53 protein-coding genes, 3 tRNA genes and 1 pseudogene (1 of these 57 only partly in view) are annotated in these 56409 nt (G+C 74.5%); 30 read left to right on the forward strand and 27 right to left on the reverse strand.

Translation table 11 applies throughout. The features are described 5' to 3' along the window. Positions 1-135 precede the first annotated feature (135 nt). A tRNA-Met gene (locus ACI79Q_RS17460) sits at positions 136-212 on the forward strand. Positions 213-291: 79 nt separating this feature from the next. Here the strand turns inward: ACI79Q_RS17460 and ACI79Q_RS17465 are convergent. Further along, positions 292-849, reverse strand: a complete 558-nt coding sequence (locus ACI79Q_RS17465; protein WP_456589329.1) for a hypothetical protein — start codon at positions 847-849, stop codon at positions 292-294. Between the two features lie 113 nt (positions 850-962). Continuing rightward, positions 963-2309 (reverse strand): threonine/serine ThrE exporter family protein, encoded by a 1347-nt coding sequence (locus ACI79Q_RS17470; RefSeq protein WP_456589328.1) that lies wholly within the window; start codon positions 2307-2309, stop codon positions 963-965. Positions 2310-2491: 182 nt separating this feature from the next. Between ACI79Q_RS17470 and ACI79Q_RS17475 the strand changes: the two genes are divergently transcribed. Next, positions 2492-4081 (forward strand): BCCT family transporter, encoded by a 1590-nt coding sequence (locus ACI79Q_RS17475; RefSeq protein ID WP_456589327.1) that lies wholly within the window; start codon positions 2492-2494, stop codon positions 4079-4081. Between the two features lie 83 nt (positions 4082-4164). Further along, positions 4165-4241: transfer RNA gene (locus ACI79Q_RS17480), tRNA-Met, on the forward strand. Between the two features lie 185 nt (positions 4242-4426). On the opposite strand, the gene ACI79Q_RS17485 is transcribed toward ACI79Q_RS17480, so the two are convergent. Next, positions 4427-4714: a hypothetical protein gene (locus tag ACI79Q_RS17485; RefSeq protein ID WP_456589326.1), complete on the reverse strand. Its 288-nt coding sequence runs from the start codon at positions 4712-4714 to the stop codon at positions 4427-4429. Positions 4715-5055: 341 nt separating this feature from the next. On the opposite strand from ACI79Q_RS17485, the gene ACI79Q_RS17490 reads away from it, so the two are divergent. The 3 genes from ACI79Q_RS17490 to ACI79Q_RS17500 are packed head-to-tail and all read left to right on the forward strand — an operon-like array spanning position 5056 to position 11095. Then, the gene (locus ACI79Q_RS17490; RefSeq protein ID WP_456589325.1) at positions 5056-6843 is read left to right on the forward strand and encodes a thiamine pyrophosphate-requiring protein; all 1788 of its coding nucleotides are present in this window, start codon (positions 5056-5058) and stop codon (positions 6841-6843) included. Between the two features lie 3 nt (positions 6844-6846). Beyond that, complete coding sequence (locus tag ACI79Q_RS17495) at positions 6847-9957, forward strand: FAD-binding and (Fe-S)-binding domain-containing protein (RefSeq protein ID WP_456615099.1); 3111 nt, start codon at positions 6847-6849, stop codon at positions 9955-9957. 28 nt (positions 9958-9985) lie between these two features. After that, the gene (locus tag ACI79Q_RS17500) at positions 9986-11095 is read left to right on the forward strand and encodes an enolase C-terminal domain-like protein (RefSeq protein ID WP_456589323.1); all 1110 of its coding nucleotides are present in this window, start codon (positions 9986-9988) and stop codon (positions 11093-11095) included. A gap of 15 nt (positions 11096-11110) precedes the next feature. On the opposite strand, the gene ACI79Q_RS17505 is transcribed toward ACI79Q_RS17500, so the two are convergent. The 8 genes from ACI79Q_RS17505 to coxB are packed head-to-tail and all read right to left on the reverse strand — an operon-like array spanning position 11111 to position 18336. Then, a complete protein-coding gene (locus tag ACI79Q_RS17505) occupies positions 11111-12385 on the reverse strand; it encodes a cytochrome b N-terminal domain-containing protein (protein ID WP_456589322.1) in 1275 nt (424 codons plus the stop codon). Beyond that, the gene (locus ACI79Q_RS17510; RefSeq protein ID WP_456613511.1) at positions 12382-13197 is read right to left on the reverse strand and encodes a QcrA and Rieske domain-containing protein; all 816 of its coding nucleotides are present in this window, start codon (positions 13195-13197) and stop codon (positions 12382-12384) included. Before ACI79Q_RS17510 ends, ACI79Q_RS17505 begins: the two co-directional genes overlap by 4 nt. Next, the gene (locus ACI79Q_RS17515; RefSeq protein ID WP_456613510.1) at positions 13194-14027 is read right to left on the reverse strand and encodes a c-type cytochrome; all 834 of its coding nucleotides are present in this window, start codon (positions 14025-14027) and stop codon (positions 13194-13196) included. Before ACI79Q_RS17515 ends, ACI79Q_RS17510 begins: the two co-directional genes overlap by 4 nt. Further along, positions 14024-14410 carry a c-type cytochrome gene (locus tag ACI79Q_RS17520; protein ID WP_456589319.1) on the reverse strand — a complete coding sequence of 129 codons (387 nt, stop codon included), beginning with the start codon at positions 14408-14410 and terminating at the stop codon, positions 14024-14026. Before ACI79Q_RS17520 ends, ACI79Q_RS17515 begins: the two co-directional genes overlap by 4 nt. Continuing rightward, entirely contained in the window at positions 14407-14877 is a 471-nt protein-coding gene (locus ACI79Q_RS17525) for a hypothetical protein (RefSeq protein ID WP_456615100.1), read from the reverse strand. The genes ACI79Q_RS17520 and ACI79Q_RS17525 overlap by 4 nt, the downstream gene beginning before the upstream one ends. Beyond that, positions 14874-15482, reverse strand: a complete 609-nt coding sequence (locus tag ACI79Q_RS17530) for a cytochrome c oxidase subunit 3 (RefSeq protein WP_456589317.1) — start codon at positions 15480-15482, stop codon at positions 14874-14876. Before ACI79Q_RS17530 ends, ACI79Q_RS17525 begins: the two co-directional genes overlap by 4 nt. Beyond that, positions 15479-17383, reverse strand: coding sequence for a cytochrome c oxidase subunit I (ctaD, locus tag ACI79Q_RS17535; protein WP_456589316.1), 1905 nt, complete (start codon positions 17381-17383; stop codon positions 15479-15481). Before ctaD ends, ACI79Q_RS17530 begins: the two co-directional genes overlap by 4 nt. Continuing rightward, positions 17380-18336, reverse strand: a complete 957-nt coding sequence (gene coxB, locus ACI79Q_RS17540; RefSeq protein ID WP_456589315.1) for a cytochrome c oxidase subunit II — start codon at positions 18334-18336, stop codon at positions 17380-17382. Before coxB ends, ctaD begins: the two co-directional genes overlap by 4 nt. A gap of 146 nt (positions 18337-18482) precedes the next feature. Between coxB and ACI79Q_RS17545 the strand changes: the two genes are divergently transcribed. The 9 genes from ACI79Q_RS17545 to ACI79Q_RS17585 all read left to right on the forward strand — a co-directional run bounded on the left by ACI79Q_RS17545 (position 18483) and on the right by ACI79Q_RS17585 (position 26174). Then, positions 18483-19133: an ABC transporter ATP-binding protein gene (locus ACI79Q_RS17545; RefSeq protein WP_456589314.1), complete on the forward strand. Its 651-nt coding sequence runs from the start codon at positions 18483-18485 to the stop codon at positions 19131-19133. Beyond that, positions 19130-19807, forward strand: coding sequence for a heme exporter protein CcmB (locus ACI79Q_RS17550; protein WP_456589313.1), 678 nt, complete (start codon positions 19130-19132; stop codon positions 19805-19807). The genes ACI79Q_RS17545 and ACI79Q_RS17550 overlap by 4 nt, the downstream gene beginning before the upstream one ends. Before the next feature lie 77 nt (positions 19808-19884). Further along, a complete protein-coding gene (gene ccsA, locus ACI79Q_RS17555; RefSeq protein WP_456589312.1) occupies positions 19885-20622 on the forward strand; it encodes a cytochrome c biogenesis protein CcsA in 738 nt (245 codons plus the stop codon). Between the two features lie 91 nt (positions 20623-20713). Continuing rightward, a complete protein-coding gene (locus ACI79Q_RS17560) occupies positions 20714-21127 on the forward strand; it encodes a cytochrome c maturation protein CcmE (protein ID WP_456589311.1) in 414 nt (137 codons plus the stop codon). Beyond that, positions 21124-23121, forward strand: coding sequence for a heme lyase CcmF/NrfE family subunit (locus tag ACI79Q_RS17565; protein ID WP_456615101.1), 1998 nt, complete (start codon positions 21124-21126; stop codon positions 23119-23121). Before ACI79Q_RS17560 ends, ACI79Q_RS17565 begins: the two co-directional genes overlap by 4 nt. Continuing rightward, positions 23118-23657: a TlpA family protein disulfide reductase gene (locus tag ACI79Q_RS17570; RefSeq protein ID WP_456615102.1), complete on the forward strand. Its 540-nt coding sequence runs from the start codon at positions 23118-23120 to the stop codon at positions 23655-23657. The genes ACI79Q_RS17565 and ACI79Q_RS17570 overlap by 4 nt, the downstream gene beginning before the upstream one ends. After that, a complete protein-coding gene (locus ACI79Q_RS17575; protein WP_456615103.1) occupies positions 23654-24856 on the forward strand; it encodes a cytochrome c-type biogenesis protein CcmH in 1203 nt (400 codons plus the stop codon). Before ACI79Q_RS17570 ends, ACI79Q_RS17575 begins: the two co-directional genes overlap by 4 nt. Continuing rightward, on the forward strand, positions 24853-25263 hold the full coding sequence (locus ACI79Q_RS17580) for a hypothetical protein (RefSeq protein ID WP_456589307.1): 411 nt from the start codon (positions 24853-24855) through the stop codon (positions 25261-25263). Before ACI79Q_RS17575 ends, ACI79Q_RS17580 begins: the two co-directional genes overlap by 4 nt. Beyond that, positions 25260-26174, forward strand: coding sequence for a cytochrome c oxidase assembly protein (locus ACI79Q_RS17585; protein WP_456589306.1), 915 nt, complete (start codon positions 25260-25262; stop codon positions 26172-26174). The genes ACI79Q_RS17580 and ACI79Q_RS17585 overlap by 4 nt, the downstream gene beginning before the upstream one ends. 13 nt (positions 26175-26187) lie before the next feature. Here the strand turns inward: ACI79Q_RS17585 and ACI79Q_RS17590 are convergent, their stop codons facing one another. Both ACI79Q_RS17590 and ACI79Q_RS17595 read right to left on the reverse strand, forming a co-directional pair. Continuing rightward, positions 26188-26592 carry a phage holin family protein gene (locus tag ACI79Q_RS17590; RefSeq protein WP_456589305.1) on the reverse strand — a complete coding sequence of 135 codons (405 nt, stop codon included), beginning with the start codon at positions 26590-26592 and terminating at the stop codon, positions 26188-26190. Positions 26593-26640: 48 nt separating this feature from the next. Next, positions 26641-28158 (reverse strand): phytoene desaturase family protein, encoded by a 1518-nt coding sequence (locus ACI79Q_RS17595; protein ID WP_456599525.1) that lies wholly within the window; start codon positions 28156-28158, stop codon positions 26641-26643. 198 nt (positions 28159-28356) lie between these two features. On the opposite strand from ACI79Q_RS17595, the pseudogene fdh reads away from it, so the two are divergent. The 3 genes and pseudogenes from fdh to nrfD all read left to right on the forward strand — a co-directional run bounded on the left by fdh (position 28357) and on the right by nrfD (position 33730). Next, positions 28357-31650: pseudogene (fdh, locus tag ACI79Q_RS17600) on the forward strand (formate dehydrogenase). Next, on the forward strand, positions 31647-32684 hold the full coding sequence (locus ACI79Q_RS17605; protein ID WP_456589303.1) for a 4Fe-4S dicluster domain-containing protein: 1038 nt from the start codon (positions 31647-31649) through the stop codon (positions 32682-32684). Before fdh ends, ACI79Q_RS17605 begins: the two are co-directional and overlap by 4 nt. A 113-nt stretch (positions 32685-32797) precedes the next feature. Further along, positions 32798-33730, forward strand: a complete 933-nt coding sequence (nrfD, locus tag ACI79Q_RS17610; RefSeq protein WP_456615104.1) for an NrfD/PsrC family molybdoenzyme membrane anchor subunit — start codon at positions 32798-32800, stop codon at positions 33728-33730. A gap of 276 nt (positions 33731-34006) precedes the next feature. Here nrfD and ACI79Q_RS17615 read toward each other — a convergent pair whose 3' ends face one another. The 4 genes from ACI79Q_RS17615 to ACI79Q_RS17630 all read right to left on the reverse strand — a co-directional run bounded on the left by ACI79Q_RS17615 (position 34007) and on the right by ACI79Q_RS17630 (position 37327). Then, positions 34007-34456: an AAA family ATPase gene (locus tag ACI79Q_RS17615; protein ID WP_456615105.1), complete on the reverse strand. Its 450-nt coding sequence runs from the start codon at positions 34454-34456 to the stop codon at positions 34007-34009. Between the two features lie 180 nt (positions 34457-34636). Next, a complete protein-coding gene (locus ACI79Q_RS17620) occupies positions 34637-35539 on the reverse strand; it encodes a glycoside hydrolase family 15 protein (protein ID WP_456615106.1) in 903 nt (300 codons plus the stop codon). Between the two features lie 59 nt (positions 35540-35598). Next, a complete protein-coding gene (locus ACI79Q_RS17625) occupies positions 35599-36672 on the reverse strand; it encodes an SDR family oxidoreductase (protein ID WP_456599565.1) in 1074 nt (357 codons plus the stop codon). 118 nt (positions 36673-36790) lie between these two features. Then, complete coding sequence (locus tag ACI79Q_RS17630) at positions 36791-37327, reverse strand: hypothetical protein (RefSeq protein WP_456589298.1); 537 nt, start codon at positions 37325-37327, stop codon at positions 36791-36793. A gap of 140 nt (positions 37328-37467) precedes the next feature. Between ACI79Q_RS17630 and ACI79Q_RS17635 the strand changes: the two genes are divergently transcribed. From ACI79Q_RS17635 to ACI79Q_RS17655, 5 genes are all read left to right on the forward strand, one after another. Next, positions 37468-37544: transfer RNA gene (locus tag ACI79Q_RS17635), tRNA-Met, on the forward strand. 133 nt (positions 37545-37677) lie between these two features. After that, complete coding sequence (locus ACI79Q_RS17640) at positions 37678-38991, forward strand: cytochrome P450 (protein WP_456615107.1); 1314 nt, start codon at positions 37678-37680, stop codon at positions 38989-38991. Beyond that, a complete protein-coding gene (locus tag ACI79Q_RS17645) occupies positions 38991-39209 on the forward strand; it encodes a ferredoxin (RefSeq protein WP_456589296.1) in 219 nt (72 codons plus the stop codon). Before ACI79Q_RS17640 ends, ACI79Q_RS17645 begins: the two co-directional genes overlap by 1 nt. Before the next feature lie 8 nt (positions 39210-39217). Further along, positions 39218-39508, forward strand: a complete 291-nt coding sequence (locus ACI79Q_RS17650) for a GNAT family N-acetyltransferase (RefSeq protein WP_456589295.1) — start codon at positions 39218-39220, stop codon at positions 39506-39508. A gap of 72 nt (positions 39509-39580) precedes the next feature. Continuing rightward, the gene (locus ACI79Q_RS17655; RefSeq protein WP_456589294.1) at positions 39581-40474 is read left to right on the forward strand and encodes a polysaccharide pyruvyl transferase family protein; all 894 of its coding nucleotides are present in this window, start codon (positions 39581-39583) and stop codon (positions 40472-40474) included. On the opposite strand, the gene ACI79Q_RS17660 is transcribed toward ACI79Q_RS17655, so the two are convergent. After that, entirely contained in the window at positions 40431-41312 is an 882-nt protein-coding gene (locus tag ACI79Q_RS17660) for a glycosyltransferase family 2 protein (protein WP_456597154.1), read from the reverse strand. The two genes, ACI79Q_RS17655 and ACI79Q_RS17660, sit on opposite strands and share 44 nt — an antisense overlap. Positions 41313-41334: 22 nt before the next feature. Between ACI79Q_RS17660 and ACI79Q_RS17665 the strand changes: the two genes are divergently transcribed. Continuing rightward, positions 41335-41652 (forward strand): antibiotic biosynthesis monooxygenase family protein, encoded by a 318-nt coding sequence (locus ACI79Q_RS17665; protein ID WP_456589292.1) that lies wholly within the window; start codon positions 41335-41337, stop codon positions 41650-41652. Next, entirely contained in the window at positions 41649-42419 is a 771-nt protein-coding gene (gene map, locus ACI79Q_RS17670; protein WP_456589291.1) for a type I methionyl aminopeptidase, read from the forward strand. The genes ACI79Q_RS17665 and map overlap by 4 nt, the downstream gene beginning before the upstream one ends. Before the next feature lie 102 nt (positions 42420-42521). On the opposite strand, the gene ACI79Q_RS17675 is transcribed toward map, so the two are convergent. From ACI79Q_RS17675 to ACI79Q_RS17690, 4 genes are read right to left on the reverse strand one after another with little or no spacing between them, the layout of a single operon-like run. Further along, a complete protein-coding gene (locus tag ACI79Q_RS17675; RefSeq protein ID WP_456615108.1) occupies positions 42522-43670 on the reverse strand; it encodes a cystathionine gamma-synthase in 1149 nt (382 codons plus the stop codon). Then, positions 43667-45118 carry a cystathionine beta-synthase gene (locus ACI79Q_RS17680; RefSeq protein ID WP_456615109.1) on the reverse strand — a complete coding sequence of 484 codons (1452 nt, stop codon included), beginning with the start codon at positions 45116-45118 and terminating at the stop codon, positions 43667-43669. Before ACI79Q_RS17680 ends, ACI79Q_RS17675 begins: the two co-directional genes overlap by 4 nt. Positions 45119-45134: 16 nt before the next feature. Further along, complete coding sequence (locus ACI79Q_RS17685) at positions 45135-46307, reverse strand: zinc-dependent alcohol dehydrogenase (RefSeq protein ID WP_456615110.1); 1173 nt, start codon at positions 46305-46307, stop codon at positions 45135-45137. Between the two features lie 29 nt (positions 46308-46336). Continuing rightward, positions 46337-47284: an SRPBCC family protein gene (locus ACI79Q_RS17690; RefSeq protein ID WP_456589287.1), complete on the reverse strand. Its 948-nt coding sequence runs from the start codon at positions 47282-47284 to the stop codon at positions 46337-46339. A gap of 300 nt (positions 47285-47584) precedes the next feature. On the opposite strand from ACI79Q_RS17690, the gene ACI79Q_RS17695 reads away from it, so the two are divergent. Genes ACI79Q_RS17695 through ACI79Q_RS17705 form a run of 3 tightly spaced genes read left to right on the forward strand, consistent with a single transcriptional unit; the run spans position 47585 to position 50856 of the window. Further along, positions 47585-48394: a phosphatase PAP2 family protein gene (locus tag ACI79Q_RS17695; protein ID WP_456589286.1), complete on the forward strand. Its 810-nt coding sequence runs from the start codon at positions 47585-47587 to the stop codon at positions 48392-48394. A gap of 40 nt (positions 48395-48434) precedes the next feature. Then, positions 48435-49457 (forward strand): aldo/keto reductase, encoded by a 1023-nt coding sequence (locus ACI79Q_RS17700; protein WP_456615111.1) that lies wholly within the window; start codon positions 48435-48437, stop codon positions 49455-49457. Positions 49458-49509: 52 nt separating this feature from the next. After that, positions 49510-50856, forward strand: coding sequence for an FGGY family carbohydrate kinase (locus ACI79Q_RS17705; RefSeq protein ID WP_456599532.1), 1347 nt, complete (start codon positions 49510-49512; stop codon positions 50854-50856). A gap of 13 nt (positions 50857-50869) precedes the next feature. Here ACI79Q_RS17705 and hisN read toward each other — a convergent pair whose 3' ends face one another. After that, the gene (gene hisN, locus ACI79Q_RS17710; RefSeq protein ID WP_456589283.1) at positions 50870-51709 is read right to left on the reverse strand and encodes a histidinol-phosphatase; all 840 of its coding nucleotides are present in this window, start codon (positions 51707-51709) and stop codon (positions 50870-50872) included. A 22-nt stretch (positions 51710-51731) separates the two neighbouring features. Further along, the gene (locus tag ACI79Q_RS17715; RefSeq protein WP_456589282.1) at positions 51732-51914 is read right to left on the reverse strand and encodes a DUF2795 domain-containing protein; all 183 of its coding nucleotides are present in this window, start codon (positions 51912-51914) and stop codon (positions 51732-51734) included. A 53-nt stretch (positions 51915-51967) separates the two neighbouring features. Here ACI79Q_RS17715 and ACI79Q_RS17720 point away from each other — a divergent pair, with 53 nt between their 5' ends. Continuing rightward, positions 51968-52504, forward strand: a complete 537-nt coding sequence (locus ACI79Q_RS17720; RefSeq protein ID WP_456589281.1) for a DUF2087 domain-containing protein — start codon at positions 51968-51970, stop codon at positions 52502-52504. Between the two features lie 74 nt (positions 52505-52578). Beyond that, positions 52579-53298: a hypothetical protein gene (locus ACI79Q_RS17725; RefSeq protein ID WP_456615112.1), complete on the forward strand. Its 720-nt coding sequence runs from the start codon at positions 52579-52581 to the stop codon at positions 53296-53298. Here ACI79Q_RS17725 and rsgA read toward each other — a convergent pair. The 3 genes from rsgA to ACI79Q_RS17740 form a co-directional block, all read right to left on the reverse strand. Further along, on the reverse strand, positions 53292-54308 hold the full coding sequence (gene rsgA, locus ACI79Q_RS17730; protein ID WP_456589279.1) for a ribosome small subunit-dependent GTPase A: 1017 nt from the start codon (positions 54306-54308) through the stop codon (positions 53292-53294). The genes ACI79Q_RS17725 and rsgA overlap by 7 nt on opposite strands. Then, a complete protein-coding gene (gene aroA, locus ACI79Q_RS17735) occupies positions 54305-55588 on the reverse strand; it encodes a 3-phosphoshikimate 1-carboxyvinyltransferase (protein ID WP_456589278.1) in 1284 nt (427 codons plus the stop codon). The genes rsgA and aroA overlap by 4 nt, the downstream gene beginning before the upstream one ends. A gap of 94 nt (positions 55589-55682) precedes the next feature. Continuing rightward, positions 55683-56409, reverse strand: partial view of an NAD-dependent succinate-semialdehyde dehydrogenase gene (locus ACI79Q_RS17740; protein ID WP_456589277.1) — the final stretch only. It continues 737 nt past the right edge of the window; the window shows 727 of its 1464 coding nt (coding positions 738-1464); the start codon falls outside the window, past its right edge; the stop codon is at positions 55683-55685.

The raw sequence follows: 56409 nt of genomic DNA on the forward strand, positions 1-56409 counted from the left end.
GGCCCGCGCCGCGGGGCCGCGGCGCCCCCCCCCGGCCCCCGCCCCCCCCCCCCCCCCCCCCCCCCCCCCCCCCCCCCCCCCCCCCCCCCCCCCCCCCCCCCCCCCCCGGCAGGGCTGGTACGGTGGTGTCACCGACGCGGGGTGGAGCAGCTCGGTAGCTCGCTGGGCTCATAACCCAGAGGTCGCAGGTTCGAATCCTGTCCCCGCTACCACCACGAAGGCCCGGCCCCACCAGGGGTCGGGCCTTCGTCGTTCTCGTCCTTCCGGGTGCTCGGGCCGCCGGTCCCGTGGTCAGACGGCGCTGAGCTCCTCGTGCGTGCGGGCGTCGGGCCAGTCGCGCGACCAGCCGTCGGCCTGGCGTGGTGCACGGCGGTAGGGCGTCGGCCGCGGTCGTGCCGGCGGCAGCGCCGGTTCCGCCGTCGGGGTGCGCCCTCCGGCCGGCACCTGCTGGACGGGAGACGACGTCCCCGGGGCGGCGGGGAACCGTGGGGCCGGCGGCGTGCCGACGTGCGCGGGTGGGCGCGGTCGCGTGGTCAGCGCGGCGAGCAGCGTGTGCGGGCGCGTGCGGTCCGGGTCGGCCACCGGCGCGGCGGCCAGCGGGCGTGCCGGCGGTGCGGGGAACGGTTCTCGCCGCGGTGGGTGGGCCGGATCCGGCAGGCGGAGCTCGGCGAGGTCCTTCCACGTCGAGTGCCGCAGCCCGTCGACGGTGCACCGCACGCGGGCGGAGACCCGGCCGTCGGGGGTGTGCCGCCAGCCGAGCAGCTCGCCGGAGTACCAGATCCCGCGGTGGTGGATCTCCACCGGCTGCGGGTCTCCGACGAAACTGCTCGCCGCCACGTCCCCCGCCACGACCCGGACTGTAGGCGGGCCGGGAACGGGGGTGCCGGAGGCGCACGGGTCCGGCGCCTCGCGCGTGACGGCCCGTCCCACCGTTCACACGGGTCCGTGCCGACGCCTCCGCGTCAGGCGCGCGCCACCCCGCGACCGCCGCCGGTGACGCTCCGCGCGCGTGCTCCTCGGGCCTGGACCAGGCCGGTCAGGCGCCGCTCCCCGGGCAGCCTGGTCCGTCGCAGGGACTGCGCCACGTACTCGCCGAGCAGGGACCCCGCCGCCAGCGCCAGGCCGATGGCGATGGCGGTCCCGAGCAGCGTGAGGCCGCCCAGCGTGTCGCCCTCGGTGAGCCGGCGCAGACCCCGGTAGATGGCGAGCCCGGGCAGCAGCGGGATGATCCCGGCGGCCACGTAGACCAGCGCGGGGACCCGCTGGCGGGCAGCCATGACGAAGCTGCCGAGGCCGATGACGACGGCGGCGGCGGCCGTCGCGAGGGTGACCGACAGCCGCAGCTGGTCCAGCCCGACGAACACCGCCCAGCCGAGCGCACCGGCGGCCGCCGCCGGAGCCAGGGTGCGCCGGGGGGCGTAGTTGGCGACGGCGAAGGAGGCCGAGACGGCGGCTGCGGCCGCGAGCTGCAGCGGCACCTCCGCCAAACCGCTGGGCGAGGGGTCCCACATCGTCATCGGCACGCCGAGCCGCACGCCGATCGACAGCCCGACCGCCACCCCGCTGATGATCCCGGCCGTCAGCAGCAACGTCTCGAAGGCCCGGGCGCTCGCCGTCACGTAGAAGCCGGTGATCGCGTCGTGCACCGAGCCGACGAGCGTGACACCCGGCAGCAGCAGCACGATGCCGCCGGCGACGACGAGCGACGGGCGGACGCCGATGTCGGCGGCCACGAGGGCGAGGGCGACCGAGGTGGCGATCAGCCCGCCGGCGGCGTTGAGGAAGAAGGGCGGCAGTCCGCGGCGGCCGAGGCGGTCGATGGCGAGGTCGACCAGCACCGTGGCACCGAAGGCGGCCGCCGTCACCACGGGCCCGGCGCCGAGCAGCACGGCGACCCCGGCGGCCAGGAACGCACGCGCCCCGGTGACCACCCACCGGCGGTAGGGGTGCCGTGCGGTGGCGATCGCCCGCAGCCGGTGGTCGGCCTCCGGCGGGGTCACCCGTCCCGCGGCCAGGTCGCCGACCACGTTGTGGACGGCGGTGGCGCGGGAGTAGTCCAGCTCCCGCCGCTGGACCAGGCGCAGCCCGCTGATCGGGGCGGCGTCCGCGGCGGGGTGGCCGGAGACCGTGATCGAGGTGAAGGTGATGTCGCACTCCACCCGCCCGAGCCCGCAGGACCGGGCCACGACCGTGCACGTGGCGGTCACCTCGGCGGCGCTGGCGCCGGCCGACAGCAGCAGTTCCCCCGCCCGGAGGGCGAGGTCGACGGCGTGGTGGGGGTCCTGCTGCGTGGGCGGCTGAGGTGGCACCCGCCCACGATCCCCGACGGTTCCGGTCCCGCGGGGGTGGGGCTTGTCACGCCCGGAAAGATGCGGCGCTCCGCAAGTGGTGCAAGTCTGGATCGTCGTCCGGCCGTCGACCCCGCCCCCGTACGGTCTGCCGCCGGTGGGCGCCCGGCTCTCTTGTTCCCGACCGAAGGATCCTTCCGCTCGTGCGAAGAACATCCGCCGTCTTCTGGGCCTCGCTGGCCATCGTGCTCCCCTTCGTCCTCTGGGGCGTGCTGTCACCGGAGTCCCTCGACTCCGCCGCCACCTCGGCGCGCACCTTCGTGGTCGACCGGTTCGGCTGGTTCTACCTGCTCACCGCCACGATCGTGCTGGTCGCGGTGATCGTGGTCGCGGCCTCGCGGTGGGGACGGGTGCGGCTGGGTGCGGACACCGACCGGCCGGAGTACAGCACCCGGGCCTGGTTCTCGATGCTCTTCAGCGCGGGTATGGGCATCGGCCTGGTGTTCTGGGGCGTGGCGGAGCCGGTGTCGCACTTCCTCACCCCGCCGACGGCCGACCCGGGGACCACGGAGGCCGCCCGGGATGCGTTGCGCTACTCGTTCTTCCACTGGGGCCTGCACCCCTGGGGCATCTACGCCGTCCTGGCCCTGGCCCTGGCCTACGCCCGGTTCCGCCGCGGCTGGAAGGCCACGATCAGCGGGGCGCTGCGACCGCTGCTCGGTGACCGCGTCGACGGCCCGCTCGGCGTGGCGGTGGACACGGTCGCCGTGGTCGCCACCGTCTTCGGTGTCGCCACGTCGCTCGGCCTGGGCGCCGCGCAGATCAACGGGGGCCTCGCCTCGCTCGACGACGGCATCGCGACCGGTTCCGGCGTGCAGCTGGCCATCATCGCGGTGGTCACCGTCCTCTTCCTGATCTCGGCGCTCTCCGGGATCAACCGCGGGATCAAGTGGCTGTCGACCGCCAACGTCGTCCTCGCGGTGGGGCTCTTCGCCTTCGTGCTGTTCACCGCGGCGTCCGGCCGGCTGGTCGGTGCGTTCACCACGACCCTCGGCAGCTACCTCGCCGAGCTCCCCACGATGAGCCTGCAGACCGGCCCCTTCGACGCCGAGCGGTCGGATTGGATCAACGGCTGGACGATCTTCTACTGGGCGTGGTGGATCTCCTGGTCGCCCTTCGTCGCGACCTTCATCGCGCGCATCTCGCGCGGGCGCACCATCCGGGAGTTCGTCATCGGCGTGCTGGCGGTGCCGACGCTGGTCAGCGGGCTGTGGTTCTCCGTCTTCGGCGGAGCCGGGATCCTCGCCGAGCAGGAGGGGGCGGAGCTCGCCGGGCAGTCGACCGAGTCGCAGCTGTTCGGGCTGCTCGACACGCTGCCCGGTGGGGTGGTGGCCGGGATCGGGGCGATGATCCTGATCGTCACGTTCTTCGTGACCAGCGCCGACTCCGCCACCTTCGTGCTCGGCTCGCTCAGCAGCCGCGGTGGGCAGGACCCGGCGCGCGTCGTCAGCGTGATCTGGGGGCTGGTCATCTCCGCCTCCGCAGCCGTCCTGCTGGTCAGCGGCGGCCTGGGCGGGGTGCAGACCGCCTCGATCGTCGCCGCCTTCCCCTTCGCGGTCGTGCTCCTCATGGTGCTCGCGTCGCTGGTCAAGGGGCTGGGGGAGGAGCCCCGTCTCCCGCGCCGCGCTCCGGAGGACCCGCTGCTTCCCGGCACGACGGCGTCGCCGAACGGTCACCCCACCGGCGGGGCGACGGCTGCGCCGCCGGCAGCGGGCACGTCCAGCACCTCCTGAGCCGGCTGTCGGCCCCGTGGTCGCGCCGACCACGGGGCCGACAGCGGGTCGGTCCCGCCGAGAGGGTAGGGTGGCGGACGCAACGCGGGGTGGAGCAGCTCGGTAGCTCGCTGGGCTCATAACCCAGAGGTCGCAGGTTCGAATCCTGTCCCCGCTACCAACGCAGTGCAGTGGCCCCGCCGGGCCCCGGAGACGGGCTCGGCGGGGCCACTGTCGTCAGCGGCCGACCGTGGGTACGCAGTCCGACCGGGTCGTCCTCACCGACGGCCGGGGCGGGGTGGCTGCGTCGGTGCGGGTGCGCGCTCGAGCACGTGCCCGAGATCGTGTGCCTCGAGTCCGGCTCGCTCAGGCGGTCCGGTCGGCCCGCTGACCGGACCGATCGAGGCCCGGGCAAACCCCGTCAGCGGCCGGTTCCGCCTCAGCGCTGTGGTCCGCGCCCCCGGCCCCGGCTGGGCTCTGCGCGTCGGCGGCGGACCTGCCGAGCAGCCACACGCCCAGCATGACGGCGAAGATGATGACGATGATCGCGACGGCGAGCGCGGCGATCCGCCGCCGGGCCGGCTTTCCGCGCCCGACGCGGAACTCGGGATCATGCGGTCCACCGTGCCCGCGGTGGTCTCCTCCTGCGCTCATCGGTCCTCCCGGGTTGGCCGGTGCCGCGTCCGTGGCTACCGGGGGTTGGGTCGGGGCCTGAACGGGGCGGCCGGAAGGTCCGGGCTGCGCGCCCACTCGCGAGGCCGGAGAAGACGTCGTCCCCGCCCCGAGCACGAGCACCCGCTGACGAGGCGGGCTCGGCGGTGAGCGTGGCTGCCTCCGTGTCGTCCCCGGGGGCCGACGTGCTCGACCGACCGGTCGTCCCCCTCACCTCGACTGGGGGACATGGTCATCCGATCGTAAAGTCCCGTCTCGGTTTCATCCCGGCTCGACGGGTAGCGCGTCCAAGGACGGTGCAACCCAACGGGAGGGATCTCCCCATGAGCCAGACTGTCGCCGACGTCCTGCTGGACCGCCTCCGGGAGTGGGGCGTCGAGAAGGTCTTCTCCTATCCCGGTGACGGGATCAACGGCATCCTCGAGGCGTTCGGGAAGCAGGACGGCCTGCAGTACGTCCAGTCCCGGCACGAGGAGATGTCCGCCTTCGAGGCGGTGGGGTACGCCAAGTTCACCGGCCGGGTGGGCGTCTGCATGGCCACCTCGGGGCCGGGCGCGATCCACCTGCTCAACGGGCTGTACGACGCCAAGCTCGACCACGTGCCCGTGGTCGCGATCGTCGGGCAGACCGACCGGAGCGCCATGGGCGGCTCCTACCAGCAGGAGGTCGACCTGCTGTCGCTGTTCAAGGACGTCGCCCACCACTACGTGCACGTGGTGAACACGCCCGAGCAGCTCCCCAACGTGATCGACCGCGCCATGCGGATCGCGGCCGCCGAGCACGCGCCGACCGCGGTGATCATCCCGGCCGACGTGCAGGAGCTGGAGTACAGCCCGCCGACGCACGAGCACAAGATGGTGCCTTCCAGCAGCGCACACACCTCGGCGCCGACGATCGTTCCGGACGACCGGTCGATCCGCGCCGCCGCCGACCTGCTCAACAGCGGGAGCAAGGTCGCGATGCTCGTCGGCCAGGGGGCTCGGGGCGCCCGCGCGGAGGTCATCGAGGTCGCCGACATCCTCGGCGCCGGCGTGGCGAAGGCGCTGCTCGGCAAGGACGTGCTCCCCGACGACCTGCCGTTCGTGACCGGGTCGATCGGGCTGCTGGGCACCCGGCCGACCTGGGACATGATGAAGGACTGCGACACCCTGCTGACGGTCGGCTCCAACCTGCCCTACAGCGAGTTCTTCCCCGAGTACGGCCAGGCCCGCGGGGTCCAGATCGACCACGACGCGAAGTACATCGGCATGCGGTACCCGTACGAGCTGAACCTCGTGGGGGACGCCGCCACCACCCTCCGGGCGCTGATCCCGCTGCTGGAGCGCAAGGCCGACCGCTCGTGGCGGGAGGGCATCGAGGACGGTGTCCGGCGCTGGTGGGAGACCATCCACATGCGTGCCATGACCGACTCCGACCCGGTCAACCCCATGCGGCTGTTCTACGAGCTGAACGATCGGATGCCCGGCAACGCCATCATCACCGCGGACTCCGGGTCGTCGGCCAACTGGTACGCGCGTCACCTGCGGTTCGGCCCGGACACCCGGGGCTCGCTGTCCGGGACGCTGGCCACCATGGGCCCGGCGGTGCCCTACGGCATCGGTGCCAAGTTCGGGCACCCCGACCGGCCGGTCATCGCCTTCGTCGGCGACGGGGCGATGCAGATGAACGGCCTGGCCGAGCTCATCACCATCTCCCGGTACTGGCGGGAGTGGACCGACCCCCGCATGGTGATCGCGGTCCTGCACAACAACGACCTCAACCAGGTGACCTGGGAGATGCGGGCCATGGGCGGGTTCCCGAAGCTCGCCGACTCGCAGACGCTGCCCGACGTCTCCTACGCCGCGTTCGCCGCCGGCCTCGGCTTCGAGGCGATCACGGTGGACGACCCGGACCAGCTGGGGCCGGCGTGGGACCGCGCGCTGGCGGCGGGCCGGCCGGCGCTGCTCGACGTGCACGTCGACGCCGACGTACCACCCATCCCGCCGCACGCGACGCTCGAGCAGATGACCGAGACGGCCAGGTCGCTGTTCAAGGGCGACGAGGACGCGTGGGGTGTGGTCAGGCAGGGGGCCAAGACCAAGATCCAGGAGTTCCTGCCGCACCGGGGCTGAGCGATGGCGGTCACCGATCTGCCCCCACCCACCAGCCTGCCGCCGGAGCCTGCCGGGCCCCACCGGGTGGACGTCGCGGCGCTGGCGGCCGACCTGCGCCGCCGGGTCGACGGCGGTGTCCGGTTCGACACCGGCACCCGCGGCGCGTACTCCACCGATGCCTCGAACTACCGGATCCCGCCGCTGGGGGTCGTGGAACCGCGGACGGTGGAGGCGGCGGTCGAGGCGGCGGCGGTCTGCCGCGAGCACGGTGTGCCCCTGCTGTCGCGAGGCGGCGGCACCAGCCTCGCCGGCCAGACCACCAACGCCGCCGTCGTCCTGGACTGGAGCCGGTACTGCACCGGCCTGGTCTCGGTCGACACCGACCGGCGGACCTGCGTCGTGGAGCCGGGCATGGTGCTCGACCACCTCGACGCCCGGCTCGCCGAGCACGGGCTCACCTGGGGGCCGCAGCCGGCGACCCACTGGACCTGCACGGTCGGCGGCATGCTCGGCAACAACGCGTGCGGGGCCTCGGCGCAGGTGTACGGCAAGGCGGTGGACAAGGTCTCCCGGCTGGAGGTCCTGCTGCCCGACGGCACCCGCATGTGGGTCGGGCCGACGAGCGACGAGGAGTACGCCGAGATCGTCCGGGCGGGTGGCCGCCGCGCCGAGGTCTACCGCGGGCTCCGGGCGCTGCGGGACCGCTACCTCGCCGAGATCCGCACCGGTTTCCCGCGGATCCCGCGCCGCGTCTCCGGCTACAACCTCGACGCGCTGCTGCCCGAGAACGGCTTCGACGTGGCCCGGGCGCTGGTGGGCAGCGAGGGGACGCTGGTGACCGTGCTGCGCGCGGAGCTGCAGCTGTCGGAGCTGCCGCGGGTGCGCCGCCTGGCGGTCCTGGGCTACCCCGACGTCGTCGCCGCGGGCCGCGACGTCGCCCGGCTGCTCCCGCACCGTCCGCACCGGCTCGAGGGCGTCGACGAGGTGCTCCGCCGCAACCAGGACGAGCTCGGGATGAACCCCCGGGCCCTGGAGAAGCTGCCCGACGGCAGCGGCTGGTTGCTGGTCGAGCTCGCCGGGGAGGACGAGGAGGAACTGGGCGGACGCATGGATCGGATGGTCGAGGACCTCCGCTCCGCGCCCGAGCCGCCGGCCGTGCTGGTCCTGAGCGACCCCGCGGACCAGGCGGACATGTGGGCCTTCCGCGAGTCCGGGCTCGGCGCAACTGCGCATCCGCCGGACGCGCACGACACCTGGCCGGGGTGGGAGGACTCCGCCGTCGCACCCGATCAGCTCGGGGAGTACCTGGCCGACCTCGCGGAGCTGCTCGACCGGCACGGCCTGACGCCCTCCTCCCTGTACGGGCACTTCGGTCACGGGTGCGTGCACCTGCGCATACCGTTCCCGCTGGGCGCACCGGGCGGCGAGGACACCTACCGCCCGTTCCTCGAGGACGCCGCCGAGCTCGTCACCCGCTACGGCGGCTCCATGTCCGGCGAGCACGGCGATGGTCAGGTGCGCGGCGAACTGCTGCCCCGGATGTTCGAACCCGAGATCGTCGAGGCGTTCGGCCGCATGAAGGCGCTGCTGGACCCGGACAACCGGATGAACCCGGGGAAGGTCGTCGCCCCGTACCCCCTCGACGAGCACCTCCGGGTCACCGCCGACTACCCCGCCTGGCAGCCCGAGGTCGCCTTCGGCTACCCGGAGGACGACGGCTCGTTCGCCCACGCCGCAGCCCGGTGCGTCGGCGTCGGCAAGTGCCGCTCCTCCCTGGAGGTCGGGTCCGGCCAGGTGATGTGCCCGAGCTACCAGGTGACCGGCGACGAGAAGCACTCCACCCGCGGCCGCGCGCGCCTGCTGTTCGAGATGCTCCGCGGCGACGTCATCCGCGACCGCTGGCGTTCCACCGCGGTCCGGGACGCGCTGGACCTCTGCCTGGCGTGCAAGGGCTGCCGCAGCGACTGCCCGGTCGACGTGGACATGGCGACGTACAAGGCGGAGTTCCTGTCGCACCACTACGCGGGCCGGCTGCGCCCGCGGACCCACTACACGCTCGGCTGGCTGCCGCTGGTCGCGCGGTTCGCCGCGCTGGCGCCGCGGGTGGTGAACGCCCTGACGCAGACGCCGGGGGTGCGCACGGTGGCCAAGGCGGTCGGCGGGGTGACCCCGGAGCGCGACCTGCCGCTGTTCGCCCCGCAGCGCTTCACCTCCTGGTACCGCGACCGGGGACCCCGAGGAACGGGGGAGCGCGGCGAGGTGCTGCTCTGGCCGGACACGTTCACCGAGTTCTTCCAGCCGCACATCGGCGAGGCGGCGGTGACGGTGCTGGAGGACGCCGGCTTCACCGTGCGGATCCCCGACCAGGAGCTCTGCTGCGGGCTCACCTGGATCTCCACGGGCCAGTTGGCGACGGCCGCACGGATCCTGCGCCGGACGGCGGGCGCGCTCGCACCGGAGCTGCGCGCGGGCATGCCGGTCGTGGCGCTGGAGCCCAGCTGCACCGCGGTCTTCCGGTCCGACGCCCCTGAGCTGCTCCCGGACGACGAGGACGTCCGGCTGCTCGCGGCGTCCACCCGCACGCTCGCCGAGCTGCTGGGCGAGCGCGCTCCGGAGTGGGAGCCCCCTCGGGCGGATCGCGCGGCGATGGTCCAGACCCACTGCCACCACCACTCGATCATGGGCTTCGACCAGGACCGCGAGCTGATGCGGAGGGCCGGGTTCGACGCCGACGTGCTGAACTCCGGCTGCTGCGGACTGGCCGGCAACTTCGGGTTCGAGCGCGGTCACTACGACGTCTCCATGGCCTGTGCCGAGCAGGCCCTGCTGCCCGCGGTGCGCGAGGGCGACCCCCAGGCGGTGGTGCTCGCCGACGGCTTCAGCTGCCGCACCCAGGTCGAGCAGGCCGACACCGGCCGCAGGGCGGTGCACCTGGCCGAGGCGCTCGCCGGTCTGGTGACCGGCGCGCGGCTCGAGGACAACCCGGAACGGGTGCTGGCACCGGCCCCGCATCCGCCGGGCCGGCTGGCGCAGGGGGCGGTGCTCGCGGCGGCCGGCGGCGTCACCACCGCCGCGGTGACCGGGGCGGTCACCGCGGTGCGGCGCACGCTGACCGGCCGCTCCGCCGGCTGACCACCTCCTGGAGAGGAGCACCGCTGCCGTGGGAACCACACCGGACGTCCCGGTGCAGAGCGTGGTCGTTGCCGTCTACCGGCTGCCGACCGACCGCCCCGAGGCCGACGGCACCCTGCAGTGGGACGCGACGACGGCGATCGTGGTGCACGCCGCTGCCGGGGACCGCACCGGGACCGGCTGGACCTATGCCGACCAGTCCACCGCGGCGCTCATCCCCGGCCTGCTCGCCGGCGTGGTGGAGGGGCGATCGGCCCTGCACCCGCAGGACGCCACGCATGCCATGGCCCGGGCCGCCCGCAACGCCGGCGTTCCCGGCCTGGTCGCGATGGCGATCTCCGCGGTCGACGTCGCCCTCTGGGACCTGAAGGCGCGGCTGCTCGACGTGCCGCTGGCGGTGCTCCTGGGGGCCGTGCGGCGGGACTCGCCGGTCTACGCCAGCGGTGGGTTCACCACCTACGACGACGCCGCGACCCGCGAGCAGCTGACGGGCTGGCTCGACCGGGGCTTCGACCGGGTGAAGATCAAGATCGGGGAGTCGTGGGGCAGCGCGGAGCGCCGCGACCTGGCCCGCACGCGGCTGGCCCGCGAGGTCGTCGGGGACCGCGTCGATCTGCTGGTCGACGCCAACGGCGGCTACACCGCCAAGCAGGCGGTCCGGGTGGGCCGGGCGCTCGACGACCTGGGGGTGGTCTGGTTCGAGGAGCCGGTCTCCTCCGACGACCTGGCCGGGCTGCGACTCGTGCGCCGGTCCCTGGACTGCGACGTCGCCGCCGGGGAGTACGGCGCGCGGATCGAGGACTTCGCTGCCCTCTGCGGCGCCGGCGCCGTCGACTGCCTGCAGGTGGACGCCAGCCGCTGCGGCGGGGTCACCGAGTGGTTGCGCGCGGCGGCGGTGGCCGCGGGGCACGGGCTCGAGGTCTCCGCGCACTGCGTGCCCACCCTGCACGCACACCTCGGCCTGGCCACGCCCAACCTGCGCCACCTCGAGTGGTTCCACGACCACGAGCGGTTCGAGCGCCGGCTGTTCGACGGCGCCCCCGAGCCGCGGGAGGGCCGGGTCCGGCCGGACCTCGCTGCCCCGGGGCTCGGCGTGAGCCTGCGCGAGGCCGACGTCGAGGAGCTGCGGGTGGCCTGAGCCGCGACGCCCGGGTCAGAGCGGGGACTGGCGGGAGCGCCGCCGGGCGTACCAGAACAGAGCGCCCGCGAGCACCGGCGGGGCCGCCACCAGCGCGATGCGCAGGAACCAGATGACGGTGACCACCTCCAGCCCGAGCACCTGGGCGATCACGTCGCTGGCCGCCCCCGCGCCCGTCACCGCGCCGAGCACCACGACGAAGGTGACGAAGGCGACGCGGAACGGCGCGTCGAGCGGCCGCTCGCTGAGGTCGAGGTCGGCTTCCGGACGCCGGCGGAACAGCCGCTCCAGCAGCGGGTAGACCAGCACCGCCCCGCCGATGAGCACCGGCAGCAGGACACCGCCCAGGAACGGGTTGGTGATCGTCGCCCCCAGGATGCTGAACTCCACGGCCGGCAGGAGGAGGATGCCGCCCTCGGCCGGGAACAGGTACCAGTCCGGGTACATGTCGTTGCCGGCCACACCGGGCAGGTACGGGCCGATGTGCAGGACGTCCCCGAAGGGGACCAGCGCGGCGGAGACGACGAGCAGCGTGGTGGTCAGCAGGGTGAGCAGCAGCGCGCGGGACCGCAGCCCGCTCCGGCCGGGGGTCGCCACGACCAGCTGCCCGTCGGGGCGACGGCGCCGCGGCAGGACTGTGTGCCGCTGGCGGACGACGAGCCACAGGTGGACGGCGAGCAACCCTCCGAAGGCGACCGGCAGCAGCAGGACGTGCAGCCAGAACAGCCGGGGGACGACGTCGGCGACGTCCGGGCCCGCGAAGACGAGGTCGGCCAGTTCCCCGCCGAGCCAGGGCATGCTCGCCGCGATCGAGTACCCGATCCGGACGCTGCTGCCGGTGATCACGTCGTACACCAGGTTCTGGCCCGACCAACCCAGCGCGAAGGCCAGTGCGAGCAGGACCAGGCCGAGCAGGTAGTTCGAGATGCGGCGACCCCGGAAGGCCCCGGCGAGGAGCACCCGGAGCACGTGCAGCAGCAGCGCCGCGACGAACAGGTAGCTCGCCACCCGGTGCACCCGGCGCAGCAGCAGCCCGCCGGGCAGGTCGTGGCTGATCGAGACGACGGAGGAGAACGCGGCCGGCAGCTCCCGGCCGTCGTAGAGGTCGGCCGAGCCCTGGTACTCCACCAGCTCGGCCGACGGCTCGTAGAAGAAGGTCAGCACCAGCCCGGTCAGCAGCAGGACGGCGAAGCAGATCACCGCGACCGGCCCCAGCAGGAACGACCAGTGCGTCGGGACGAACAGCTCGCGTAGCCACCGGGGCCGGGTGGGGGCTTCCTGGACGCTCATCCGCGCACCGGACCGATGGGCGTCGCGAAGTCGCCGAGGGCCACCAGGAAGCCGTCCGCGTCGACGCCGAGGGGGAGCTGGGGGAGGGGGCGCGACGCCGGCCCGAACGTCGGTACTGCCCCGCGCGCCGCGTCGAAGGTGGCCTGGTGGCAGGGGCAGAACAGCGAGTCGCTGTCCTCCTGGTACAGCCCGACCGGGCAGCCGGCGTGCGTGCAGACCTTCGAGTAGGCGACCAGCCGTTCGCCGACGACCCAGTCGAGGACCGTCGGCGGCTGCGCGCTCTGCGCGGAGAGCCGCACCAGCACGACCGCCGCCAGGTCCTCCCGGGCGGCGCCCTCGGGCCACACGGTGCCGAAGCCGCCGATCGGCACGTCCGCCGCGCGGATCCGCTGGCCCTCGGCGGTCACCAGGTGCGTCCCCCGCCGCCAGCTGGTGGCCGGCGGCTCGTCCCGGCCCAGCCAGGCGAGCAGGCCGATCCCGGCGAGCGCGCCGACGCCGACGCCACCGAGGACCCAGCGCCGGCGGACCGGGTGACCGGCGACCGCCGCGAGCAGCGGTGCGTCCCCCGGCTCGCGCTGGCCCGGCCAGACGAGCTCCTGGTCCTCGTCAGCGGGCAGCGCGGCGGCCACGACGAGAGCGGCGCACAGCGTGCCGATGCCGAGGAGCAGCCCGAGCGCGGAGGTGGGCCAGTCCAGCACCAGGCCCGCCACGAACGCCGCGAGCAGGATCGCCGCCACGGCTCCGGCCGCGAGCGGGACCGGGCGGCGCAGGAGCGCGGGGCGGGACTCCGGGCGGGGCTCCGTGGCCGTCACTGCTCCGTGCCCTCCCTGTCCTCCGGGTCCGAGGGGGTGCGCCCGGCCGGTTCCGGGGCCGATCGCCGGCCGGTCCGGACGACGAGCACCAGCGCGCCCGCCATGGCCAGGGCGATCAGGCCGGTGAAGACACCGCCGTAGACGCGACTGACGTCCGAGAGCCCCAGGGGTGTGGTCTCGGCGTCCGACAGGTCCTGCACGTAGGCGGCGATGTCGGCGGCGTCCTGCTCGCTGAGGACCTCGTCGCCGAACCGGGGCATCTCGAACGGGCCGACCCGGATCGCCTCCACGATGCCGGTGGGGTCGATGCCGGTGACCTCCGGGGCGACCGTCCCGTCGGCCGAGATGCCGCCGTTGCCCCCGGCGCTGTGGCAGGGCGCGCAGTTGGTCAGCCAGAGCGGCTGCCCGCGGCCCGGGTCGCCTGCCCCCACCTCGGGGATCCCGCCCTCCAGGTCGAACTCCTCGGCCATCCAGGTGACGACCGCTTCGCGCTGGGCGTCGGTGAGCTGTTCCTCCACGGCGCCGACCGGCCGGTGCAGGATCGGCATCCGGCCGGTGCGGATGACCAGGTCGACGTAGGCCACCGGCAACCCGCGCAGGTCCGGCCCCGCCTCGTCGCCGGTCCCGGGGATGCCGCTGCCGTCGTTGTTGTGGCAGATCCCGCAGTACCGCTGGTAGACGGTCCCGCCGTCGGCGACCTCCTCGGCGGGCGGCGCCGGGGCCGGGGCGGCCTCGACCGGTGCCGCCACCAGGGTGAGGGCGACGCAGGCCGCGACCAGCGCCAGCACCTGGAGCAGGCGCGCGGCCGTCGGGATCCGGCGGCGGCTCACGAGGGCTCCAGCGAGTACAGGTAGGCGACGATGGCGTCGACGTCCTCGTCGGTCACCCCGAGGTCGGGCATCAGGTTGCCGGGGTCCAGCTCCTGGGGGTCCTGGATCCAGCTCCGCAGGTTCTCGGGCGTGTGGGGGAGCTGCCCGGCGATCACCCGCCGCTCGACGAGCGTCCCGAGCGGCGGACCCACCCGGCCCTGCGGCCCGGTCACCCCCGGCACCTGGTGGCAGGCCGCGCAGCCGTACTCGCGCAGCAGCTCGCGCCCGCGGTCCGCGGACACCTGCGGCTCGCCGGTCGCGTCGGTGCAGGCGCTCAGCCCGGCCGCGGCTGCCACGAGCGCCGCCGCCAGCCGGGCCCGCATTCCCCGCCGTCCCCCGGTCACCAGCACGGTCCGTACACGAGGACGGGGGGCAGCGCCAGCACGATCAGGCCGACCGCCAGCAGGTTCATGGTGAGGCCGGTGAGCGCGAGCAGCCGGTTGCGCGCGGGGCTCGGCACCGGGTCCCAGGCGCCGGCCGGGGGCGCGTCCGCGGGGTCGCGCCGACGCCGCCAGGGCAGCAGCGGCCGGAGCTCGGGACCGGGGACGGCGGCGGACTCCGGCTGCGGTGGCAGGTGCCGCATCGACCACCAGGACGCCCAGGTCGCGGCCAGGGCCATGACCGTGAGGGCCACGGTCAGCACGACGAGGAAGACGGGGAGCGCCGGGCCCTCGGTGGGGCACCCGATCTCGATGAACCAGTAGCCGACCAGCAGGTGCAGCAGCCAGGCCGCGGTGCCACCGCCGACACCGAACCAGAACAGGACCGGCCGGCCGGCGGGGCGCTTGGTCTCCGGAGTCGCGGCGGTCACCAGAACCTCGGCGTCAGGTAGAGGGTGGCGGCGATGACGATCCAGGACCAGACCACGAAGTACCAGTAGTGCGCGGCGGTCACCGCCATCTCCTGCTCGCGGGGGGGCATGCTGCCGGTCCGCACGCGCAGCAGCACGATGCCCAGCCCGAGCAGGGCCAGGGCGGCGTTGACGTGGTGGAAGCCGGCGAGGGCGAGGAAGAGGGAGCCGTACACGTCGCGCTGCGGGTCGATGTCGTTGGCCGCGTAGTCGGCGAACTGCACGAGGAGGAACGCCACCCCGAGGACGACGGCGGCGGCCAGCGCGGCGGGGACCCGGCCGGCCGCCTTCCCGGCCCGCGCCGACAGGTGGACCGCGGCCACCGGGACGGCGCTGAGCAGCAGCAGCGCGGTGGCGACCGCGGTCAGCCCCAGCGCGGGGGCGGGCGCCGGCTCGGGCGGCCACGTGTCGAAGCCGTCGCGCAGGTAGAAGTAGGAGAACAGCAGCGCCGCGAGCATCGACACCAGGACGAGCTGGAGCAGCAGCATCCCCCACCACCCGGTGCCGCGGGCGATGTGCGGGGCCGGACGGGGGGCGGCGTCCCCGGCGTGTCCGCTGGTCCTCACAGCCGGTCCTGCCTGTTCCAGACCCAGGCCACACCGGTCACGACCGCGGCGAGCACACCGGTGAGGGCGACGGGGTAGACGTCGATCATCGTGCCGATCAGGGCGACGGTGAGCGAGGAGGCCATCAGCAGCGGCCACCACGACTTCTGCGGCAGGGTGACCAGCTCCTCGGGGGCGGCGTCGAGGATGCTGGTGAGCACGACCTGCCGCACGGGAGCGCGGGGCTCGCGCAGCTCGTCCTGCCAGGTGGCCGGGTCGTACTTCGGCCGGAAGGGCCGGGTGTCCCACAGCGGCGAGCGGCTGGCGACCTCCGGGATGCCGCGGAAGTTGTAGGCCGGCGGCGGCGAGGTCGCGTACCAGTCCAGGGTCTCTCCGCCCCACGGGTCGTCCCCGGCCCGCTCGCCGTACCGCGCCGACAGCACCACGTTGCCCAGCGTCATGAGCAGGCCCAGGGTGAGGACGACGGTGCCCGCGGTCGCGATCGCCTGCGTGAGCTCCCACCCTGTGTTCTCCGCGTAGGTGTAGAGGCGGCGCGGCATGCCCTGCAGCCCGGTGATGTGCAGCGGGAAGAACGTCACGTTGAAGCCGACGAAGGTCAGCCAGAACGCCGTCTTGCCGATGCGTTCGTCGAGCAGGCGGCCGCTCATCTTCGGCATCCAGAAGTGGACGGCGGCCAGCACCGGGAAGAGGATCCCGCCGATGAGCACGTAGTGGAAGTGCGCGACGACGAAGTAGCTGTCGTGCGCCTGCTGGTCGAACGGGACCGAGGCGACCATCACCCCGGTGACCCCGCCGAGGACGAAGATCACGATGAAGCCGACGACGTACATCATCGGCGTCTTCCACACCGCCCGGCCCTGCCAGATGGTGGCGATCCACGCCGAGACCTGGATGGCGCTCGGGATCGGGATGAACAGGCTCGCCACGGAGAAGAAGGCCAGCCCGAGCTGCGGGATCCCCGTCACGAACATGTGGTGCACCCACACGCCGAACGACAGGATGCCGATGGCGACCGTCGAGACGGCGATCAGGCTGTAGCCGACGATCCGGCTGCGGGCGAAGACCGGCACGATCGTGGAGACGATGCCCAGCCCCGGCAGCAGGATGATGTAGACCTCGGGGTGGCCGAAGAACCAGAACAGGTGCTGCCAGAGCAAGGACTCGCCACCGGCCGCCGGATCGTAGAAGTGCGTGCCGATCTTGCGGTCCAGCTCGAGGAGCACGCTGGCGACCACCAGCGGCGGGAACGCGAAGATGACGGCGATCCCGGTGACCAGCACGTTCCACGCCAGCAGCGGCATCTGGCTGATCTTCATGCCCGGCGCCCGGTACCGGAGGATCAGCACCACCAGCTCGATCGCTCCGGCGATCGTCGCGATCTCCACGAACGTCACGCCCAGCAGCCAGAAGTCCATCGAGTTGCTCGGGGAGTACTCGGGCCCGGTGAGCGGGGTGTAGGCGAACCAGCCGCCGTCGGGGACCTGGCCGAACAGGAAGCTGCTGTAGAGGAAGATCCCGCCGAGCACGTAGATGTACCAGCCGAAGGCGGTCAGCCGGGGGAACGGCAGGTCCCGGGTGCCGAGCATGAGCGGCAGGAAGTACATCGCGAAGGCTTCGCCCACCGGCACGGCGAACAGGAACATCATCGTCGTGCCGTGCATGGTGAACAGCTCGTTGTAGGTCTGCGCGTCGAGGAAGGTGCTCTCGGCGCTCCCGAGCTGCCAGCGCATCAGCACCGACTGGATGCCGCCCAGGGCGAAGAAGACGAACGCGGTGATGAGGAAGCGCTGGCCCACCTGCTTGTGGTTGAGGGCCGTGAACCAGCCGGCCAGGCCGGGTGGGGTGGCCCACGTGGCGGCGAGCCGGTCCTCTGTGGCCGGGGGATCCTGCAGCGCGGTCATTCGAGGCTCTCCAGATAGGCCAGCAGCGCTTGCAGGTCGTCGCCCGAGAGGTTGTTCGGCGGCATGCGGACCCCCGACTTGAGGCCCTGCGGGTCGAGGATCCAGCCCGCCAGGTTGCCCCGCGTGTTCTCGAGCATCCCCGCGGCGATCGTGTCCCGGGACGCGAGGTGGGTGAGGTCCGGGGCGAAGTCGTCCCCCTCGCTGACGTCCTCGATCCGGTGGCACTGCCCGCAGCCCGCGGCCAGGTACACCTCGCGGCCGGCCTCCTCGAGCTCGCCGTCCGGCTCCGCGGAGCCCGCCTGCAACGCGACCAGGTGGTCGGCGAACTCGTCCTCCTCCTGGGCGACGAGGACGAACTGCATGCGGGCGTGCTGGATGCCGCAGAACTCGGCGCACTCCCCGAGGTAGCGACCGGCCTCCTCGACCTGGAAGGACAGGACGTTGGTCTGCCCGGGGAGGAGGTCGAGCTTGCCGGCCACCGGCGGGATCCAGAGGCTGTGGATCACGTCCGCCGACGTCATCTCCAGCCGGACGGGGCGGCCGACCGGCACGTGGATCTCGTTGGCGGTCACCACGTCGGCGTCGGGGTAGCGCACCTCCCACCAGAACTGGTGGCCGACGACCTCGACGGTGAGCGCCTCGGGAGGGGCAGGCCGGGAGATGTCGACGCCCACCACGAGGCTGTAGGCGAAGACGGCGGGCAGGACGACGATCGGGACGACCACGCCCCACACGGCGATGAAGGCCTTCGCGCCCCGGTTCGCGGCCCGTGGCTCGCGGCGCGCGCGGTGCCGGAGGGCCAGCACCAGGAACACCACGGTGGCCAGCCACAGCAGACCGCCCAGGACGATCATGAACCAGGTGAGGCCGGCGATCTGCGCCGCCTCGGGGCCCACGGGATCGAGCACCGAGCCTGGCTCCGGTGCGGCCACCGGAGCGAGGTCGGCTGGCACGATCGCACCTCCGTGGCGGGCTGGTCGGGCTGCCCCTCCGGGGAGGGCTCCCGTGCGGTCCCGTCCGACCCTAGTGGCTGGCTTCGGCCGCACAACCGCAGCTGCTCGGCCCGGGCGCGGGCGGCGGTGGCACCATCCTCGGCACGATGACCCAGTCGAGGACCGGCCGCCCTGCCGCGGGGGAACCGCCGGTGCTGTGCCTGCAGGAGGTGGCCCGCCGCTACGGCGGGCGGACCGCGCTCGCCCCCCTGACGCTGCGGCTGTCGGCCGGCGCGGTCTGCGTCGTCGGCGGGGGGAACGGCGCCGGCAAGACCACGCTGCTGCGGATCGCGGCGGGGCTGGTGGAGCCGACGTCGGGCACCCGGTCGGTGACCGGGCACGCGCTGTACCTGCGCCCCGGGGCGGCCGCGCGCCGTCGGCAGCGGGCACTGGACGCCGTGACGTTCGCCGGCGCCCTGGCCGGCCGGGAGCAGCCGGCCGGTGCCGCTGCGGCGGCCCTCACCGCGTGCGGGCTCCCCGAGGAGTTGTGGGGACAGGAGGCCGGCCGCCTCTCGGCGGGGCAGCGGGCGCGGGTGACCCTCGCCGTGGCCCGCGTGGTGACCCCGGCGGTGGTGTGCCTCGACGAGCCCATGGAGCACCTCGACGCGACCGGACGCGAGGCAGTGCGCCGGACGGTCGAGGACCTGGCCGGTGACGGGGCGGCGGTGCTCGTCGCGGGCTCGGAGGTGGCCGCCGGCCTGGGCCCGGTCGACGCCCGCCTGGAGCTCGTCGGGGGAGCTGCGACGGTGCTCGGGTGAGCGGGGGAGGTGGACAGCGGCAGGGCCGCGCCGGCGTGCTGCGCACCGTTCCCCTGCTGGTCCGGCGGGACGCGCGGATCGCCCTGGGTGGCGTCGACGGCTTCGCCTCGGTGCTGCCGTTCGTCGCGGCCGGGGTCGTGCTGGGGGGTCTCGTGCTCGGCCCCGACCCCGTCGCGCTCCGGGCCGCCGCGCCCGGCCTGGTCTGGCTGCTCGTGCTCACCGCCGCGGTTCCGCTGGCCCGGCTGGTCGCGGCGGCGGAGCGCGACGAGGACTCCTGGGACCTGCTGCGCGGCCTGGTCCCGGCCGGGGCGCTGTTCCTCGCCAAGGCCGCCGTCCTCTGGACCGCGCTCGCGGTCACCTGGACCACGGGGACCGTCCTCGCCGTCCTGCTCCTCGACGGCCCCGTCTCCCTCGCCGGGTGCGCGGCGGCGGCGCTCGGCCTGGGCGGCGTCGCGGCGAGCACCACGGTGTTCGGCGCCCTGCTGGCGGCCTCGGCCCGCGGTGCGGGCCTGCTCGCGGCCCTGGTGCTCCCCGCCGGGCTGCCCGCCCTGCTGGCCGGGACGCAGGCCGGCGTCGTGGCGGAGCCGCTCCCGTGGCTGGTGCTGCTGGTCGCCTACGACCTGGTCGCCGGGGCGACCGCCTGGGCCGTCTTCCCCTTCCTCCTGGAGGAGTGAGAGGCTGGCCGGGTCCCCGCTGACCCAGCCGTCCCCGGGCCTTCCCGGGCGGGGACCGGTCGACAGGAGGAGCGAGCGTGCGTAGGACTCCGGTGCCCGGCGGTGCGCTCCTCCCCGCCGCCGCTGCCGGGGCGACCGCGGTCGCGCTGGTCCTGGCGCTCGTCGTCGCCCCCGAGGACGGGGTGCAAGGTCCGGCGCAGCGGTTGATGTACGTGCACGTCCCGGCCGCCTGGGTGGCCTACCTGGCGTTCGCGACCGTGCTGGTGTGCAGCGTGGGCTACCTGGTGCGCCGTGAGCTCGGCTTCGACCGGTACGCGCAGGCGGCCGCCGAGCTGGGCGTCGGGCTGACGGCGCTGGCGATCGCGCTGGGCATGCTGTGGGGCCGCCCGGTCTGGGGCGTCTGGTGGACGTGGGATGCCCGGCTGGTGACGACGGCGGTGCTCCTGCTGGTCTACGTCGCCTACCTCGGCGTCCGCCGGATGGCCGACGACCCGCACGTCGCCGCCCGCCGGTCCGCGGCCATCGGCATCGTCGCCTTCCTCAACGTGCCGGTCGTGCACTTCTCGGTCGTCTGGTGGCGGACGCTGCACCAGCCGCCTACCGTGCTCGGCCCCGAGGGCAGCCCACCGATCCACGCCACGATGGCGTGGGCGCTGGGCGCGGGCGTCCTCGCCTTCACCCTCCTCGCGGTGCTCGTCGTCCGCCGCCGGGTCGCCCGGCTGCGGGCGGAGGCGTCCGAGCCGGCCGGCGCGCCCGCCGGTGCCGGCGGCGAGGACGCGCCGGTGATCACCGTCGTCCCCGGGGGCGGCCGGTGAGCGGGCAGCTGGCGGTGGTCCTCGGCTACCTGCTCACGCTGCTGGTGTGGGCCGGGTACCTGTGGGCCACCCGGCCCGGGCGGGGTGACCGGTGAGCCGGTCCACCGCGCGGCGGCGCACCCTGTCGCTCCGGCTGCTGGTGGTGGTCGGGGCGGTCTCCGGCGCGCTCGCCCTGCTGGGGGTCAGCGGGCTCGCCGACACCCTCGTCTACTACCGCACGCCGACGGAGGTCGTCGCGGAGCAGCCGGCGGAGGACGAGCGGCTGCGCCTCGGGGGTCTGGTGCAGGCCGGCTCCCTGGAGCGCGTCGGCGCGGAGGCCCGGTTCACCGTCACCGACGGCGTCGGGACCCTTCCCGTCGTCTACTCCGGGGCACTGCCGGCGGTGTTCGCCGAGGGGCAGGGCGCCGTCGTCGAGGGGTGGCTGCGCGCGGACGGCGTCTTCGTGGGCGACCTGGTCCTGGTCAAGCACTCCAACGAGTACCAGCCGATCGGGGAGACCGGGTGACGGCGCTGCTCGGGACCGCCTCGCTGGCCTCGGGACTCGTGCTCGCGCTCACGTCCGTGGCGGCCTGGGTGGGCGTCGCGACGGGCCGCGCGCCGGCCGGATCGGCGCGGCGGCTGACCTATGCCGTCCTCGGGACGGCGCTGGCGGCCGCCGCCGTGCTCGAGTGGGCGCTCCTCACCCACGACTTCGGCGTGCGGTACGTGGCGGAGAACGGCGGTCGCGCCGTGCCGCTGTACTACACGGTGACCAGCCTCTGGTCCGCCCTGGAGGGGTCGCTGCTGCTCTGGCTGGTGGTGCTCGCCGGCTACGCCGCCGCGGTCGCCCGCCGCCCGGACGCGCGGGCCGCCCGGCACCACCCCTGGGTGCTGGTGACGCTGTCGGTCGTCGCCGCCTTCTTCTTCGCGCTCGCGCTGTTCGGGGGCAACGCGTTCGAGCGGGTCTCCCCGGCGCCCACCGACGGCCCGGGCCCGAACCCGCTGCTGCAGGACAACCCGCTCATGGGGGCGCACCCCCCGCTGCTGTACCTGGGGTACGTCGGACTCGCGGTCCCCTTCGCCTACGCGGTCGCGGCCCTCGTCACCGGGGACACCGGGCGCGGCTGGCTGCTGGCCGTCCGCCGGTGGACCCTCGTGTCCTGGACCTTCCTGACGCTGGGGATCGTGCTCGGCGCCTGGTGGTCCTACGCGGTGCTGGGCTGGGGCGGCTACTGGGCGTGGGACCCGGTGGAGAACGCCTCCCTGCTGCCGTGGCTGACGGCCACGGCGCTGCTGCACTCCGCCATGGTGCAGGAGCGGCGGGCGACCCTGCGGGTGTGGAACGTCTGCCTGGCCGTCGCCTCCTTCGTGCTCGTGCTGGTCGGCACGTTCCTGACCCGCAGCGGCATCGTCGACAGCGTCCACGCCTTCAGCCGGTCGTCGCTGGGTGCGCTGCTCCTGGGGTTCGTCGCCGTCGTGCTGGTCGTCGTCGCGGTGCTGCTGGTGTGGCGGGCCGACCGGCTCGGGCCCGACGGGACCCTGTCCGCCCGGCTCTCCCGGGAGACGGTGTTCCTCGGGAACAACGTGCTGCTGGTCGGGCTGGCCTTCACCGTCCTGCTGGGCACCCTCTTCCCGGTGTTCGCCCAGCTGGCCGACGGTCGCCAGGTGTCGGTGGGCCCGCCCTACTACAACCAGATGGCGGTGCCGGTCGCGCTCGTCGTGCTGCTGCTGATGGCGCTGGGTCCGCTGGTGTCGTGGGGGAGCGACTCGGTGCCGGCGCTCGCCCGCCGGGTGGCGGTGCCGGTCGCCGTCGCCGTCGGGCTGGTCGCGCTGCTGGTGGTGCTGGGCGTCTCCGGCGCCGCGGCGCTGACCGCGTTCGGCCTGGCCGCCCTCGTCCTGGCCACGTCGGTGCAGCTGGTCGGCCAGGGGACGCGCGTCGTCCGGCGGGCCACCGGCCGGTCGTGGCCGCGGGCGCTGCTGGAGGCCGGCCGCCGCCGGCGCCGGTTGTACGGCGGGCTGGTCGTGCACGTCGGGGTGGCGCTGGCCGCCGTCGCCGTGGCGGCGTCCTCCTCCTTCGCGGCGGCGACGGAGCAGCGCGTCGCGGTGGGGGACGCGGTGAGCGCGGCGGGCTGGACGGCGCGGCTGGAATCGGTGGAACGCGAGCGGACGGCGCAGGAGATGCGCGTGGTCGCGCGGCTGGAGCTGGAGGAGGCCGGCCGGGCGAGGGGCGCGGCCGCGCCCGAGCTGCGGACGTTCCCCGCGCACTCCATCACGGTGGCCTCGCCGGCGGTCCGGTCCACGCTCGCCGGTGACGTCTACCTGACCGTCACCGAGGTCGACCCGGACGGCGGGTGGGCGTTGGTCCGGATCGCGGTGAACCCGCTGGTCTCCTGGCTCTGGATCGCCGGCGGGGTGATGGCGCTGGGGGCCGCGGTGGCCGGCTGGCCCGCCCGCCGCGTCCGGCGGGGGCAGCAGGCGTCGGAGGAACCCGCGACGAGCCTGTCGTCGGGGGAGCGGTGAGTGGCCGGCGGCGGTGGCTGCTGCTGGTCCCCGCCCTGCTCGTGGGTCTGGTGCTGACCGTGCCGCTCGCGCTCGCGCTGGACCGGCCCGAGGGGGCCCCCTCCACGGCGATCGTGGGGAGCCCGGCCCCGGCCCTGGCGGGTGCCACCCTGGACGGTGGGCACGTCGACCTCGCGGACCTGCGCGGTTCGGTGGTGCTCGTGAACGTCTGGGCCTCGTGGTGCGCGCCGTGCCGGGAGGAGATGCCGTTGCTGGTCGAGACGGCGCGGCAGTGGGGGCCGCAGGGCCTGCGGGTCGTCGGCATCGACGTGAACGACGACGACGACGCCGCCCGCGAGTTCCTCGCGGGCGTCGGCGGCACCCCGTTCCCGAGCGTGGCCGACCCCGACGGCCGGCTGGCCGTGGAGTGGGGGACGACGGGTGTGCCCGAGACCTTCGTCGTCGACCGGGACGGCACGGTCGTCGCCCGCCGGGTGGGCGCGGTCTCCGCCGCGTGGCTGGCGGACGAGGTGCTGCCGCGGCTGGAGGCGGGGTGAGCGGCCGGGCGCGGGTCCTGGCCGTCGTGCTCGCGGTGCTCGCCCTCGTCGCCGCGCTGTGGTGGCGCCAGGAGCCGGTCACGCAGCCCGATCCGGCGGCGACCGCGCGGGAGATCGCGGCCGGACTGCGGTGCCCCACCTGTGCGGGCGAGTCCGCGGCGGACTCGGCGGCGCCGGCGGCCCGGGGGATGCGGGCGGTCATCGCCGAGCAGGTGGCGGCGGGCGAGAGCCCCGAGGAGATCCGCGCCTGGTTCGTGGGGCGCTACGGCGAGTGGATCCTGCTCGACCCGCCCCGGGAGGGGGTGGGCTGGGCGCTGGTCGTCCTGCCGGGGGTGGCCCTGGTGGGCGGGGTGATCGCGGTCGGCGTCCTGGTCTCCCGCCGGCGGCCGGGCAGCCGAATCACGTTGACCGACGCCGACCGCGCGGCGGCCGAGGCCGCCGTGGCCGCGGCCGCCGCGCGGCCGGACCGGCTGACCGGGTCGGGCGACGACGAGCGCCTGGAGGCGGCCCTGCAGCTGCTGGACGACGTCCGGTCCGGGCCGCGGACGACCGCGCAGGCGCGCGCCGCGGAGGACGAGCTGCTGGCCGAGATCCTGCGGCTGTCGGCCCCCCGGCGGGAGCCGGTCCCCGACGACCTCGGTGAGGGCGGCGCCCCGGCTCCGGAGGAGAGGCCGGTCCGGGTGCGGCGGACATGGCTGCCGCGACCGGCGGTCGTCGTCCCGGTGGTCGCCGTGGCCGCGGCCGGCGCCGTCGCCCTGGTCGTCGTCCCCCGCGCCGCGGCGCCCGCCGCCGCCGACGCCGCCGAAGAGGGATCCGCACCGGTGAGCGCCCCGGGCGCGGTCGGCGCCGACCCCGCCGACGAGCTGCTGCGGCAGGCGCGGGCGCTGGACGACGCCGGGCACTTCGCCGAGGCGGCGACCGGCTACCGGGCGGTGCTCGAGGAGCGGCCGGGCGACCCGGCGGTGGCGCTCTCGCTGGCGTTCGCCCTGCTCCGCGACGATCGGCCCGGCGAGGCCCGCCCCGTGGTGGAGACCGTGCTGGCCGAGCACCCCGAGCACCCGGAGGCGCTGCTCATGCTGGGGTCCGCGCAGCACGCGCTCGCCGACGACGCGGCGGCCGCCACGCTGCGGCGGTTCCTGGAGCTGGCCCCCGACCACCCGGCCGCCGACGCGGTCCGCGCCCTGCTGGAGGAGCCGTGACCGGGCGCCGGGCGCACCGGCGGCTGGTGCCGCTTGGGCTCGCGGTCCTCCTCAGCGGGTGCGCGGCCGGGGCCTCGTCCACGGCACCGGCGGCACCCGCGCCGCCGGCCGCCGACCAGCGCGTCGGGCTGACCGAGTGGGAGATCGTGACCGAGGGGCGTCCGCTGCTCCCGGGGGAGATCCGGCTCGTGGTGACCAACGCGGGAGCGGCGCCGCACGACCTCGCCGTCCGCGTCGACGGCGACCAACGTGCCGTCACCCCGGTGCTCGACCCGGGCGAGGCGCACGAGCTGGCGTTCGCGGTGGCGGCGGACGAGCGCGTGGAGCTGTGGTGCACCGTGACCGGCCACCACGCCGCGGGCATGCACACGGTCCTCGACGTGGTGGCCGGAGGGCCGGCGCGGTGAGCGGCGCCCCGGTCCCCGGCAGCACGCTGGCCCACCCGCTCGGCGGGGGCGGCGACTGGTCGTACGCGACGATCGCCTTCCTCGGGCTGGCCGCGCTCGGCTACGCCTGCCTGCTGGCCTGGACCGCGCCCCGTCGTCGCTCGCCCTGGGCGGCGGCCGGACCGGGGGCGGCCTGGCTGCTCGGCCTGACCGCGCTCGGCGCCGCCCTCGCCTCGCCGCTGGAGCGGCTGGCGGAGGACTCCCTCACCGCCCACATGACGCAGCACCTGCTGCTGACCATCGTCGCCGCGCCGCTGCTCGTGCTCGCCGATCCGGTGCCGCGCGTGCTCACCGCGCTGCCGCCCCGGGCCCGCGAGGTCCTCGCCCGCCCGTGGTCGGCGGTGGCCCGGGGTGCCCGTCGTCCCGCCGTGGTGCTCGGGGTGGCCGTCGGCTACCTGACCGTGGTCCTCCTCTGGCACCTGCCGGGGGCCTACGAGGCGGCGGTGCGCTCGGAGGCGGTGCACGTCGCCGAGCACCTGACGTTCCTCGCCGCGGGTGTCGTCTTCTGGTGGTGCGTGCTGCGCGTCCCGCGCCGACGGCTCGGCCAGCTCGTGGCGGGGCTGGTCGCCGTGCTCGTGCCGGCGTTCGGCGAGGCCGTGCTCGGTGGCGTCATGATGCTCTCGTCCAGCCCCTGGTACGGGGTGTACGTCGAGCGGGCCGCCGACCACGGCTTCGACCCCGTGGCCGACCAGCAGGTGGCCGGCGCCGTCCTGTGGGCCGCCGGCACCCCGGTCTACCTGCTGGCCGCCGTCGTGCTCGTCCTGCGCCTCGTCCGATCCGCGCCCGCGGACGACGCGCCGCAACCGGCGGTGCCCCCGATGCCCGACCGGTCGCGGTCGCCGCGCCCCGCTCTGGACGCCGCGCGGCGCTGAGCGCCGCGGTGCCTCAGCCCGCGGCCGGGCGGCGGGCTGAGGCGATGCGGACGTCGTCGCGCAGGCTCTCCACCGTCTCGTCCGGGACCAGCGGCCACGCACGGCGCAGCTCCGCGAGCGCACCCCCGAGGAGCGCGCCGGCGCCACCGGCGAGGAGCCCGGTCGCCAGCGCGGCGGAGGTGGCTGGGCTCACCCTGCGGTCCAGGGCGCGCAGCAGGAGGGCCGTCGCGCTGCCGACGGACATCGCGCCGAGGACGCCGGCGGCGCCGAGGAGTGCGCCGGCGCGACCGGCCTGCTTGGCCTTGCCGGCCAGCTCGGCCTGGGCGTGCTGCAGCTCCTGCCGGACCAGGGCCGAGAGGTCGGTGCTCAACGACTGGAGCAGGTCGCTGGTGGAGTTGCTCCGGGTCGGTTCGCTCATGGGTGCTCCTCGCGCTGTGGCGGGTGGACCGGTGCGGCACCACGTCCGCTACCCGCGGCCCCCGGGGTCCGAACCCGGGGCGCGCGAACCGGGGCGTCGGGCCGCGGGGGGCCGCAACGGGGGCCCGGTGCGCACGCCGAAGACCTCCCGCAGCGCCACCCGTGCCGCGTTGTCCCCGCACATGCCGTGGACGGCGGGTCCCGGTGGGGTGGCCGACGAGGCCAGGTAGGTGCCCGGCACGGGCGTCTTGTAGGTGTTCCACCGGGGCACCGGGCGGGCGAGCATCTGCCGGAGGGACGCCTCGCCGTTGGAGATCTCCCCGCCGACGTAGTTCGGGTTGTACGCCTCCATCTCGGGTGCGCGCATGGTGTGCCGGGCCAGGATCGTGTCGCGGAACCCCGGGGCGAACCGCTCCACCTGCGCCTCGATCCGGTCGGTCATGTCGACGTCGGACCCGTTCGGCACGTGCGCGTAGGCCCACAGCACGTGCCCCCCGGACGGTGCCCGCGTCGGGTCGGCCACGGTCGGCTGCACGGCGATCACGAACGGCCGGTCGGTGTCGCGTCCCGAGGAGGGGGCGGACTCGGCGGCAACGGTCTCGTCGAGGGTGCCCGACAGGTGCACGGTGCCGGCGCGGCGGACGTCGGCATGAGTCCAGGGCACCGGTTCCGACAGCGCCCAGTCGATCTTGAAGACGCCTGGGCCGTGGCGGTACCGGGAGACCCAGCGGCGGTACCCCTCGTGGACGCGGTCGCCGGCCAGCCGGACGAAGGCCTGCGGGGTGGTGTCCAGCAGGACCGCGGGGACGCCCTCGAACTCGCGCAGGTCGGTGACCTCGTGCCCGGTGACCACCTCACCTCCCTGTTCCCGGAGGGCGACGACCATCGCGTCGGCCAACCGCTGCGAGCCGCCCTCGACCACCGGCCAGCCGCTGTGGTGAGCCAGCATCCCCTGCAGCAGGCCGAGCCCGCCGGTGATCGCGCGGGTGAGGTCCAGCGTCCCGTGCGCGGCGGCCCCGGCGAGCAGTGCGCTCGGCTCCTCGGTGCGGAACCACCGGCGCGCCAGCCAGCGGACGTCGGGCAGGCCGTTGACGGCGAACGAGGCCATCGCCGGGAGGCTCCGGGTGGGGAACCGGCGCAGCGCGCTGCCGAGGAAGAAGTCCACGAGGTCGTCGCCCGCGTCGACCAGCGGGCCGAGCAACCGGCGGTAGGCGGGGCCGTCGGACCCGAACCCGTCGGCCGTCTCCTCCAGCGACCGGTGGGCGACCGCGGCCCGGCCCTCGTCGAGGGGGTGGGCGTACGGGACCTCCGGGTGCAGGAGCCGCACGCCGCGGGACGGCAGGTCGAACTCGCGGAAGAACGGAGCGGCGGCCGCCATGGGGTGCACCGAGGCGCAGATGTCGGAGAGGAAGCCCGGCCGGGTCAGCTCGGCGGAGCGGATGCCTCCTCCGGGCCGGTCGTCGCGCTCGAGGACCTGCACCCGCAGCCCCGCGGCGGCCAGCCGCAGGGCCGCGGCCAGGCCGTTGGGCCCCGAGCCGACGACGACGGCATCCGGCTTCCCGCTCATCGTCCCCATGCTGGGCGACGAGCCCGGTGCGGGCGAGCCGGCGACCACGGCGCAGCGCGCGGACGTGCAGGCAGCGCGGGGGATGGCTAGGGTCGGATACGGCAGCTGAACGGGCCGAGGCGTGCGACCGAGACCGTGCCTGCACGCCCGGCGACCCGTCCGCCCCTCCCGGCGGCGCGGGCTCTGCAGGAGGGGCGCATGAAGACCTGGCTCGACGCCTGGCCGGTGGTCCGGCAGCTCACCGGGAACGATCCGCTCGGTCGTGGCGACGCCGTCCGGAGCAAGCGCACGAACTCCCTGACCCCCCGCACGGCCACCGCCGACCGGGTGGTGCAGAGCGTGTGCCCCTACTGCGCGGTGGGCTGCAGCCAGCGGGTGTTCGTCCAGGACGAGAAGGTCACCCAGATCGAGGGTGACCCCGACTCGCCGATCAGCCGCGGCCGGCTGTGCCCCAAGGGGGCGGCCAGCAAGAACCTGGTCACCAGTACGACCCGTCAGACCAAGGTCCGCTACCGCCGTCCGTACGGGACGGAGTGGGAGGACCTCGACCTCGACACCGCGATGGACATGATCGCCGACCGGGTGATCAGGACCCGCCGCGAGACCTGGCAGGACGAGGTCGACGGCAAGCGGGTCAACCGGACGATGGGGATAGCGAGCCTCGGAGGGGCGACCCTCGACAACGAGGAGAACTACCTCATGAAGAAGCTCTACACCGCCCTGGGCGCGGTCCAGGTCGAGAACCAGGCGCGCATATAGCACTCCTCCACGGTCCCCGGTCTGGGGACCACGTTCGGTCGCGGCGGCGCGACGATGCCGCAGCAGGACCTGGCCAACTCCGACTGCATCGTCATTCAGGGCTCCAACATGGCCGAGGCCCACCCCGTGGGCTTCCAGTGGGTGATGGAGGCCAAGGCGCGCGGCGCGACGGTCATCCACGTCGACCCGCGGTTCACCCGCACCAGCGCGCTCGCCGATCTGCACGTGCCGCTGCGGGCGGGCAGCGACATCGCCTTCCTCGGCGGGCTGATCAACCACGTGCTGTCCAACGGGCTGGAGTTCCGGGAGTACGTCGCCGCCTACACCAACGCGGCGGCCATCCTGCGGGAGGACTTCCAGGACACCGAGGACCTCGACGGCCTGTTCTCCGGCTACGACCCCGAGAAGGGGCAGTACGAGGAGAAGTCGTGGCAGTACGAGGGCGCTCCCGTGACCGCCGCGGCCGGTCAGCGCCAGGGGCCCAAGCCGGGGGCCTCCGGTTCCCGCGACGGTCGGCAGCCCGGGACGGCGCCCGACCCGGAGGAGCACGCGGAGGGCAGCTCGGAGGAGTCGGGCAGCGGCGGCCTGCCCGTCGGCGGCAAGCCGCAGCGGGACGAGACCCTCCAGCACCCGCGGTGCGTCTTCCAGGTGCTCAAGCGCCACTACGCGCGCTACACCCCCGAGCTGGTCCAGGAGGTCTGCGGCATCGAGCCGGCGGTCTTCCGCAAGGTCGCCGATGCGCTGACCAGCAACTCCGGCCGGGAGCGCACCAGCGCCTTCGTCTACTCGGTGGGGTGGACCCAGCACACCGTCGGCGTCCAGTACATCCGGGCCGCGAGCGTGCTGCAGGCCCTGCTGGGCAACATGGGGCGCCCCGGGGGCGGCATCCTGGCGCTGCGCGGGCACGCCAGCATCCAGGGGTCGACCGACATCCCGACGCTCTACAACCTGCTACCCGGGTACATCCCGATGCCGCACGCCCGCGAGGACCGTGACCTGGACGACTTCGTCGCCGAGGCCTCGGGCTCGGTCGGCTACTGGGGCAACATGCGGAAGTACGCGGTCAGCCTGCTCAAGGCGTGGTGGGGCGACGCCGCGCAGCCGGAGAACGACTTCTGCTTCGACCACCTGCCCCGGTTGACCGGCGACCACAGCAACTACTCGACGATCGCCGAGCAGATCCAGGGCACCGTCCCCGGGTACTTCCTGGTGGGGGAGAACCCGGTCGTCGGCAACGCGAACGGGAAGATGTCCCGCCTCGGCCTGGCCAACCTGGAATGGCTCGTCGTCCGCGACCTGCAGATGATCGAGTCCGCCACCTTCTGGGAGAACGGCCCGGAGATCGAGACCGGTGAGCTGGTCACCGAGCAGATCCCCACCGAGGTCTTCTTCCTGCCCGCCGCGGCGCACGTGGAGAAGGACGGCTCGTTCACCAACACCCAGCGGCTTCTGCAGTGGCACTCCCAGGCCGTGGAGCCGCAGGGGGACTGCCGCAGCGACCTGTGGTTCTACTTCCACCTCGGCCGAATCATCCGCGAGAAGCTCGCCGGCTCCACCGACCCGCGGGACCGGCCGATCCTCGATCTCACCTGGGACTACCCGACCCACGGTCCGCTGCAGGAGCCCAGCGCGCACGCGGTGCTCCGCGAGATCAGCGGGACGGGGCCGGACGGCACGGCGGTGTCGGGGTACACCGAGCTGGCCGACGACGGCTCGACCAGCTGCGGCTGCTGGATCTACTCCGGTGTCTTCGCCGACGAGATCAACCAGGCCAACCGCAAGAAGCCGCACACCGAGCAGGACCTGGTGGCGCCGGAGTGGGGCTGGGCGTGGCCGATGAACCGCCGGGTGCTCTACAACCGTGCCTCGGCCGATCCCGAGGGCCGGCCGTGGAGCGAGCGGAAGAAGTACGTGTACTGGGACGAGGACGCCGGAAAGTGGACCGGGCCCGACGTCCCGGACTTCCAGGCCACCAAGCGGCCCGACTACACCCCGCCCGAGGGCGCCACGGCCGAGGACGCGCTGGCCGGCACGGACCCGTTCATCATGCAGGGTGACGGCAAGGCGTGGCTGTTCGTGCCCGCCGGGCTGGCCGACGGGCCGATGCCGACCCACTACGAGCCCGCCGAGTCGCCGGTGCCCAACCCGCTGTACGCGCGGCAGGCCAACCCGGCGCGCAAGGAGCTCAGAGGAGCGTGGAACCGGGCCAACCCCGCGATGAACGAGGTCTTCCCGTTCGTCGTCACCACCTACCGGCTCACCGAGCACCACACCGCCGGCGGGATGAGCCGCACCCTGGAGTACCTCGCCGAGCTGCAGCCCGAGTTCTTCTGCGAGGTCAGCCCCCAGCTGGCCGCCGAGCGCGGGCTGGAGCACATGGGCTGGGCCACGCTGGTCAGCGCCCGCAACGCCATCGAGGCACGGGTGCTCGTCACCGAGCGGATGCGCCCCCTGCGGGTCGCCGGCCGCGAGGTGCACCAGATCGGGATCCCGTACCACTGGGGCCAGAACGGCATCACCACCGGCGACTCGGCGAACGAGCTGCTCGGCGTGGTGATGGACCCGAACGTGCACATCCAGGAGTCCAAGGTCGCCACCTGCGACATCCGGCCCGGCCGCCGGCCCCGGGGGCCGGAGCTGGTCGAGTTCGTCGAGGACCACCGCCGCCGGGCCGGCGTCGCGAGCGGGCGGCTGGGACCGAACGGACGGGCCCCGATCGAGGAGCGGTCATGACGACCATCAGTTCAGCGAGCACCGCCTTCTCCGGGGACGACCCGCAGAACCGGTTGTTCGGCCCGGTCCCCGACGTCGCCGGCGAGCGCGGGTACGGCGACGACCACCCGCCCCGGGTCGGCTTCTTCACCGACACGTCGGTGTGCATCGGCTGCAAGGCGTGCGAGGTGGCGTGCAAGGAGTGGAACACGCTCCCGATGGACGACGCCGAGGGCAACCGGGCGCAGCTCGGGCTGACCGGGGCGTCGTACGACAACACCGGCATGCTCGGGGCCAACAGCTGGCGGCACGTGGCGTTCGTCGAGCAGAGCCGCGCGGTCGACCTCCCGATGCCGACGGTGGGAGCGCCGGGCGCGGTCGGCGGTCAGCGGCCGCTGCAGGACCCGCCCGTCGTCCACCCCCGGGTGCCGGCGTCGGCGACCACGGCCGAGCAGAGCGCGCCGCAGCAGACGCCGTCGGCGGACCGGGAGATCCGGTGGCTGATGAGCTCCGACGTCTGCAAGCACTGCACGCACGCCGCCTGCCTGGACGTCTGCCCGACCGGCTCGCTGTTCCGCACCGAGTTCGGCAGCGTCGTGGTGCAGGAGGACATCTGCAACGGCTGCGGCTACTGCGTGCCCGCCTGCCCCTACGGCGTCATCGACCAGCGGGAGGACGACGGGCGGGTGTTCAAGTGCACCCTCTGCTACGACCGGCTCACCGACGGGCTCCAGCCCGCGTGCGCGAGCGCCTGCCCGACCGAGTCGATCCAGTTCGGCGACCTCGACGAGCTCCGGGCCAGGGCCGACGCCCGGCTGGCGGCGCTGCAGGACAAGGGGGTCGAGGGCGTCCGGCTCTACGGGCGCGACGAGGACGACGGCGTCGGTGGCGCGGGCGCCTTCTTCCTGCTGCTGGACGAGCCGGAGGTGTACGGGCTCCCGCCGGACCCGGTGGTGACCACCCGCGACCTGCCGTCGATGTGGCGGCACGTCGCTGCCGGCGCGGCGATGGTGGTCGGCGTGGTGGCGTCGGCGTTCGTGGGGCGACGCCGGTGACGGCGGCCGACGGCGTCCCCGGGGCGGGCTGGCGCCGGGCGGACGGGCCACCGGCCGAGGACCGGGAGCGACGGCGTCGCGCTGGGGGCCGCCCGCCGCGTCCTGGCGAGTCGGTGGTCGGGGAGGCGGAGTTCACCTCCTACTACGGGCGGCCGGTGATCAAGCCGCCGGTGTGGAAGACCCCGGACGTGCCGCTGTACCTCTTCCTCGGTGGGGCGGCCGGCTCGTCGGCGCTGCTGGGGACGATGGCCGAGCTGACCGGCCGGCCGCAGCTCGCGCGGGTCGCGCACCTGACCGCCGGTGGCGGGGCGCTCTCGTCGGTGGCCTTCCTCATCCACGACCTGGGCCGGCCGGCGCGGTTCCTCTACATGCTGCGCGTGTTCAAGCCGACGTCGCCGTTGTCGGTGGGGTCCTGGATCCTGGCGCCGTTCAGCGCCCTGGCCACGGCGACGGCCGGCGCCCACCTGCTGGGTCGCTTCCCGCGCCTGCGGGTGCTCACCGGGGTGGGGGCGGCCGTGCTCGGCGGGCCGATGACCACCTACACGGCGGCGCTGCTCTCCGACACCGCGGTGCCCTCGTGGCACGAGGCGCACCGGGAGCTGCCGTTGGTCTTCGCCGGCTCGGCCATGGCCGCCGGGGGAGGCATCGCCACGGCGTGCACCCCGGTCGCGGAGGCCGGGCCCGCCCGGAAGGTCGCGGTCGCCGGTGCCGCGATCGAGCTCGGGATTATGCACCGGGTGGAGCACGGCCACGGGCTGGTCAGCGAGCCCTACCGCGCCGGCCGCCCGGGTCGGCTGCTGAAGGCGGCCCGGGCCTGCACGGTCGCGGGGACGGCGCTGACGCTGGCCTCCGGCCGGCGCCGGCTGCCGGCGGTGCTCGGGGGAGCCCTCCTGGCGGCCGGCTCCGCGCTCACCCGGTTCGGTGTCTTCGACGCCGGCATGGCCAGCGCGAAGGACCCGAAGTACACCGTCGAACCGCAGCGGACCCGGGCGGCCGACCGGGACGCGGCGAACGCGAGCGCGGAGGAAGCGCGCACCCCGTCCTGAGTTCGGCAGCACGGTGACTCCCGGGTGGGAGGGGCCCCGCCCGGCATGGAGGCCCGCCGTGCCGTATTGGCACGCGGGTCGAGCCGAGCCACCGGGCGTTGAACCGCGCCCTGACGCGGCTCAACGCCCGGCGGGGCGGCCAGATGTGCCCTTCCTGCGCACCACCTGAGGCCACCTGCTGCCGAACTCACGCCGTCCTGAGTTCAGCAGCAAGGTGAGATGTTCTGTGCGCAAGTCGCACGACAGCGCGTGACCTCCGCTGGGTCGAGCTGCAGGTCACGACCTGCCGGTGAGAAGGTCCTCCACCACATCGGCGAGTTCGGCTACCGGACGTCGCCCGTCGAGCTCCCGGCTGGCACCTCGGCGCAGGAGCGGCTCGACCTCGTCCAGGTAGCGGGCCATCTCGGCCTGCTGCTCCATCGTCTTGCCGTACGGGTTGTTCTGCCGGGTGCGCACCCGGTCCAGCAGCACGTCAAGCGGCGCGCTCAGGAGGACGACATGCTCGAAGCGGTCGTAGAAGCGGCCTTGGTTGTCCACCGTGCCGGAGATGACCACCTCAGGGTGCGTGGCCAGCAGCCGGTCCATGCGCCGTTCGTCCCAAGTGCCGTCGGGACGTTTCCACCCGCCGTAGTCGGTGTCAACGGTCAGGTGACCTCGGCGTCCCAGCTCGGCCAAGAGCGTCGTCTTCCCGGCGCCTGACATCCCCGTCACCAAGACTCGCGCCATCGCGAGCACCGTAGTCACTTGGCCGGTGAGCACGTATGGGGTCTGCGGGAAGCGCCGTCCTCCCGCCCCACGACGATGTCAGCACCGCCGCTGGGGACTTGCGCACATCTGTCACACCTTGCTGCCGGACTCACGCCGTCCTGAGGTCCGGACGGCCCGACTCCCACGGGACCAGCCGGCTCAGAGCCGGCCGGCTGTGTCCGATCCGGGTTGCTCGGCCGGGTGCGTCCCGCTGAGGTGCCGGGCGGCGTTGACCAGGCCGACGTGGCTGAACGCCTGCGGCACGTTGCCGAGCTGACGACCGAGCCGGGTGTCGTACTCCTCGCTCAGCAACCCGACGTCGTTGCGCAGCCCGAGCAACCGCTCGAACAACCGCGTCGCCTCGTCGCGGCGGCCGGTGCCGTTCAGCGCGTCGACCAGCCAGAAGCTGCAGGCGAGGAAGGCGCCCTCGGGACCGGGCAGCCCGTCGTCGGTGTCCTCGGCCTCCGGCCGGTACCGCAGCAGGAGGCCGTCCTCGTCCAGTTCGCGGCGGACGGCCTCGACGGTGCCCGTCACCCGGGGGTCGTCCCAGTCGAGGAACCCGAACCGCGGGATGAGCAGCAGGGCCGCGTCCAGACCCCGCGAGCCGTAGTACTGGGTGAACGTGCCGCGCTCGGCGTCGTAGCCCTTCGCGCACACGTCGGCGTGGATCTCCTCCCGCAGGGCCCGCCAGCGGTCCACCGGACCGTCGAGGCCCTGCTGTTCGACCGCCCGCACCGCGCTGTCGACGCCGGCCCAGGCCATGACCTTGCTGTGCACGAAGTGCCGACGCGTGGCGCGCACCTCCCACAGGCCGTTGCCGGGCTCGTGCCACGCGCCCTCCAGGTAGTCCAGGAGCTCCCGCTGCAGGGACCACGCGTCCGCGCTGTGCGGCATGCCGGTCTCGCGGGCCAGGTGCAGGCTGTCGAGCACCTCGCCCCAGACGTCGAGCTGGAACTGGTCGGCGGCGGCGTTCCCGATCCGTACCGGCGCGGAGCCCTCGTAGCCGGCGAGCCAGGGCAGCTCGTGCTCCGGCAGCCGCCGGGTGCTGTCGAGGCCGTACATGATCCGGAGGTCTGCAGGTCCCCGATCAGCGCGTAGTCCTCGATCCGCCCCGCCATCGGTCAGCGGTCGCGGCGCCAGGCGGCCACCGCCGTCGCCAGGAGCCCGGCACCGGCCGCGGCGAGGGTGCCGTGCTGGCGGGAGGCCCAGATCTGCGGATCCCGGTCGCGGGTCCGGTGCCGGAAGCTGCCGCGGGCGCCGAAGTCGCGGCCGTCGGGCCCGTCGGCCGGCTTCCAGAGGTTCACCGGGTCGTCCGGAGAGGCCGGCTCACCGCGCTGCTGGCCCTCGTACCCGTTGCGGGCGAGGTACCAGTCGAGGAACTGCGGCCAGACCTTGTTGCCGAGGATCGTCCAGACGGTCGGGTTGCCGACCCACCACGCACGGCGCCGCGGGTGCTCGCTCGCGTGCACGAGGGCCTCGGCCATCATGTCCACCGGGTAGATCGGCGGCACCGGCTGCGGCCGTTCGGGGAGCCTGTTGAGCACCCAGTCGAACTGCGGGGTGTTGACCCCGGGCAGGTTCACCATCGTGACGTGCACGTTGCTGCCGTCGTGCCGGAGCTCGGTCAGCAGGGACTCGGTGAAGCCCTTGATGGCGTGCTTGGCCCCGCAGTAGACGCTCTGCAGGGGGATGCCCCGGTACGCCAGGGCGGAGCCGGTCTGCACGATCACGCCGCGGTCCCGGGGCTTCATCCGCCGCAGCGCCGACATGGTGCCGTGCACGAACCCGAGGTAGGTGACCTGGGTGACGCGCTCCCACTCCTCGGCGGTGATCTCCTCGAAGGGCGCGAACACGGTGCTGAAGGCGACGTTGCACCAGACGTCGATCGGCCCGAACTCCTCCTCCACCTGGCTCGCCGCCGCGTCGACGGCCGCCGCGTCGGCGACGTCGACCGGGATCACCAGCGGGGTGCCGCCGGCGGCCCGCACGTCCGCTGCGGCCCCGGCCAGGCCGGTCTCGCCCCGGGCCAGCAGGGCTACCCGGTCCCCTCTGCGGGCGAAGGCGACGGCGGTGGCCCGCCCGATCCCCCCGCTCGCACCGGTCACGACGACGACCCGACCGGTCCCGGCTTCTCCCGTTGCGCGCACGGCAGCCCCTTCCGTGGTTGTCGCGGCGCGGGCGCGGCCCGGCCGCACGAACGCGGTGCCGCGACCGGGGAGGTGCGGCGACATCGGCCTCCTCCGGTGTGCACGACCCGCGGGGGCGGCAAACCCGTTCCGGCGGACGTTCCGGGCCCGCCGGGACCCGGAGGGGTCAGTCCGCCGCCCGGTCCGACGCGTGGTCGTTCCCGCCGAAGACCCGCGCGGCGACCTCGCGCCGGACCACGGTGGCCCACTCGTGCTGCCGGTTGGCCTGCTCGACCAGCCCGTCGAGCTGTTCCTTGTCGAGGCGGTCGTCGGCGTCGGCCACCTCCCGCAGGGTCTCGAATCCGCTGCGCTTGGCCCGGACCGCGGAGGCGAGGAACTCGAACTCCACCAGGTCGCTCAGCGGGGAGCGGGTCAGGAGGCGGCCGTTGAGCTTCAGCCGCGAGATCTTCTCGCCGATCCACAGCGCCACCTGCTTGTGCCGCTGGATCGGGAGGCCGAGGGCGTCCATGGTGGCGCTCAGCGCGGCCTTCTCCTCGTGCAGCTCGGCCAGCAGCTGCTCGAGCCTGGGTGCGTACTTCGTCCCCCGGTGCACGTCCAGCATCCGCCGGACCAGCTCGATGCCCCCGGTCGAGGCAGCCAGGTGGTCGTTGCAGTAGATGGCCAGCAGATCGACGTTGCGCAGGCCGGCGGACGGTTGGGACACGGGGGACCTCCAGGGGACGAGCGGCTGGTCACAGTGTCGTCGCGGGCGTGGCGTCGCGCGCGTCGCGGGACCGACACCGAGCTCCGGTGGCCGGCAGGTGTGACTCCGGTGCCCGGCAGGTGTACTGTAGGGATCACCGACGCGGGGTGGAGCAGCTCGGTAGCTCGCTGGGCTCATAACCCAGAGGTCGCAGGTTCGAATCCTGTCCCCGCTACCACGACGGAGGCCCGGTCACGCAGGTGACCGGGCCTCCGTGCGTCGGGCCCGGGGCATCCCGCGGGAGTGTGTTGTGTGTCACCCCGATTCTCTCTAGCGTGCGGGGCACGACCGCCGCCCAGGGAGGACCGCTCGTGTCCGTCGACGCCGCACCAGCACCGGGAACCGTGCCGCCCTCGCGCAAGGCGGGCGCCGCCGACCTCGGCATCGACCTGTCCGACCGCGACTTCTGGCTGCGCCCCCCGGCCGAGCGCCACGCCGTCTTCGACCGGCTCCGGTCCGAGCGACCGTTCGCGTTCTTCGCCGAGCCGGAGATCCCGAACATGCCGAGCGGTCCCGGCTACCACGCGGTCACCCGCTACGCCGACCTGGAGGCGATCAGCTGCCAGCCGGCCGTCTTCTGCTCGGGGGAGGGCGCGGTCTCCATCCAGGACATCCCGGCTGACCTGAACGAGTTCTACGGCTCGCTGATCAGCATGGACGACCCGCGGCACGCCAAGATCCGCCGGATCGTGGCGAAGACGTTCACCCCGCGGATGCTCGAGCGCGTGGTGGACTCCGTGGCCGGGATCGTCGACGACGTCCTGGCCGAGGTGCGGCGGAAGGCGGCCGCGGGGGACGGCACGTTCGACGTCGTGGCCGACCTCGCCGCACCCATCCCGCTGCGGGTCATCTGCGACATGATGGGCATCCCCGAGGCGGACCGGGCGATGGTGCTGGCGAAGTCCAACGTCATCCTCTCCGGCGGTGACCCGGAGCTCGTGGAGAACGAGGAGGACCCGCTCACCGGGGTGCTCATGGCCGGCATCGAACTGGCCGGGCTCATGGAGCGCCTGGCCGCCGAGCGGGTGGCGCGGCCCACCGACGACCTCACCACGGCCCTGGTCACCACCGACGTCGACGGCGAGCGCCTGACCCACCAGGAGATCGCCTCGTTCTTCATCCTGCTGCTGGTCGCGGGCAACGAGACCACCCGCAACGCCATCTCGCAGGGGCTGCTGGCGCTGCAGGAGCACCCGGACCAGCGGGCCCGCTGGCTCGCCGATCCGGGGCTCACCCGCACGGCCGTCGAGGAGATCGTGCGCTGGACCAGCCCGATCACCTGGATGCGCCGTACCGCGACCCGCGACGGGGAGCTCAACGGCTACCGGTTCGCCGCCGGTGACAAGTTCCTGCTCTTCTACGCCGCCGCCAACCGCGACCCCGAGGTGTTCGCCGAGCCGCACCGCTTCGACCTGGGGCGCGACCCCAACCCGCACGTCGGCTTCGGGTCGAAGGGGCCGCACTTCTGCCTGGGCGCCCACCTGGTCCGGCGCGAGCTGGCCATCACCTTCGCCCGGGTGTTCGAGCAGCTGCCGGACCTGGAGATCACCGGTCCGCCGGACCGGCTGCGGTCCTCGTTCGTCAACGGGCTCAAGCGGCTCCCGGCCCGGCTGGCGGGGAGCTGATGAGCCGGCTGGCGGCAGACCTGGAGCGCTGCGTGGGCGCCGGCGCCTGCGAGGCCCTCGCGCCGGACCTCTTCGAGGTCGGCGACGAGGGGACGGTGACGGTGCTGCGCCCGCACCCGGAAGGCGGCGAGCTCCGCGACGCCGAGGAGGCGGTGCGGCAGTGCCCGACCCGCGCCTTGCAGCTGGTCGAGGAACAGCCGGCCACCGCGGCCGGTTGACCGCTGACATGGAGACCACCGTCACCGACGTCCCCGAGTCCGACCGGTTCGAGATCCGCGACGGCGACCGCGTGCTGGGCGTGGCCGCCTACGAGCGCCGCGGCGACACCCTCGTGTTCACCCACACCGAGATCGACCCCGACGCCGGGCAGTCCGGGCTGGGCAGCACCCTCGTCCGCGCCGCCCTCGACGAGGTGCGCTCGCGGGGCGGTGCCGTGGTGCCGCGCTGCTCGTTCGTCGCCGGCTGGATCGAGCGGCACCCCGACTACGCCGACCTGGTGGCCGACACCGACCGCTGAGGCGCGGGACGGGGGCGAGGATCTCCTTTCCTCCGGATGCCCGGGCGACGTCCGGCTGCGAGGCTGGACGTCGTGCGTGTTCTGGTGGCGGGATGGTTCAGCTTCGACGAGGTGATCGCCACCGTCGGCGACGAACTGGGGGCCGACGCCGTCGCCGGGTGGCTGACCGAGCTGGGCATCGACCACGACGTGGCGTGGGCGCCCTACCTGGGGCGGGGCGTGCACTGGCGCGATGTCGACCCGGCGGACTACACGCACCTGGTCTTCACCACGGGACCGGTCGGGAGGGACCTCGCTCCGCTCCGGGAGCTGACGGCGACCTTCGCCACCGCCCGGCGGCTGGCGGTCAACGTCTCCGTCGTCGACGACGCCGTGCGGTCGATGTTCGACGAGGTCTGGGAGCGGGACGCCCCGGACATCACCCGGCCCGATCTCGCGGTGGAGGGCCCAGCACCGGAGGCGCCGGTGCTGGCGGTGGCGTTCGCGCCCGTGCAGGGCGAGTACGGCGACCGCAGCCGGGCCGACCGCGTCCGCGGCGTGATCGAGGAGTGGCTGGCTGCGCGCGCCCTGCCCTGGTTCCCCATCGACACCGACCTCTTCGACAAGCCCCACCCGCGGCGACCGGCGCAGGTCGAGGCGCTGCTCCGGCGTGCGGACGCCGTCGTGAGCATGCGGCTGCACGGCCTGGTCCTCGGTCTCAAGAACGACCGCCCGGTCATCGCCTGCGACCCGATCGCCGGCGGCGCCAAGGTGACCGGGCAGGCGCGGGCACTGGACTGGCCGCTGGTGCTGGACGCGGAGGAGGTCACCGCCGAGTCCCTGGACGAGGCGCTCGCCCGTTGCCTGTCCGGTGACCTCGCCGACGCGGTGACCCGGTCGCGCCTCCGGGGGGCCGCCGGGATCGAGGAGGCGCGGCGGTGGTTCAGCGCGCAGCTGGGGCGTCCAGCGGGCGCTGCGCACGGCTGAACCGGCGCTCGACGGCCGGAGGGACCGGTCGGCGTCGGCGCAGCACGGCCGGTAGCCGGCGCACCCACCCCAGGAGCGCTCGCCGGGCGGCCGGCTCGGTCACCGCCCGCCGGGCCAGCCGGGCGGTGGCGGCCAGCGCCACCGGGAGCGGCCGGCGCAGCCAGTCCACCAGCAGGTCGTTGCGCGTCTGCAGCGCCCAGCGATCGGCGGACACGGTGGCCGGCCCGGCGGGGTCGTGCCAGGCGACGACGTCGTCGGCGTAGACCTGCTGCCACCCGGCCGCGGCGAGGTCGAGCGCCAGCAGGTGCTCCTCCCCGCCGAAGAACAGCAGCGGCGAGAAGCCGCCGACCGACAGGTACGCGTCGCGGCGGACCACGGTGGCGAACGCCGGGTAGCTGAGCACGTCGGGGCCGGGGGCGCCCGGCGTCGTGCCCAGCACGGCGGCCCGGTGCTTGCGCGTGACCGCGTCGACCGACCCGTCGGCGGCCATCCGGACCTGCGCCGCGACGACGGCGACGCCGGGGTGGGCGTCCAGCAGGTCCGCCGCCCGGTCGAGGGCACCGGGCGCCCACCACGAGTCGTCATCGGCGAACGCGACGTAGGGCGTGGCGACCCGCTCGACGCCGGTGGTGCGCGCCACCGCCCCGCGGTTCACGGGCAGCTCGACCACCTGCACGGCGGGGTGCAGCTCGCGCACCGCCTGCGCCGTGCCGTCGGTCGACGCGTTGTCCACGACCACGACCGGCACCCCGTCGCGGTCCAGCCGGCCGAGCGACCGCAGCAGCGACTCGCGGCGGTCCCGGGTGGCGATGACGACGCTGACGCGAGGGGGGAGCACCTGCCTCCCGTACCGTGCCGCCGTGGTCCTCGAACATGCACCGTTGACCGTCCGGGACGGCGAGCAGGCGGCGTTCGAGGCCGCGTTCGCGCGGGCCCGGCACCTCATCGCGTCGATCCCTGGCTTCCGCGGGTTGCGGCTGTCCCGCTGCCTGGAACGGGGTACCGGCTACCTGCTGCTGGTGGAGTGGGACCGTCTCGAGGACCACACCGAGGGGTTCCGCGGCTCGCCGGCCTACCAGGAGTGGCGGGCACTGCTGCACCCCTTCTACGACCCGTTCCCCGTCGTCGAGCACTACACGACGGTGCTGACGGCCGACCCGCACGAGGAGAACCGTTGATCGAGCTGCGCACCCCCGGTGAGCTGGATGCCATGCGGGCCGCCGGCGCGGTCGTCGCCGACATGCACGCGGCGGTGCGGGCGCTCGCCGCGCCGGGCGTGCGGCTGAGCCAGCTGGACGCCGTCGCCCGCGACGTCCTGGCCGACGCCGGCGCCACTTCGCCGTTCCTCGGCTACGCGCCGCTGTCCACCACCCCGCCGTTCCCCGGCGTCGTCTGCCTGTCGGTGAACGACGTGGCCCTGCACGGGATCCCGACACCGCAGGTGCTGGAGGACGGCGACCTGTTGAGCGTGGACGCCGGCGCCGTCCTGGACGGTTGGGTCGGGGACGCGGCCATCACCTTCCCGGTGGGCACCCCGCGGCCCGAGGACCTCGAACTCGTGGCCACCACCGAGCGCGCGCTCGCCGCGGGCATCGCGGCGGCCGTCGTCGGCAACCGGGTCGGCGACATCTCCGCCGCCATCGGGGCCGTCGGGAGGGCCGGGGGCTGCGGGATCAACACCGACCAGGGCGGCCACGGGGTCGGGCGCTCCATGCACGAGGCGCCGTCCGTGCCCAACGAGGGCCGCGCCGGGCGGGGGGTGCCGCTGCGTCCGGGGCTGGTGATCGCCATCGAGCCGTGGTTCCTCGCCGGCGGCAGCGACGACTACCGGGTGGACGCCGACGGCTGGACCCTGCGCAGCGCCGACGGCAGCCGCGCCGCGCACGTCGAGCACACGGTCGCCGTCACCGAGGACGGGCCGAGGATCCTGACCCTCCCGAGGTGAATGCCGGTCGTGACGAGTGGGGGCCGGAGGCTCCCGCGAGGAACGACGCAGCGGCTCAGCGCGAGCGGGGGACGGCACGTGGCCGCGGTGTGATCCGGAGGGTCACGAGGTCATGGCCTGCCCGAGGTCGGCGAGCAGGTCGTCGACGTCCTCGATACCGACCGAGAGTCGCACGAGGTCGGCGGGCACCTCCAGCGGCGAGCCGGCGGCGCTGGCGTGGGTCATCCGGCCCGGGTGCTCGATCAGCGACTCGACCCCGCCGAGCGACTCCGCCAGCGTGAAGAGCTTCGTCCGCTCGCACACCGTCAGCGCCGCGTCCTCGCCGTCGCGGAGCCGGAACGAGATCATCCCGCCGAAGCCGGACATCTGCTTCGCTGCGATCTCGTGGCCCGGGTGGTTTGGCAGGCCCGGGTAGAGCACGGAGGTGACCTCGGGCCGGCCGGCGAGGAACTCCGCGATCCGGGCAGCGTTGGCGCAGTGCCGGTCCATCCGGACGCCGAGCGTCTTGAGGCTCCGGAGCACCATCCACGAGTCGAAGGGGCTCGCGACCGCACCCATCGCGTTGTGGTTGTAGGCCAGCTTCTCGCCGAGCGCGGAGTCCCGGGTGATGAGCGCGCCCCCGACGACGTCGGAGTGGCCGCCCAGGTACTTCGTCGTCGAGTGCACGACGACGTCGGCACCGAGCGTCAGCGGCCGCTGCAGGTAGGGCGAGGCGAAGGTGTTGTCGACGACGAGCAGCGCGCCGGCCTCGTGCGCGATCGCAGCCGCCGCCTCGATGTCGGTGATGTTCAGCAGCGGGTTGCTGGGCGTCTCGCACCAGACCACCCGCGTCGTGGGCCGGATCGCGGCGCGCAGCGCGTCGGGGTCGGCGAGGTCGACCGGCGTGTGCTCCAGGCCCCACTCCGACAGCACCCGGGAGATCAGCCGGAACGTGCCGCCGTACGCGTCGCCACCCAGGACGACGTGGTCGCCGGCCCGGCAGGTGGTGCGCAGCAGGGTGTCCTCGGCGGCGAGCCCCGACGCGAACGCCAGCGCCGTCGTGCCCTCCTCCAGCGCGGCCAGTGCGGCGTGCAGCGTGTCGCGGGTCGGGTTGCCGCTGCGGCTGTACTCGTAGCCGCCGCGCAGCCCACCGACGCCGTCCTGCTTGTAGGTGGTGGTGAGGTGCAGCGGGGGGATGACCGCGCCGGTGGCCGGGTCGGGGTCCTGCCCGGCGTGGATGGCGCGGGTGTTGAAGCCCGGGAGCTCGCTCATGCGCCGACCGTAGGCGTGATGCCGGCCAGGTGCCCGAGCACGTCCTGTCGGGTGACCACACCGGCCGGTTTGCCGTCGACGTGGACCAGCAGCGCGTCCGCCGAGCCGAGCTGGGCGACGGCGGCGCTGACCGCCTCCCCGGAGCCGACGATCGGCAGCGGGGGCGACATGTGCTTCTCCACCCGGTCGGCGAGCGAGGCCCGGCCGGCGAAGAGCGCGTCGAGCAGCGTCTTCTCGTCGATCGAGCCGACGACCTCCCCGGCGGTGACCGGTGGCTCCGCCCGGACCACCGGCAGCTGGCTGACCCCGTACTCGCGGAGGATGTCGATGGCGTCGCGCACGGTCTCGTTCGGGTGGGTGTGCACCAGGGTCGGCGTCTCGCCGGACTTGGTGTGCAGCAGCTCGCCGACGGTCTCGCCGCCGGTGGCCTCGACGAAGCCGTAGTCGGCCATCCACGCGTCGTTGAAGATCTTGTTCAGGTAGCCGCGGCCGCCGTCGGGCAGCAGCACGACCAGGACGTCGTCCTTCGTCAGGCGCTCGGCCACGCGCAGCGCCGCCACCACCGCCATCCCGCAGGAGCCGCCGACCAGCAGCCCCTCCTCGCGGGCCAGCCGGCGGGTCATGGCGAAGGAGTCGCCGTCGGAGACCGCGACGATCTCGTCGGCGACGGCCGGGTCGTAGGTCGTCGGCCAGAAGTCCTCGCCGACGCCCTCGACGAGGTAGGGGCGGCCGGTGCCGCCGGAGTACACCGAGCCCTCGGGGTCGGCGCCGATGATCTGCACCCGGCCGCCGGAGGCCTCCTTGAGGTAGCGGCCGACGCCGCTGATCGTCCCGCCGGTCCCCGCGCCGGTGACGAAGTGGGTGATCCGGCCCTCGGTCTGCGCCCAGATCTCCGGGCCGGTCGTCTCGTAGTGCGAGCGCGGGTTGTTGGGGTTGGAGTACTGGTCGGGCTTCCACGCGCCGGGGGTCTCCCGGCTGAGCCGGTCGGAGACCGAGTAGTACGACCGCGGGTCGGCCGGGTCCACGGCGGTCGGGCAGACGACCACCTCGGCGCCGTAGGCCTTGAGCACGTTGATCTTCTCCTGCCCGACCTTGTCGGGGCAGACGAAGATGCAGCGGTAGCCCCGCTGCTGGGCGACCAGGGCCAGGCCGATGCCGGTGTTGCCGCTGGTCGGCTCGACGATCGTCCCGCCCGGCTCCAGCAGGCCGTCGGCCTCCGCCGCGTCGACCATGCGCACGGCGATCCGGTCCTTCACCGAGCCGCCGGGGTTGAGGTACTCGACCTTGGCCAGCACCAGCGGCGCGTCGGGTCCCAGGTGGCGGGTCACCGACGACAGCTTGACCAGCGGGGTGTTGCCGACCAGGTCGACGACGGACTCGGCGTACTGCACGGTGGCGCCCTCCTTCCACCAGGGCGCGGCTCCGTCGCCGTGCCCGGTCGTGATCATCTCAGCAGATGGACGGTCAGGGCTTGAGGACGACCTTGGTGCAGTCGTCCTCCTTGTCCCGGAACATCCGGTAGCCCTGCGGCGCCTGCTCCAGCGGCAGCGTGTGGGAGATCAGGAACGTCGGGTCGATCTCGCCGTCGCGGATCTTCTCGTAGAGCGGCTTCAGGTAGCGGTGGACGTGCGCCTGGCCGGTCCGCACGGTCAGCGACCGGTTCATCAGCGAGCCGACCGGGAACTTGTCCATGAGCCCGCCGTAGACGCCGATGATGGAGACCGTGCCCCCGTTGCGGCAGGCCATGATCGCCTCCCGCAGCGCGTGCGGCCGCTCGGTCTCGGCCATGACCGCGGTCTTGGCCCGGTCGTAGGCGTCCACCACGGCGGTCGGGTGGGTGGCCTCCAGCCCGGCGGCGTCGATGCACCCGTCGGGTCCGCGGCCCGCGGTGAGCTCGTTGAGCGCGTCGAGGACGTCGACCTCCTCGTAGTGGAGGACATCGGTGGCGCCCGCCTCCCGCGCCTTCGCCAGCCGGTAGTCGAACCGGTCGATGGCGATGATCCGCTCGGCCCCGAGCATCTTCGCGCTCGCGACCGCGAACAACCCGACCGGCCCGGCGCCCCATACCGCGACGACGTCGCCGCCGGAGATGTCGCACATCTCCGCGCCCATGTAGCCGGTCGGGAAGATGTCGGTCAGGAACAGCACCTGCTCGTCGGTCAGGTCGTCCTCGACCTTCAGCGGACCGACGTCGGCGAACGGCACGCGGGCGTACTCGGCCTGGCCGCCGGGGTACCCGCCGACCAGGTGGGAGTAGCCGAAGATCCCGCAGGGGGAGTGGCCCCACAGCTTCTCGGCCATCCCGGCGTTCGGGTTGGAGTTCTCGCAGACGGAGAAGAGCCCGCGCTCGCAGGCGTTGCAGGCTCCGCAGGCGATGGGGAACGGGACGACGACCCGGTCGCCGACCCGGAGGTTCGACACGCCCTTGCCGACCTCGACGATCTCGCCCATGAACTCGTGGCCGAGGATGTCGCCCTTCTTCATCGTCGGGATGAAGCCGTCGTAGAGGTGCAGGTCGGAGCCGCAGATGGCGGTCGAGGTGACCTTCACGATCGCGTCCCGGTCGTTGAGGAGCTGCGGGTCGGGGACCTCGTTGACCTCGACGTGGTTCTTGCCCATCCACTGGGTGGCGCGCACGGGGGTGTCCTTCCGGAGACGGGGCGGGATCAGGAGCGGGGTGCGGCGGGCTGCTGCTTGGCCATCCGGCGGGCCAGCGGGCCCTCGGGCGTGCCCTCGGAGCGGACCACCTGCCCGGTCTCGAGGATCTGCTTGAAGCGGGCGAGGTCGTCGCGGATCTGCTGGTCGGGGGCCTCGCCGAAGAGCTTCGCGACCGCCTTGCCCAGCTTCCCGGCCGGCTGCGCGTAGGCCAGCCGGACCCGCACCTCGGTGCCCTGGCCGCCGGGGGCGGGGCGGAACTCGACCACGCCGGCGTTCTCGATGTCGGCCCCGGGCAGCGACCGCCAGCGGATCCGCTCGCCCGGGGACTCCTCGACCACCTCGGCGTCCCACGCCACGGTGCGCCGGCCCGGTGCCTCGGCGACCCAGTGCCAGCGCCCGATGCCGGCGGGGCGGACCTCGCGCACGTGGGCCATGAACTCCGGCAGCCGGGAGAAGTCGTGCCAGCGGGCGTAGACCTCCTGCGGCGGCTTGTTCACCGTGGCGGCCGCCGAGACGTCGATCGCGCTCGTCCAGGGCGGGGAGGCGGGCAGCAGCTCCCGCGCGGCGCTGCGGCCGCCCTGCCGCGCCGACCGCACCGCCGTGAGCAGGTCGAGCGCGGCCAGCCCGGCGACGGCGATCGTGGCGTTGCGGAGCCGCCGGTGGCGGTCGCCCTCGCGGTGCGACAGGGCGATGCCCAGAGCGGTGAGGTCCATCGCGTCGCCGGCCACGCGGGTCCAGGCCCAGCCTGGCCGGCCGGCCAGCAACCCGACGGCGTGCACCAGCTCGCGGGCCCCCACGGCGGGGATCAGCGACCGGGCGGTGGCGGAGTCGTCGACCCCGGAGAGCCGGGCGACGCCGTCGGGGTCGCGCAGCATCACCACGCCCAGGCCGGTGCTGGCCAGGCCGAGGGCGCGGGCGGTGCGGCGCAGGCCGGGCCGGCTGCGGTGGGAGCTCATGGGATCCTCCGGTTCGGTCGGTCCGTCCTCGGACGTTCGTCCGGCGGTGGTCGCGCGGGTGACGTCGCGCGGGCCCGGGCGGCGGCCCCGGCGCCGGTGCAGCGCGGTGGGAGCACCCGGACGCCCTGCCCGGCTACCCCCGGCCCGCACCCAGAAACTCCCCGCGGCCGGCGACGGTGCGTGAGGACGCGGGCGCGGAGACGTGCCTCGGTACGCGCGTCGTGGGGTGCACGCGCCGAACGGCCCGCCGTCGCCCGTCCTCGCGGGGCGCGGTCGGGCCGCCCCGCCTAGCCTCGACCCGTGGGGATCCCGGGCGACGGTGGGTCCTCACCCTCCTCGCCGCGCCCCGGTCATCGGTACCGCAAGGTCCTGCTGGCGGGGGTGCTGGTCGCCGTCTACGCCGCCCTGGCGGTCGCCGTCCGCACCGGATCGCCCCTGGTGGCGATGGATGCCGCGGCCCTCCGCTGGCAGCCCGCGCTCCGCTGGCCGGAGTGGGAACCGCTGCTGTCGCACTGGGTCCTGCTCGGGCAGCGGATGGTCTGCCTGGTGGTCCTGGGCGGCTGGCTGGCCGTGCGGTTCCTCCGGGACCGCGATCCGCGCCCGCTGCTCGTGGTGGCTGCCGCGACGCTGCTGCTCAACGCCACGGTGGGCGCGGCCAAGATCGCCTTCGGGCGGCTCGGCCCGTTGCAGCTCGAGGAGGCCGCGCTCCGGCCCGGGGCCGCCGAGGTCTTCACCGACGGCATGGTGTTCCCGTCGGGGCACGCCGCCAACGCCGTCGTCATGTGGGGGCTCGTCGCGTACCTCGTCACGCGTCACCGGCGCCTGGCGGCGGTCGTCGCGGCGGTGCTCGCGGTCACGGTCGGCGCCACCACGGTCTACCTGGGCACCCACTGGGTCAGCGATGTCCTGGCGGGGTGGGCCGCCGGGGCGCTGGTGCTCCTCACGCTGCCCACGCTGTGGCGCCTCGCCGACCGTGCCTGCCGGCGCTGGTCCGCCGGTGCGCGGGTGCGGACGGTCCGCCCCGCCGGCGCGGTCCCGTCCGCGCGGCTGGGGCCCGCCCGCCCGCGACCTCCCGCTGCCGGGTCGGGGTGGGTGCGGGACGCCGCCTGAGCAGTGGCGGACGGCGCGACGCCCGGACGAGGATGCGGGCATGCCTGCCGCCACGCCGCCTGCCGTCGGTACCCGCACGCTCGGCCGCGACGGCCTGACCGTCTCCAGCGTCGGCCTGGGCTGCATGGGGATGAGCCAGATGTACGGCCCGGCCGACCGCGCTGAGTCGATCGCGACCATCCACCGGGCCCTCGAGCTGGGCGTGACCTTCCTCGACACCTCCGACGTCTACGGCAGCGGCCACAACGAGCAGCTGGTGGGCGAGGCGATCGCCGGGCGACGGGACGAGGTGCAGCTGGCGACCAAGTTCTCGCTGTCCCGCCGCCCGGACGGCGGCATGACCATCGACGGCCGGCCGGAGAACGTGCGGGCCTGCGCCGAGGCCAGCCTGCGTCGGCTGGGCGTCGAGGCGATCGACCTCTACTACCAGCACCGGGTCGACCCACGGGTGCCGATCGAGGACACCGTCGGTGCCATGGCCGGGCTGGTGACCGAGGGGAAGGTCCGTCACCTGGGCCTCTCCGAGGCGAGTGCGGCGTCGATCCGGCGCGCCGTCACCGTCCACCCGATCGCCGCGCTCCAGAGCGAGTGGTCGCTGTGGACACGCGACCTGGAGGAAGAGGTGCTGGGGGTCGCCCGCGAGCACGGCATCGGCATCGTGCCGTTCAGCCCGCTGGGCCGGGGGTTCCTCACCGGGGCGATCAGGGGCCCGGAGGACTTCGACGCCGACGACTGGCGGCGGGGCCACCCCCGCTTCACCGGGGAGGCGTTCGCGGCCAACCTGCGCCTGGTGGACGCCGTCCGCGAGCTCGCCGCGGAGAAGGGCGTGGCGCCCGGTCAGCTGGCGCTGGCGTGGGTGCTGGCCCAGGGCCACGACGTCGTCCCCATCCCGGGGACCAAGCGCCGGCGCTACCTGGAGGAGAACGTCGCCGCCGTCGGGGTCCAGCTCGACGACGACGACCTCGCCCGGCTGGACGCCATCGCGCCGCCGGGCGCTGCGGTCGGCGGGCGGTACGTGGACAGCAGCTACGCCTACGGGGACAGCCCGGAGCCGGCCGCGTGAGCGCGGCCGCCGACATGCCGGGCCCCGGCCCGCTGGGAACCGTCGGCAGCCGATGAGGACGGGCCTCTTCCTCGGGGCGGACCTCGGCACCAGCGGGCTGAAGGTGGTCGTGCTGCGCGACGACGGCGCCGTCGTGGCCGAGGCCGAGTCCCCGTACGCGTACGACCGGCCGGCGCCGGACCGGGCCGAGATCGACGTGGCGGTGTGGCGGGGCGCCCTGGACGCGGCCCTGGACGAGCTCTCGCCGGTCCTGCGGGGTTCCCGGGTGCGAGCGCTCGGGCTGTCGGGTCAGATGCACGGCACCGTCCTGGTGGACGACGCCGGTGCGCCGCTGCGGCCGGCGGTGCTCTGGCCGGACACCCGCGCGGTCGACGAGCTGGCCGGCTGGCGGCAGCTCGCCACGGCCGACCGGGCCGCGCTGGCCAACCCGCTCGTGCCCGGGATGACCGGGCCGGTGCTCGCCTGGCTGGCCCGGCACGAGCGGGAGGTGCTCGGGCGGGCGGCGGCCGTCCTGCTGCCCAAGGACGCGCTGCGGGCCGCGCTCGTGCCCGGCGGCTCGCCGGTCACCGACCGCAGCGACGCCTCCGGCACGCTGCTGTGGGACGTCCCGGCGGACGGGTGGTCGAGTGCCGCGACCGCTGCCGCCGGGGTGCCGGCGCGGCTGCTCCCCACGGTTCGCCCCGGCACGGAGCTGGTCGGCGCGGCTGCCCTGCCCGTCGGGGAGGTGCCGGTCGTCGTCGGCGCGGCGGACACCCCGCTGGCCCTGCTGGCGGCGGGCACGGACACCGGTCTGCAGGTGAACCTGGGCACCGGTGCGCAGGTGCTGCGCCCGGGCTGGTCGCCGCGTCCGGTGGTGGACCCCCTGGTGCACGGCTACGCCGACGCGCAGGGCGGCTGGTACGCGATGGCGGCCCTGCAGAACGGCGGCTCGGCCTGGGCCTGGGTGTGCGGTGTCCTGGGCCTGTCCTGGGCCGAGCTGTTCGCGGCGGCCGCGTCGGTGCCCGACGCCGGGGGAGCGGTCTTCCGGCCCTTCCTCACCGGCGAGCGGGGCGGGGTCGCCGGACCGGAGGACCGCGCCGGCTGGGACGGGCTGCACCCGGGAACCAGCCGGGCGCACCTGGCGCGTGCGGCGGTGGAGGGCGTCGTCGGGGCGGTGGCCGCCGCGACGGGGCTGCTCGAGCCACCCGACGACGACGTCCCGGTGGTGCTCACCGGTGGCGGGGTGCGGTCCGCTCCGGTGCCGCAGCTGCTCGCCGACGCCCTGCGGCGCCCGGTCCAGGTCGTGCACCTGCGCAGCGCCTCGGCCGTCGGTGCGGCGCTGCTGGCCGCGCGCGGTGTCGGGGTGGACGTCGTCCCGGTGCGCGAGGCCGGGCCGGTGGTCGATCCGTCGCGGTGCTGATCAGTGGAGCTGATCAGGAGGGCGGGACCGGCGGGGCGGAGGTCAGCGGGTGGACCGTCTCGCCCGCCCCCAGCCGCTCCAGGGCGGCGTCATGCAGCTTGCCGTTGGTCGCCAGGGCGCTCCCGCCGGCCGGTCCCGGAGCGCCGGAGACGTCGGTGAACCGGCCGCCGGCCTCGCGCACGATCACGTCCAGCGCGGCGAGGTCCCAGATCGAGACCTCCGGCTCGCAGGCGATGTCCACCGCCCCCTCGGCCAGGAGGACGTAGCTCCAGAAATCGCCGTAGGCACGCGTGCGCCACACCGAGCGGGTGAGGTCGAGGAAGCCGTCGAGCTGCCCCCGCTCCTCCCAGCCCGAGAGGCTGGAGTAGCTGAGGCTGGCGTCACCGAGCCGGGCGACCTCCGACACGCGGCAGCGGGTGGCCGACTCCAGCCGGCGTCCGGTCCAGGCGCCGACGTCCTTCGCCGCCCACCACCGCCGGTTCAGCGCCGGCGCCGAGACCAGCCCGACGACCGGTTCGTCGCCGTCGAACAGCGCGATCAGCGTGGCCCACACCGGCACGCCGCGGACGAAGTTCTTCGTGCCGTCGATGGGGTCGAGCACCCAGCGGCGGGACCCGTGGCCGGTCGTGCCGAACTCCTCGCCCAGCACCGCGTCGCGGGTGCGTGCCCGGCTCAGCGTGATGCGCAGCATCTCCTCGACCGCCCGGTCGGCGTCGGTGACCGGGGTCAGGTCGGGCTTGGTGTCGACCGTCAGGTCCTGCGCCTTGAACCGCTCCATGCTGATCGAGTCGGCCTGGTCGGCCAGCACGTGTGCCAGCCGCATGTCCTCTGAGAAGCCCCGACCCGACGTCATGGGCACCCAACCTAGCGGGGAGTCAGTCGAAGACGGCGGAACTGACCCCGCTCGGGCCCTCGTACTCGCGGTCCTCGATGTTCCTCAGCGCGTCGAGGACATCCTTGTCGCCACCGTGCTGCTCGGCGTGCTTGACGATGTCGTCCTTGCCCGCGGGGTAGTCCATGCCGGACAGGGCCTTCTGGATGTCGATGGGGCTGACCATGGTCGGGGTCCTACCCCGCACCCGGGCACCGATGCACGGATACCGTCGGGTGCGTGGACGCAGCGACGATCGCGGGGCTGCTCGCCGACCCGGTGCGGCTGAAGGTCGTGGCCGCGCTGGCGCTGGGCGCCACGACCATCGAGGAGGTGGCCGCGGCGTCGGGGCTGTCGTTGAAGGAGGTCGCGCTCGCCGCCCGGCGGCTGGCCCGCGGAGGGCTCGTCGCCCGCGACGGGCACTCCCTGGCGCTGCGCACCGAGCGGTTCGGGGCAGCCGCCCGCGCCGCGGCGGAGGCCGCGCCGCCACCGGAGCCGCTGTCGGACGACCCCGCTGCCGACGCCGTCCTCACCGCGTTCGTCCGCGACGGCCGGCTGACATCGATCCCCGCCCAGCGCAGCAAGCGGCTGGTGGTCCTCGACCACCTGGTGCGCGTGTTCGAGCCCGGCGTCCGCTACCCCGAGCGCGAGGTGAACGCGCTGCTGGCGGTCTGGCACCCCGACGTCGCCGCGCTGCGCCGCTACCTGGTCGACGAGGGCCTGCTCAGCCGCGATGCGGGGGTCTACTGGCGCAGCGGCGGCTACGTGGAGGTCTGAGTCACCTCGTCGACGTGTCGACCTGTCGACGAATCCGTTCGACGACCCGCTGCCGGCCCCCGCAGACTGCCGGCGTGGCCCCGACCCCGTCCGCCGATGCCTTCGCCGCCCTCGCGCGTTCCTCGCCGTGGCGGTGGACGACGCTCCGCTTCACGGTGTCCTGGCCGGGCGACCCGTGGCGGGCCACGCCCGTGCGGGCGTGGCTGCGCCGGCCCGACTCCCTGCGGGTGGAGGACCTCGACGGCGCGGTGCTGCAGGCCGGCCGTGATTCGCGCCTGACCGTGCCCGCTGCCGCGCCGGTGTGGCGGGCCGACGGTCTGGTGGCGGAGCGGCCGTGGGGAGTGCTCCACGACGACCCGATGTACGAGAACTACTTCTGGATCGCGATGCTGGACCCGGCCGAGCTCGCCGACTCGCACACGGATGCGGAGCCCGGCGAGCCGCCCCTGCTGGTGGACACGGTGGTCACGACCGAGCACGGCGGACGCCCGGCGTGGGAGGCCGTCGCCCGGGTGACGCCGGCCTACGAGCCGCGCTGCGGGTGCTGCTCGCTGCTCCGCTCGCGGGACGTGGACGTCGTCGAGTACCGGGACCACCCCCAGCAGGTACTGGCCACCTACCCCGAGGCGCACCGGGTCCGCCTGGACCTGCAGACCGGTGCCTGCGTGCTGACCGAGGCTCTCGGGGGCGACGTGGCGGGTCATGGCCACGACCTGCGGATCGAGGCGGTCGACGAGCCGATGGCCGACGACCTGTTCACCGAGCCGCGGCGGGGCTGGTTCCGCCGTCAGTAACCGGGGCCGACCTGGCCCACCGCACCCAGCAGGACGCGCAGGGCGGCCAGCTGCTGCTCCCGGGCCGGCGGTCCCGCGGCGGCCCAGGCGTCCAGCGCGCACTCGGGGTCCTCGGCGGTGTGCCCGCAGCCCGGTGGGCACTCGGTGGCGGCCTCGGCGATGTCCTCGAAGGCGGCCAGGACGTCGTCGGCGGTGACGTGCGCCAGGCCGAAGGACCGGATGCCGGGGGTGTCGATGACGGTGCCCCCGCCGGGGAGGTCGAAGAGCACGGCCGACGACGACGTGTGCCGGCCCTTGCCGATCTTGCTCACGTCGCCGGTGGCGCGAAAGGCGTCGGGCACCAGCCGGTTGACCAGCGTCGACTTGCCGACGCCGGACTGCCCGACGAACACGCTCATCCGGTCCCGCAGCCGTTCGGTCAGGTCGTCCAGCGGCAGCTCCAGCGACATCGGGACGGCGTCCAGGCTCAGCCCGGCGTAGCGGTCCAGCAGCGGCTGCGGTGACGCCAGGTCGGTCTTGGTGAGGCACAGCAGCGGCTCGAGCCCGCCGGCGTACGCGGCGACCAGGCAGCGGTCGAGGAAGCCCAGCGCCGGCTCGGGGTCGGTGACCGAGGTGACGATGACGAGCAGGTCGGCGTTGGCCACCACCACGCGCTCGGTCGGGTCGGTGTCGTCGGCGGTGCGCCGCAGCGAGGTCGTGCGCTCCTCGATCGCGACGATGCGGGCAAGGCTGTCGGTGCGGCCGCTGGTGTCGCCGACCACCCGCACGCGGTCACCGACGACGACGCCGTGCTTGCCGAGCTCGCGGGCGCGCATGGTGGTCACGTCGACGGCGCCGTCGGGCCCGTCGACCCGCACCGTCATGCGTCCGCGGTCCACGGCGATCACCAGACCGGGCACGGCGTCGGCGTGCGTCGGGCGGGTACGCGTGCGGGGGCGGGAGCCACGGCGGCTCGGCCGGACCCGGACGTCGTCCTCGTCCATGCGCCGGGCGCCGCGCTGCGCGCTCACGAGAGGGCTCCGCCCGGCCCGCCCAGCAGCCTCGACCACCGCTCACGGAAATCGGGCAGCGTCTTGGTGACCGCGCCCGGGTCGGCCACCCGGACCCCCTCGACGGCCAGGCCGAGGACGGCGGCCGCCATGACCATGCGGTGGTCGGCGTAGGAGTCCAGCAGGGCCGGCCGCTGCGGGCCGGGCGCGATCTCCAGTCCGTCGGGCAGCTGCCGCACCCGGGCGCCGACGGCGGTGAGCACCTCGTCGAGCGCCTGCAGCCGGTCGGTCTCGTGCCCGCGCAGGTGGGCGATCCCGGTCAGCCGGGAGGGGCCGTCGGCCAGGGCGCACAGCGCGGCCAGCACCGGCGTCAGCTCGCCCACCTCGCCGAGGTCGGCCACGAGCGGGCGGACGCCCGCCCCGCCGGTGACCCGCAGCGCGCCGTCGGGGGTCCGCTCGACGGAGGCGCCCATGGCGGCCAGCAGCCGGTCCAGCTGCGCGCCCGGCTGGGTGGTCACCGCCGGCCAGTCGCGGACCGTCACCCGCCCGCCGGTCACCAGCGCGGCGGCGAGGAACGGGGCGGCGTTGGAGAGGTCGGGCTCGACGACGCGGTCCAGCGCCGCGACCGGCCCGGGGACCACCCGCCAGCCGCTCCCGGTGCCGGTGACGTCGACGCCGTGCTCGCGCAGGGTCGTCACCGTCATCTCGACGTGCGGCATCGACGGCACCCCGCCGGTCAGGGCCAGGTCGATGCCCTCGTCGAAACGGGCCGCGGCGAGCAGCAGCCCGGAGACGATCTGCGAGGACTCGCTCGCGTCCACGGTGACCGCGCCCCCCCGCACCCGCCCCGTGCCGTGCACGGTGAACGGTGCCCGGCCCCGGCCGTCGTCGTCGACCTCGACCCCGAGTGCCCGCAGGGCGCCGATCAGCCCGGCGTTGGGGCGCTCACGCAGCCGCGGATCGCCGTCGACCGTCACGTCGCCGTCGGCGAGGGCGGCCACCGGCGGCAGGAACCGCAGGATGGTGCCGGCCAGGCCTGCGTCGACCGTCACCGGCCCCCGCAGCCCGCCCGGGGTGACCAGCCAGTCCTCGCCGTCCTCGTCGACCCGCACCCCCAGTGCCCGCAACGCCGCCGCCATCAGGTCGGTGTCCCGGGCGCGCAGCGGGCGGACCAGCCGGCTGGGGCCGTCGGCCAGGGCGGCCAGCACGAGCGCCCGCGCGGTGAGGGACTTGGAGCCGGGCAGCGTGACGACGGCGTCGACGGGAGCCGGGTGGTGCGGCGCGGACCAGACGTCTGACACGTGATCAGTCTGCCCGGTCACCCGCGCCGCACCGTGGCCCCGTCCCGAGGCTCGCGCCGAGCGTGCGAGGCGAGAGGAGGACGGGGTCCTTCCATCAGCCCGCCTGCGGCTTGTCGGCCTTCTTGACCGGCACGGTGCGCAGCAGCCGCCGGTTGGCGAACTCGAACATCGCCAGCTCGGAGAGCTCCCGGCCGTAGCCCGAGCGCTTGATGCCGCCGAACGGCAGCTCGGGGGAGGAGCCGGTGGGCTGGTTGATCCACACCATCCCGGCCTCCAGCCGCTCGGCCACCGCGCGGGCGCGGTCGAGGTCGCTGCTCATCACCGTGGCGCCGAGGCCGAAGGCGCTGTTGTTCGCCAGCTCGACCGCCTCGTCGGCGTCCTTCACCTTGTAGACGACGGCGGCCGGGCCGAACAGCTCCTCGCTGTAGGCGCGCATGTCCGGGGTGACGTCGGTGAGGATCGTGGCCTCGACGAACGCACCCGGGCGGTCGGGCCGCCGGCCGCCGGCGACCACGGTCGCCCCCTTGTCGATCGCGTCCTGGATCTGCGCGTGCAGGTCCTGCGCGGCCCGCTCGCTGGACAGCGGCGCCAGCGACGTCGAGGAGTCGGCCGGGTCGCCCGGGGAGAAGGTCGAGAACGCCTGCTTCAGCCCCTCGACGAACGGCTCGTACAGCTCCTCGGTGACGATCAGCCGCTTCGAGGCGGTGCACGCCTGCCCGGTGTTCTGCATCCGGCCCATCGTCGCGGCCTTGACCGTCGCGGCCATGTCGTCGGCGTCGAGCACGATGAACGGGTCGCTGCCGCCGAGCTCGAGCACCGAC

Source organism: Blastococcus sp. SYSU DS0828 (assembly GCF_054050975.1).

Bases quoted from the DNA above. Each gene is read 5' to 3' on its own strand.
- ACI79Q_RS17605 (WP_456589303.1), top strand. From the start codon at position 31,647: ATGACGACCATCAGTTCAGCGAGCACCGCCTTCTCCGGGGACGACCCG.
- ACI79Q_RS17545 (WP_456589314.1), top strand. From the start codon at position 18,483: ATGACCCAGTCGAGGACCGGCCGCCCTGCCGCGGGGGAACCGCCGGTG.
- ACI79Q_RS17495 (WP_456615099.1), top strand. From the start codon at position 6,847: ATGGCGGTCACCGATCTGCCCCCACCCACCAGCCTGCCGCCGGAGCCT.
- hisN (WP_456589283.1), bottom strand. From the start codon at position 51,709: ATGACGTCGGGTCGGGGCTTCTCAGAGGACATGCGGCTGGCACACGTG.
- ACI79Q_RS17615 (WP_456615105.1), bottom strand. From the start codon at position 34,456: ATGGCGCGAGTCTTGGTGACGGGGATGTCAGGCGCCGGGAAGACGACG.
- ctaD (WP_456589316.1), bottom strand. From the start codon at position 17,383: ATGACCGCGCTGCAGGATCCCCCGGCCACAGAGGACCGGCTCGCCGCC.
- ACI79Q_RS17645 (WP_456589296.1), top strand. From the start codon at position 38,991: ATGAGCCGGCTGGCGGCAGACCTGGAGCGCTGCGTGGGCGCCGGCGCC.
- ACI79Q_RS17705 (WP_456599532.1), top strand. From the start codon at position 49,510: ATGAGGACGGGCCTCTTCCTCGGGGCGGACCTCGGCACCAGCGGGCTG.
- ACI79Q_RS17675 (WP_456615108.1), bottom strand. From the start codon at position 43,670: ATGAGCGAGCTCCCGGGCTTCAACACCCGCGCCATCCACGCCGGGCAG.
- ACI79Q_RS17505 (WP_456589322.1), bottom strand. From the start codon at position 12,385: ATGAGCGTCCAGGAAGCCCCCACCCGGCCCCGGTGGCTACGCGAGCTG.
- ACI79Q_RS17490 (WP_456589325.1), top strand. From the start codon at position 5,056: ATGAGCCAGACTGTCGCCGACGTCCTGCTGGACCGCCTCCGGGAGTGG.
- ACI79Q_RS17715 (WP_456589282.1), bottom strand. From the start codon at position 51,914: ATGGTCAGCCCCATCGACATCCAGAAGGCCCTGTCCGGCATGGACTAC.
- ACI79Q_RS17485 (WP_456589326.1), bottom strand. From the start codon at position 4,714: ATGAGCGCAGGAGGAGACCACCGCGGGCACGGTGGACCGCATGATCCC.
- ACI79Q_RS17680 (WP_456615109.1), bottom strand. From the start codon at position 45,118: ATGATCACGACCGGGCACGGCGACGGAGCCGCGCCCTGGTGGAAGGAG.
- ACI79Q_RS17700 (WP_456615111.1), top strand. From the start codon at position 48,435: ATGCCTGCCGCCACGCCGCCTGCCGTCGGTACCCGCACGCTCGGCCGC.
- ACI79Q_RS17690 (WP_456589287.1), bottom strand. From the start codon at position 47,284: ATGAGCTCCCACCGCAGCCGGCCCGGCCTGCGCCGCACCGCCCGCGCC.
- ACI79Q_RS17590 (WP_456589305.1), bottom strand. From the start codon at position 26,592: ATGAGCGAACCGACCCGGAGCAACTCCACCAGCGACCTGCTCCAGTCG.
- ACI79Q_RS17595 (WP_456599525.1), bottom strand. From the start codon at position 28,158: ATGAGCGGGAAGCCGGATGCCGTCGTCGTCGGCTCGGGGCCCAACGGC.
- ACI79Q_RS17620 (WP_456615106.1), bottom strand. From the start codon at position 35,539: ATGTACGGCCTCGACAGCACCCGGCGGCTGCCGGAGCACGAGCTGCCC.
- ACI79Q_RS17650 (WP_456589295.1), top strand. From the start codon at position 39,218: ATGGAGACCACCGTCACCGACGTCCCCGAGTCCGACCGGTTCGAGATC.